We start from the raw sequence: 48,381 nt of genomic DNA on the forward strand, positions 1-48,381 counted from the left end.
GCTGTGGATACACGCCGTGTTCGCGGCACCAGGCGCTGCGGGTGGCCTCGTCCATGGCTGCCGTGGTAATGACTGCCTCCAGCCGAGCCGCTGCCGTCCAGCTGCGTTCTCGCGCCGGCTTGGCCAGTTCCTCACCGCGCCAGCGTTCCAACGTATCTGTGCTCACCCCAATCTCCCGAGCCACCACCTCCAGCGGGGCGCTCTCCGGCGGCAGCAACCGCGCCACCGCTCTGTCCTTAAAACCTTGTCCGTATCGAGCCAACTTGTTCTCTCATCATCGCCCCCTTGTTGCGGAAATCGGTGGCAAGGGGGCCGTCGCCTTCGGCGACGGCAACCCACCACCATCTACGAAACTTGAATTCAGGAAAGATTCAAGTTTCTATCGGGGCGACAACTATTTTGCCGCGGGGGGATCCGGTGCAAGGCTTTGCCGCACCCACGCCACTCTGGTATCCGAACGCGTACGCGAAGTACGCCACGGCGCCCCACCCGAAGATGGTTGCAAATGCGCCCAGGCCGCTCAGTCCATCCCAGCTATCGAAATCGTCGAAGATCATGCCGTTGAGTACTTCAGCGTTGTTCGACGCGCAATTGGATCGCGCCGAGTTGGAAAGTTTTTCCGCTTGCGCTTGGTTCGGAGTCGGCTACCTCGATCGAGGTGAGGTAGCCACCTCCTTGAGCCGAGAAAACAATCAGCGCGCCGGAATCACCAGCTTCTGCCCGACCAGGATCAAATTCGGATTCGGAATGTTGTTCCGGGTCTGAATTTCACGGTACCGCTGACCGTCGCCCAGCTGGTTGGACGCGATCAGGTTGAGCGTGTCTCGCTGGCGCACCGTGTAGGCGTGCTCGCCGGCGCCCGCGGCCCTGGTCTGCGTCTGGTTGCTGATGAAGTACTTGCGCAGCAGATCGAGATAGGCGGGCGACTGCTTGACCTTCGCGATCGCAGCATTCAAGTAGATCAGCAGCTCCTGGTCTTGTGCGCGCACGCCGATCTTGTAAGCGATGTTCGAGCCGTCGAGCTTCGTGATCGCAAACCGCAGGTCCGAGCCCTTGATCGAATCGACCGCAAACGGGTAGTCGTAAATGAATGCGTCCACTGCACCGCTGTCCACACTCTTCTGGATGAAGGCGGGATCGGAATCGTCTTCCTCGACAACCGTCGTGTTCGGATACTGGCTCGTCACGAAGGCGCGTACGTCCGGATCGCCTTTGAGGATACCAACGCGCTTGCCTGCGAGATCTGCCGCCGTGCGAATCGGTGAACCCGAGCGCACGATCAGCGAGTAGCCGAAGTCATCGATGTAGGGAACCGTGTACACGACCCCTTGAACCGGACGATTGTCCTGGAACGTCAGACCGTCCATCGCGATATCGACGCCATGATTGCCGTCCGTATCGTTCGAAAGCAGTTGCTTGGGCACACCCGCGTACGTATCGACCTCGTGATGCATGTCGACCTGCACCTGCTTCCCATCAGGACTGAAGGATGGGTCGGCGAAAAGCAACTTGGCGAAATCGACATTGAAGCCGTGAGCCGGGCCGCCGTTCTCGTCGTCGTAGAACGGTGCGCTCGGGTTCTGGACAGAGACCCTCACGAGGCCGTTCTTGGTGATCGCCTTGAGCGTGTCCGAGTCCGGTTTATAACCGCCAGGCAAGGCCACCGTATTGGCCGCCGGCGCCCGTGCCACAGCCGCTGCTGCGGAGCTCGCGTCGAATCCGCTCGGCGTACCTTGAGTCTGAATGCTGGCCGATTGCTGACCGCCCGTCAGCTTCGACAGGCCGCCCTGCTGGAAAAGCCAAACCACGCCAATGACCACGATGAACGCGGCGGCGCCGAGAATTTTCCCGATATTCTTCATGTTTCCTCGCTAGGTCGTTGTGGTACGTTTTACTGCTGCGGGCGTTGCGAAGGCAACGACACGCGCGGATCGGTCGCGATCGCCGTTTGCGTGTCTTGTGCAAGCGCGGCCTGCTGCGCCTGCTTGACTTCCGGGTTGTCGAGCAGAGCCGTTTCCATCTGGCTGAATGCCATGTTGACGGACTTCATGACGGAATCGATCGACGCGTCGGTCTTGATTTGCTCGAACGTGTTGCCCGACTGCTGACCGGCGACCTTGTTCATGCGCTGCGCGGCTTGCGACATGTCCCACATCGCCTTGGCTCGGTCGATCGCATGCGCGAAATTGTCGAGCTCCGCGTTCACCTGTTTGTAGCGATCCTCACGGAAATGCAAAAGCTGCTGCATCGTGGCGAGTTGCGCACGGAAGCGCGGCGCATCGTCCGGATACTGCTTTTCGAACACGCCGACCTTGTCCTGGAAGTTCTTGACCTCCGTACGGAACAGGGTGATGCGGTCGGCGAAATCCGAGGCCGCACGCCGCTTATCGGCGAGTTGGTTGATCAGCGTTTCGATCGGGTTGGCCATCGCTTCGGCGACGACCATTTTGACCTGCGTGTTGCGCAGTTTCATCTCGACCACCGGCCCGAAATAGATCGCCGCCAAACCTACAGCACCTGCGGCAATCAGGGCCAACAGCCCCTTCAGCAGTAGCAGTGCCGCCGGCGCCGCAATCGCCACCCCGGCAGCGATCACGATCCACTTGACGATCTTGGCTTTGCGAGCCGTTTCGGGGCTTACATTCGGAATGAAAGAGTTCATTGAGGCTCCTCGGTTTATCTGATTCGGATTGATTCTAAAAACTGACTTCGCCTTTTCAAGGGGCGACGTGTGCCTGCTTTAGTCGGGAAGCCTGAATCCCGGGAGTCCTCCCTTTGGCTCTGCCATATCCCTTCCGGACAAGAAGCTAACAGTGTGCCGCGCCGAAGCGACGTTGCCCATGAGATCAACGCAGGTGTTAACGGCAGATTTGCGGAGAAATTGAAGCCCATGCATCCTGCAAGTTCTCACCCTTCCCGGACGCTCCATGATCAGGCCCATCGGAAACGCCGTACTGCATGGATCGCCACCCCCTCTTCTCGTTCGACTTGGTCCGCCGGAAGCCAGTGCTCTCCACGTTCCAGTTGGGAAATGATGTCCCATTGTTGGATCTCAAATGCGATGCTCGGATCGGTTCGGGCACCGTTGACGACCGGGTAGAGGTACCAGAACTCCGGGAACTGGTTCTCGCGCTCGAGTCGGAACCGTAGCTCGCCGTCGATCAGAATGTCGTAGTTCCCCGTCGCGTCGTGCTCGTAGCACACGCGATCAGCGTACTTGCCGGAACTCGCACGACTGCGGATGACGGGTTTTCGGGTAGATACAGGCATTCGAGCCTTGCGATTGGATAGTGTCGACTCATTGTGTCGGGCGACGCTTCCAGTTCAAGCCCCGACAAAAAATCGGCCCCAGGCTGAGTACGGGGATACCAGCGTGGGGCCCAAGGGCAATCGACGTATTGACGTCGAATCGAGGGACGGCAATGAAGATCCGTCGAGATGATCCTACCACAAATTTCGCTCTATACTTCCTGATGGGAAGTAGACGGAAGGATTTTTCCAGCTCGGGCAGGGCGAAAAAAATGCCCGGCTGGGGTTTCCAGACCGGGCATCCGTCCGTGCTTCCTTTAACTTCCTACCACTTACGGGAGAAGCGGTTCCAATATACACATGAACTTCAGACCCCTCCAAATAGTTTTTCGAGATCGCACAAAATTTTCCATTAGATTCCCGTCAGGAAGCGCGTGAGAATTCCAACGCTCCGACGCGTGGTGCCTTGCTGCGCAGCAGGCCGATGCTATCCTCGTTGCCATGCCAAGTACGTCCCCTTCCCCGCTTGCTATTGTCGGCCGTCTCAGCATTCCGCCCGCGGCGCTTGAACACCGCTTCACCGTCGAGGCGCTGGCGGTCGCGCATTCCCGCGAATCCCAGGATCTTGAGCGCGTGATCGGAACCGACAACACCGGACGCTGCGAACTGTACGGGTGGGCGCCGCATGTAGCCCCACATGCCGACGGGTTCGGCTTTGTCTACCTCGTCTGCCTGAATGACGGGAAAACGTCGATCTGTGTCCGGGATACTTCCGACGCGGTGTACGAGGTGTTTGCGCCTGCCGGCGCCATAATACGGCTCGACGATCGGATGGAGCATTGGACGTCGGATACGGCCGCGCGTGTTGCGCCTTCGTCGGCCATTTTCCCGAACCTGACGACGAAGCTGCGATCGCTCAGCTCGAAGCCGGCATCGCCGCCCTAGCCACGGGGCTCTATGCGGGATCGCCGCGCGTGCGGGACGGTTTCCGCGTTCTGCTGGATGACGAGTGCTGGTCGGCCGCAACGCTTGACGACGATCTCGAAACGACGCAACTGCAGGAAGCAGAGACCGCGGGGCGCTGGATCGAGATGTGCTCGCATTGCGGCAAACCCGCCGTCAGGCCGGATCCGAAATGGCCGTACAGCATGGCACTGTCTCGATGCTTGAAGCATCTGACTGGCCGCTGACAACCGATGGGCTTACAGTTGTTCTGCCGGCTGGCCGGCCATGAGAATGGCAGCATGCCTGTTCTGGTGGACCTCGCTACGCCCCTTGTCCGCCAGCGCGGACAGGAACGTTCGATCGTCCATCCTGAACCGGCATAGCAGTTGGTTGATATTCGCGACCTTGACGACCTGGGCGATTGTCAGAGTGCCCAGGATATCAGCCACCTCCGCAGAGATCCCCAGCCGGAACATTCCGGCGTCGCGGTCCTCGCGCAGCATACGTTGCGCGAGCAAGAGATAAGACATGTTCAGTTCCCGAATCTCGGTCGGGATGTCGTAATTCGATTGCATGGCCGGTGCTGTACCTGATTGAGCGCGTAACCCGTCTCTACAGGTCCGCTGTTTCGGGGTAGCCGCGCTTTCGAGTGGCGCAGGTCAGGTGAGATTTTTCAGGAACCGATGCTATACGAATTTCTTGTTGGGAAGTTATATCAGGAGGAAACTTTTGTCAGAATTACAACGTGAACGCCGCATCTCTCTGTTGAAGTTCCTTCCAAGAACTCAGTTTTTAGCCGCGAGCACTGTGTTTGCGCGACGGTACTTCACAACACGATCGAGATCCCGCTGCGTCTGATTTTGAATTCGCGACAGATCGCTGTTGTCGCCGATATCGCGGAGCTTGACCTTCCTGCCCGATTGGATCCGTCGCGGCCCGCCGGATGAAGTCGCCGTAGCTCTCCCCCGGAAGCCGCGTCACGCATACGATCGCGTCGACGACACGCGCGGAAAAACCTTCTTCCCGCAGCCTCGCTGCCGTCCACACTCCCCGGTTGTCTTCGATCACGTCATGGAGCGCACCAACCATGCGCTCGTCGTCGATGTCCCCCGCGAGCATGACACGCATCGGATCCAGGACGTAGGATTGCCGCCCTTGTCCACCTGTCCTGAATGGACCTCGACCATGATCTGGATTGCGCGCTCGAGCGTCGCCATGGAGTTCTACTAGACGCCCGTCAGACACTTGCCGATGGCCGCACCGGCGCACCACGCTTGACGAAGAATTTGTCGACCCGTGCGTCGATGCCGGCCCGGTAGCGTTGGAGCTTCGCGGCATTTGCCGCTTGCCATTCCAGATCGAATGGCTGCAGAACGGTCGAATCTATCCGGTGGGCGATCAAGTAGTACACCACTGCCCTGACCTTCTTCCCCTTCTCATTGGCGTAATAACGCGCCAGCTTCACTGCGTTACGCGCCGCCGGCCTGTACGACTTGTCCTTGTGCGCCCGAAAACCGCCGCACTTGCGCTTGGCCGCGAGGATCTGGTCCTTGTCCGATACCCAGAAGCGGCCGGACCAGCCAACATACCCGGCCGTGTCGATCGACCACGTTCCATTGCGGAACTCCGCTTCCACGGCGTTTCCGTTCCTGTCCTTCAGTCGATATTTCCCGGTCAGGCTCGGCTTGACCTCGAAGCTGAAATGGCCTGCTTGTTCTTTCCACTGCACGGTATCTTTCCTCTCACTATTTCCGCTCGTCACTTTCGGCATTGGTCCGCCGATAGCTCCTGAAGGTGCGCCACATCAGGCCAGCCTTGCACGCTCGGCCAAGACAACAAACACGAACGCCAGCAGACCATATCAGCCTATCACGCAAGGTTCCAGGTTTTACGGTCGATCAAGCGCTTGGGATACTACTCGATCGACTTTACCAGGTGACCTAGAGAAGGCTACTCAACCAGTCCTCGGCATGACTGCACCCCAGCCAGAAATCATAGGCACCACTGTCGTACGCGTTCGTGAGTTCGTCCCTTCGCGAAAACCGAGGCGTGTTGAAATACACGCCGTAATCTGCCCTACCAAGCCGATACGCGCGTGCCATCGCCCAATCTTGGCACCGGCTTCTTGCCTCTTTACTGAACGGACCGATAACATGGCTAACTAGCCAGACAACCCTGATTTTCCACCCGTACCAGATCGGGCTGTCGCGCCGAGACCGTAGCTTCTGAATGTTCATGAGGTTGCTCCTTCAAGTTCGTGGGACTCGGGGTTCATTGCGCAGCGTCGATTCGAATCAACCGCGAAAACTAGATGTGCGGATAATCCCGTGACGGTCGTGGGACTCGCCTTCTTTGTGCGGATCAGCACTTCATACCGTTCCTGAATGGCCCCCGCTGTCGTGTATTCGATGTCGATTCCGACCGCGGCCGCAACGTCGCGCCTGACGTCGGCCAGCAACTCTGCGTCGGACTGGTTCGGAATGGCATGCGGCCATCCAGGGCTGTACAGCAGATGCCGAGGGATGCGCGCCTCGGCTTCCTGCCGAGCGCTCGCTGCAACCTTCGCTGCGGTGGCCCGATCTCGCTGATCCGCCGACAGAAGTTGCGGCGCGACATCAGACAGCCAGCGGCTACCTTGAAAAGCGAATGTCGATACACACTCGAGTTCGACCATCTCGCGATAGAGATCGGCATTGTCCGCGCACGTCGACGCCGCCAACAGATCAGCCTCTGAACTCATGATGCAGTACGCGCACGAGACACGAGATGTCCCATAGATGGTGTAGGCCTCGTGCAGAGAGAGGTTATGGCGCTGGATAATAGCCATCACATCGCCGGCCTTCCACTCGATGATCGGATTCCAGGACAATCCCGGCGCATTCTTGCGTTCCAGCTTTGCCATGGGAGCCGACACCGGCATCCGCTGACGCGCGGGACTCTCCTCGCGCCGGACGCCAGTCGCGCTGACGATCGGCAAACCCGGGAAGCGCTTGCGCAACTCGCTCGCGATGGGCGCGGACTTCAGCTCGGACGTGCAGAAGCGCATGGACGGCGTGCTCCACGGCAGCACGAGCTTGACGCATTCGAGTTGCTGGTAGCGGCCGAGGTTTGCCGCCCAGCGGCCCTGCCAGCGAGCCAGCATATCGCCCGCTGCCCTTCGCGCGATCAGCAGTTCATAGTCGAGATACTCGGCGAGACGCTCGCAGACCGGCAGGCTGTCACGCCATTCGACGCGACCGAGATCAGCGTGGACCAGGACGCGCGGGCCTATATGCCCGATCGCGTTCAGATATTCGTGCGTCGCGAGCGCGCAGGCCTGGCTGTCTCGCCCGCCCGACACGCCGATCGCGCATACGGCGCCGGCGGCAAGAAGCGCATCGACTTCGGGAGTTTCAGCGACAGGGAGCTGGTTCGGGGCTGGGATCATGAGCTTGTTTCAGAAAATGGCCAAAACTGAAACAAGGATGCCTGTACCTCACGCTTATTCTAGTGGGCAGGAACAGGTGAAGCCGCGCGTCAAGAAGCGCTGCCTTCCAGATCGGATTTCTCCACGGTGACGTCCATACGGATGGATCCGAACAGTCCGCGTGCCAGTGTGCGCGTCGATTCCCGATCGAGACCGCTCACGGAAATCTTGCGCCCGTCGACGCCAATCGTCATGTCGTAACCGCCATCCTCGCTCTGGCCGAGCTCGTCCAGTGTCCCCTGAATGGCCAGCGTTGCGACCGGCATCATTCGCACCCGCTGCTCAAGGGTTTCGAGCCGCTTCAACAGAGCAATAATCGCCTCCGGGTTGAATGCCTCCATAAATGCCATGTCTTCCGCGGAGATCCGGATGTCGGCCGTGTTCTCGCCTGGAATCATGTAGGCTTGCGCCACGCCGCCGTCCGGACCATCGGCCGCAGTCAGCCGGCGCACGCTGTTGGACGTCCACCACTTCCATCGACCCTGGGTCGCGGCTTCCGCGAGCCGGAGAAGCCGGGCGACGTCGACCTGGTCATGTTGATTCGGCTTTGCAGTCTTCGGCTCGGTCATCGGTTGATCCTTATCTTTCGCTCTTCATCGGGGCGATCCGGCCGGTGAAAGTGACACGAGCCAGATATGGAGCGACCTGCTCGGCTTTCATCGTCGCGGCTCGCGCAAGCTGCTGCGCGAATTCATCCAGCAATTCGTGGTTCGCCGTGAAGAACGCGGCGAGCTCGGCGTCCTGTTCATCCCGGAGAGCCTTCAGGACCTGCCGGTTGTGGGCGACTTGGGCATCTTCCTCGGGGCTCTTGAAGTAGGTCTCGTTACCCAGGCCGCCGCCGAGGTATCGGGTTGCGATGTGCATCCACTCCTCATTGTCGCTCTGACCACCGAGCGAACGTTCCCCGAAAATTTCCTTCTCGGCGCAAATGCCGGCCCGGTAGACGATCATACGCAGATAGGCCACGGACTCGGTCGTCTTGAGGTCGACGGCCGCATGCCGCACATACCCGGCAAACACGTCGGTCGGCGCCAGCATCGTCATGACTGACACTTCGAAGTCGTCCGGTAATTCCGGAAGCACTGCGTAAATCAGTGCATGCCCTGCCTCGTGAACGCTCGTACTGCGGATATCCTCGACCGGAACCGGCACGCGCGGAGGAGCAAACTGCGCCGCAGCCGACGCCCAACCGATTCTGTAGAGAGACGTCGTCGACGTTGGACGGCTGGTAGCAAAGAACACTGCAGCCAATCCGAGGACGGCGAACACGATTTCGAGTGCCGTACGAGGCGATGCCAGCGTGACATCAATGAGGGAATCGATCTGCGGCCCGAACATGCGGATGCTTCCGAGCAGGAAGAACAGCGCGCAGATCCGTTCCACGGAACGCGCCGCAAAACTCCAGATGTTCGCGTCCCGACCGTCACGCACGAGACTGAAGATTGCCCACTGCGCAATCCACAGCGACCCGATCGTCTTTGCCCATTGGTAGACGGTCAGGACGGACGGGGAAAGACCGCTGGCCGCCGGCCCGATCATGCTCAAGAGCGTCGCCATGACGATCATGAGGACGGTCAGGACGTCGCCAAGCCTCCCATCTTCGCGCCAGCCCTGCACCTGTTTACGCAACCCTTGCAGCTTCTCGACCACGATTCCCATGTTCACTTTCCCCCGTTGTTCTGCTGATCTTCGTCCTCGCCCAGCGGTCGGGCCGCGAACGCCTGCATGCGCGCGGCCTCTTCCGGGTCGACCTTGCCAAGCGCCTTGATGACCGACCAGCGACCATCCTGATACATGATCTTCTTGGCCTTCCGCAGCGCCTGAACACGACGGTCGAGCACGAGATCGTACTGGCTGGCACCCGTAGCCTCGGCGATGCGCTTGCACTCCACTTCGATACCTTCCACCAGCATCTTGCGGTAGGTGTTTTGCCCGGTCTCGATCGCGTGGAGAATCATCGAATCGAGCTTCGCGTAGGTCGTGGTCATTGCGAGTCCTAGAGCAGCTCGTATTTTTCCATCAGTTCGAGCTTCCGGCGTTCCTTGCGGCGCCGATCCTCGCGCGATTCTTCGGTAGGGACGATATCGCGTTTCGCCGCGAGCGTCGCGTCGTATCGCTCCGTCTCGGCGACCAGCTTGAAGAGCTCCCTCAGTTCATTCTTTGCTTGCGTGAACATTTCGGTTCCTGCGTGTCAGGGTTGAGAAGTCTTACGCGACCAGACAGACGTGGTCCGCGATCTCCGAATACGACATTCCGCCATCGTAGTAGTCCTGCAGCGATCGCTCGTTCTCGCGCACGTACGCTTCGGCCTTCGCCGGGACGTTCATGCCGACTTCGCGCATCGCCTTGAGCTCGCAGAGGACGTTCGGCAAGACGTCCTGCTCGGGGATGTTGCCGGTGGTCGCGACCTGGGTAGCATTCTGGCCCATTTTCTAAATATCCGGAGATTGCCTAAACGGCGTGATCGAATTTTAGTGCAGGTTTTCGCCCCAGCCGTGCGCGGCCGGATCAATGACCGGACAGGCCTGCCGGACGAGCCTGTCAAACTCGCAGTCAATCTCGATCCAGTCGTCGGCGTCGGCGAAAATAAGCCGGCCGCGATCAGCAGCGCCGATGTAGCGCACCAGATTGCCGTGGATCTCGAACTCGTCGCCTTGCGAATCGAGATCCAGGAAGGTGCAACAGTACATCGCGCCGACTTCGAGAGCATTGCCCGCGTGGTCCGTGATCACTGCAACCGGCGCATGCACGGGAGCGGTTGTTTCCGTGGGCACCATACGGACGTGGTTCAATTCGTTCATGGATGTCCTGTTGGTTGGTGGCTGACTTGCCATGCGCCCACTATAGCGGCGCGGATACCCCATACAAGAGCCCGCGAAACTCGCATTCCCCGGCTTTCCCTCGACCACTTGAGGTGTCAATTCCTGTTCGGAATTAGGTGAGCTTTTTCGGGAATCAGATCACGCAGTATTCGGTCCGGGCCCGCGTGCCGGACCTTGAATGGCGCGCGCCTCCTGGGATAATCCGTCCATACCCGATCACGAGGAACGGAATTCACCATGCATCTCGCTCACACCGATCAGCGCCGGATCACGGCACGCGCCGCCGGAGCCCTGCCACCCGGCTCCATTCTCGGCTCGGTCCAGGTTCCTGGTCACGTCATTCGCCTCTCTGACCAGTTGGCTGGCGAGTTCTACACCGCCGCCGAGGAAATCGAGTTCTGCGGCGATCAGGTCGAGACCTTCGCGATCCCGCCGTGGGCCAGCCGCGACGGTGCCGCGTGGCTTCCGGATCTCGCCGCGCTCGGCTACCGCCGCGCTGACAGCGGCTTCCGGGGCCGTGAGGAACTGCTCGTGGCGACCGCGGACGTAGACATGCACACCGACGACGAGGGCCTGGTGCTGATGGTAGTGCTGCACAACGACGGTCTAACCTTCCGACAAGGAAAGGTTCGCCACAAGCCGAAGGCGGGTGAGTGCTTCATCTTCGACGATCGTCTGCCTCACGGCGTTGATGAGGCGCCCGGCCGGGCAGCGTTTCTCGGCTGGAACATCCCGATCGTGCCGCTCTGATCGACGGCTATCGCTCCCCATTTTCGAGAGGAACACGATGAAACAACAGGACATCAAGGTCGGCAGCATCTATACCGACGGTAAGGCGGGCCTGCGCCGGGTAACGGCTGCTGGTCCGCAATACAAGCTGTACGACGGCCAGGAGGAAACGGACTGCCTCCAATACGAGGTCATCGCGAGCGCGGCGGCAGGGTCCGTTGTCGAGCGTGGCAAGTCGCCCGACGGTAATCCGCTCGCCCACTCCACACGCCAGTCGTTCGCGGCATGGGCGAAGGCCGAAGTGCCGGCCGACCAGGTCGTGCAGAAAATCGCTGAGTTCGGCGCCAAGCGCGTCAAGCTCACGCCCCCTCAGGCCAAGCTTATGCGCACCTTCGACCCGGCTGACGAGATCAAGACGGGCACGAACTGGTGCTGTGAGCCGGACGAGCTACGCCCGGCTCGCGCGTGCCAGGACAAGGGCCTGCTCACAATCGACGGCGAGCCGGGCCGCGGCGAGCATTTCGAGGTCAAGCTGACGCTCCTCGGCATCGAGGTCGTGCGGCTCATGACGACTGGCGTAACGGAGCCGGCGTAACCGTACTTCAACCGGCCTAAGGTCTGTCGGGACACAGTCCGCGTCCCGACCACACTGTTACCTGCCGGCGTTGGGGCGAGCATCAGTGCGCGCGACCACTCTCAGCAGCTCGGCCCGAATGAATTTCGGGAGCGTTTCTCCATTCCCCATCCTGATGAAGGCTGCCCGATGCTCTCGTGATCTCGAGCACAGCGCTTCCAGCTTTGCAAATGCCTCACACGACGTCCGATAGCTTTCGGTCTGGCGCACGAACTGACTCCACCAAAATTCAAACGTGGAAACTCTGCGCCGCAGTAGAGCGGCCGCGATCAGATGGTCTCTGACCTCGCGCTCTTCTGGCGGAATGCTGCCCACTGCAAAGTGATCGAAGGGTTCGGTCACATACCTCTCATCAAGAGGAGTGTCCATGTGCCGAGTCCGCTGACCGTCTTGCATAAAGGTCAGACTCGGATCGAACGGTTCCTGAGCGTATTCCCACGATGGTCGCGGAATAGATCCGACCGGAGGAGCGTCTGCGCCCTGTCTGTTGCCGAGGTTATGCATGGTGATGTCTTGGTTTGCCGCAACGCTTGAAGGCTCCGTGCGCCGCTTCTCTTCAGCCTTGTTCGCCCGCCGGTCGCTGGCCAGGGCGAGTCTCGTCTTCGAGTGCGCCCTTGTTTTCCGGAGACACATCTAAAGGTGCTTCGCCGTTGCGCCGCATGTCGATCTCACGCCAAACTTTCGCGCTCAGCCCGAATTCCTCCCGATAGGAAGTGATGCCCCGGTTGAATACCTGCTCGAAGCGCCTGAAATCCTCCTCCGTCTCGGCAAGCACGAGCGCCATGACGGGCTTTGCTTCCGTGTCACCGAAACCCACGCGGGGTAGAGCGTGCATTGCATAAAACGTCTGGCCCGCTGGGAGGGCGTTGCAAAATGCCTCTACCGCTTTCTTCAGTTGCGCTTCGGTCAACATGCCCTTTCCTTCTTGTTGTCTGTGGAGTGGCTAGGTTTCGACCTGGGCCACTTCGAGGTCTTTAAGCTCTTCAACGCTGACCCCGGCCGCCGAGGCCGCTCGTGCGACTGCAGCTCGAAGATCCGCTTGTTTCTCCGCTGCGGCTGCATCCACTGCGCGTAGCGGATGCAGTACCTCGCGCGGGCTGGACTAAACGTACGGACACACGACCACGCCCCTCCTACCGGATCGATTTGCTTTTAACGCCATCGTCCCACGCCTGCAGCGCAGCCGACTTTGTTCGCATCGGGGTTGCCCGGACTCCCCCCGGAAAGTGCGACTTGGTGCAGTACGCGGTCCAATACGTTGGCCCCTTCGTCACAACCGGCTGCGCTCCACATCGCGGACAGGGTTCGTTCATCGAATCCATCGTCGTTCTTCCGTCAGTGTGCCGGAACGACGTAGTCCCCGTTGGGGCGCTTGACGACCGTCGCTGGCATTCCGTCGTGCTCGCGGTGTTCGACGGTCCACGTTTCCACCACTCGCTCACCACCAGTCAGAAACTGGACCCGCACGGTGTTCGTGCCTGGTTTGACGACGACGCATCCGGTGAACGGGCGAAGGCTATCATCCGGACGGCCTCCGATCCAATAGTCCTTCCACGGACGAGGATCATCAGGGCAAGGATCGAAACCGAAAATCGCAGTCTCATGACCGTCAATCTGCACCTTGTATCCCGGCTGAATGATGATGTCAGGGTTACCCATACCGGATTGGACCATGACTTCACGAGCCAGATCCCGCGCGTACGGAAACGCGATGGCCAATACAACGATAAGGCCGGTGATGCCTACTGCCGCGTAACGTGCTCGACGCTCGAGCTTACCTAGCGCAGAAGTGAATACATTTACCATGTCGATCCTACCTTCCCCATTCCTTACCGAATTGACTGCGATCACCCGATTGACCTGATGATTTCTCGGCATCTCTCAACTCCTGTCAGGGACTATCGGCACACGACCAAATTTTGCCAGCCCGTTCCCACGAATCTAGACAACGCAGCGTGCCGAACCGATCGTTTTTCCGGTCTGGATTCGCGCCGCCAGCTATCGAGTAAAGATCACAGCGACCGCTGGCACCATGATCAACAGCCCCAATCCGATCAGGAACAACACCTTCGCCCGCCAGCCCTTGGCCAGGTCAATTCCGATTCGGTTGCTCAAAGCACCCCATACCGTTCCGACAAAGAACAGCAGCCCGCCCTTGGTCGTCTCGTGAACGCCCAGGGCCATTACCGCCAGCTCGTACACAGCAAAGACCGCCGTGCCCATCGCCGCGGCGAATGTCACATCGTTGAATGTCGGCCGGCGAAGCGTTACTCCCAGTATCTGCATGACTGACTCTTTCGGGTTGGCCGAAATTCGGCAACTACAGGTTAACGGATTCGAACGGAGCAGCCTTAAATACGAATGGCGGCCCGCACCGCGTCGCCGGCGGCCTCCTCGTAATGTCGAGCGTTCTCAGGCCTGTCGTCGCATGCGCGGCTGATCACGCTGGCAATATGCGGCACCGCGCTCCGGCCCGGCTCCCCTCCCTCAGCAGCCGTCAGTTCGGTCAGCACAGCGTCCGCGACGTTGAGGTAGTCCTGCCATCTGTATTCATTTCCCGCCGCGTCGCCCTGATGCATGGGCTGCTCGCCACAGGCCGAGCAGATTGCACCGGCCACACGATCCCGAGTTGCCTGACCGGGCTGCGTAGCGCGAAGCTTCTCCATGACCTGCTGGTAGTTCTCGTGGAGCGCTGGCCAGTCCGGACCCGGCTCGAGTGCGCCCGGATCCAGACGACCTTTGAACACGTCAAGACGAACCTGCGGATGCTTGTGGCCGACCGTTGCCAGCCAACCGGCGCACGCGAGCTCTGCGCCGACCCTCGACTGGTGGCAAGCAAAGATCCCGGCACCGATCTCCGGTCCCATCCCGCGATGGTCCGGACAGGTGGCCGCCAGATTCTCCGCCAATTCCATGTCGAATTGCGGGATGTCGGTCGCCGAGCTGTCGAGCCGCCAGGGGCACGAGGCGCACGGCTTGGCCATGTGGTGAAGCGGATTGTCAGCCATTACTTGTCGCCTTTACTGAACCTCGGCGCGGCCCGATGCTGCCACCAGCACGGCCTCTCCGTTGATCCCCGGCGCATAGCCCACGCTCCTGAGCGCGTCCAGCGTCGGATAATAGGTGAACTCCCCGAGCACTTCGGCACCGTCGCCTTCCTCATAGGATCCGCACAACATGACCGTGCGTTCCGTCACCTGGCAGGAGAGGCCCGGTCCCGGGTTCGCCACATCACGGACGAAGCCGTCTTCGTCCACGAAACACCCTTTCGGGTAGTTGGAGTTCGACATGGACGTGCCCCCCATCATGCCTTGATGTCCTGCAGGAATGCGTTGACCCGCGCCGCCATCAGCGGATCCAGTCGGCGCTCGATTGCGTCTTTCAGTTCCTGGCTGACGGCGATCTGGTAACCATGCTTACGGCCAAGCGCGAGGAAGGGTTCGTTGTCGGCGCACCACTTGACGAAACTGTCCAGCGCATCGACGCCGAGCACCTCCCCTTCGACGAGCTGCGTTTCGCGCTCGAACAGCATGTCCCCATCGCCCATTTTCGCGAGAATCACGGTCTTGCCGACCTTCGTCGGGAGCGCGGCAAACCACAGGTCGATCACGGATCCGTCGATCCTGGCTCTCAGCTTCGCGGTCTGCCGGCGGTCATCGAGCTGGTAGGTCGGATGGGACGCCACCCTGGAGTGGGTGTTATACAGGTACAGGAATGCAGTATGTGCATCCATGACGCTGAGCGAGAGGCTCAGACTGTCTCCCGGCTGCTGCTCGCCATAGGTGATGACCGCCGTGTCATTGGCGTCACTGATCTCGCATTTGGCGATGTTCCTGCCCCCTGCAAATTGGCGAAGGATCGCGGCAGGAAGCGTGGGAATTCTCTGGTCTACGTGCATTTTTCTCGTCCGGATTGAGCGTGCAGTGGCGAGACATCGCCAACCGCGTCATTATCGCTTGAGAAGTCAAACTTCCAGAATCGTGAAGTCCGGGTCGACTTCGACGAGATTGCCGAAATCGTCCTGGACCGCGAGATACGGTCCGGTGCCGTGCTCGAACACATAGGTCCACCGGATATCGAGCTTCCACTTTTCGATCTTCGCTTTTCTGTACATTGCCGAATCCTCCATTTGTCTTGACGGGCAGATCATGGGAACACATTACCGGTCCGGCGCCGGGTTTCAAGCCTCTGCGCGAAAACTCAGTTCGTTCGACATGCCTTGAATGCGCGAGCTCGCCGCGTATCTTCATGTCATGGTTCAGCGGCATACGCTGCGCCGCTGGATACGACACTGGAGAGCCTGAACATGAGCACCGAACACATCGCCCGGATTTTCGACCAGAAAGGCATCCACGCCGCCTACGACGCTGCATGCGCCAAGATCCGCCAGCAGACCGAGGAGATGAACGGCCTGTGGTCTTCGCGCTTCTTCGAGCGCCGGATTCTCGATGACGGATCGAAGAAACTCTGGCCGACTACCGAGGCACACATCAGCCGCAGCCACGATCTTTCCGATTGCGATGATGGTCCGATCCCCGAGTTCCTGTACTGCGACGTCGACGGGGAGCTATACCCTGTGACGTTGGGCAAGCAGGCGCGAATGAACAGCGACCAGGAACATCCGGTTCACTACGCATCGGCCGACATGATCGCGAACGGGAAGGTCGTCGGTCACGTCATCTACACCGACCACTGACCTCGCCGCTGTCGCGCTGACCGACTTATTCGCCGAACAGGTCCGCCTGCCCGCTGCGGGACGTCTCACCCGTGCGAACAGCCTCCTCGGCTTGAGCGACGGGCTCGACTCGGACGAGCCATTCCCTCCACGGTTCCGGCAGGGAACAGTTGATCGGTGCCCAGGCGAACAGCGGTGCGATCTCACTGTCGCGGTACCCCGCCAGTCCACAACCGATTCTTGTCACGAAGAACCGCTCGGCCGGCTTGCTCTTCGCGTATGCGATGAATTCTGCGACCGCGCCCGCGATCTGCTCGAGCGGCAGGGTCTGTTCGGGATCGTCCAGTGGCGGACGGGGATTTCCTGGCGTCGGCCGGCCATCCTTCGTCGGGACCGCATAGCTCTGGCGGCTTCTGCCTGCCGGTTTTCCTGAGGCTGCGCCAAACTTCTCGCGAGCGACAAGCGCCGCGCCTTTGCCATGCCGCGATGCAAGATTCGATCCGAACACGAAGATTTCGCCATCCTTCGGCAGGGTTCCGTCGAGATGGAAAATCCGATGTTGCCCCAGCATCCACAGCACGAAACGATCGTATGCGCCGTCGTTGGCGAGATTGAACACCGGCACGCGATGGCGACTGGCCAAGACGATTGCGGTTGCAGTTCCGCCCGTTTCGGGAGATCGAGTCGCCTCTGATTCGCACCCATCCGGCGTCCAGCAGAGGACGAACCGCGCCGGCCTGTCGAGGTTCGGCCCCAGAAACTGGCCGACGTTGCGCGAATGCAGCCGACGATCGCCTTCCTTCACCCGAGACCAGGCCGGATGCACCGTTGCCGCTACTTCGGAGTGCCTGGGTGTTGGGAATTGCGCATGATCCGCGGAATGGCTGTTGAAACCCGGCCACGGAAGCCAGATCTCCTTCGCGCCGCCGACGGCGTCGCATCCCGCCTCGAAAGCTGCATCGGCCCGATCAGCTGCGCCGGAGCGCAAGACGTAGCCAAGCGCAGAGAGGCGCCTGGCGATCGCCGTCATGCGTCTGCAGATCTCGACTGGGGTATCGGTGGAGCCGATGCCGGCATAGTAGAGCGTGTCCGCGTTTTCCATACGGCCAGCATACCTGCCCGGTAGATCCCGACAAGAGCTCGTAAGCCCTCGTTGCTGCGGGAATATCTTGACCGCTAGGTCGCGATTGCCACGCCGGCGAGAGCGACATGGTCGCCCACGCGATGCCAACCGGCATACCGCTCACCTGATGCCCGCGTGGCGGCGGGCATCAGGCAGAATTTACGCAGTCTCGATGTCGACGCGCAAGTTGTTGAACCATGCAGCGAACTCAGCGGCGTCGGTGAACACCTTGGTCAGCGCACCTTCATTGCTGATGCCGACGGTATAGCCCTCGTTGAGGAGTCCAACGATGTGCGTTTCAAAGAGAGCAGGATTCCCTTGTTTGGTAAGGGAGTCGCTGATCGTTTCTACGGAAATGGTGACTACGGGAGTGCTCATAGTTCTCTTCGTTTGATTTCACGGCGGCCGGCCGTGCGCGGGGCGCCGCTGGCACCGATTGTTTTTCCGGCCTCAGTCGAGGGCTAGTCGATCAGTCAAATGCAGGTCCCGGCATTTTTCGACATAGCGAGCAATAACGTCAACGATCCGGCGAAGATTCGTCAGGTTTGCACGTGCTGTTTCCAAGTCGGCGAGGTTCCGCTCGACCTCAAGTGGGTCCTGCATATCTTTGTTGATCCCCGCGACGATCAAGGGGTACAAATCGTGAACCTTCTCAAAATCTTTGAATGTATCCAGCTGACCGTCTGTCACGTGGCGGAGCAGATAACCGAACTCGCGAACCAACAAGCCGTCTATCGAGAGATCACGGACTGTATCGAGTTCCATTCGATTCTTGACCATCCACTCCAAGAGCTGACGTTCTCGACGCCGGGTCGATTGCTTTATCCGTCGCTCTAGCCGCCATTGGCGAGGTACATCGCCGCGTACCACCCAATGAACTATGGCGACTGTCACGATTACTGTGCCCATCACGACAAATTGGTTCATCCAGCATCCATTTGCTTTCGGCTTCGGGCCGTGCCGGGCGCTCGTGCGCCAGTTTGTTTTTCCTATCAATTCGAATTGCAGCGTCACGGCAAGGCAGGCACTCGCACCAAATCTACGGCATAGCCGTCTGCGCGCAGACGGGCGACGAGTCCATGCGGGCCAGGCAGGTGAAGGGCGCCGACGACGATTGCAGCATCACCATCATCCAGATAACCGCGCAGGCGGTCCATCCATGCGGCATTGCGTTCGTCGACCATGATGTGCCGATGCGTGGCGGCGTCGGTCGAATTGGCAAAGGAACCGTCTACGAGACGCTGTAGGGCATCAAAGTCTCCGGCATTGAAGGCTCCAGCGACCGGAGCAAGCACCGCGGCCGGATCATGGGACAGCGCCCATCTGAACCCGCGCCGCTCGATGCCCTCGGGTACCGCGAGTCGTTGACGCTGGACGAATGCGTCGTCCTCCAGATACTCAGGCTTCAGGTGGTAGTCCAGCATCGCGGATAGCGTGAGCGAAAAATCCGCTGCCTGAAACTGATTCAGGCCGCACACCGTATAAGCCACCTGATTGGCATCGCGCACTTCGGGATGTGTGAGCAGTTCGTCTGCCTGCTCGGGCGTCTTGCCAGAACAGGCAGCTCGTCGATGATACGTATCGAGCTCGGCCGCACTCAGCCCGGCAGCCCATGCAGCAGGTTCGGCACGTTTTGACGATACCGCCTCCGGTACACCGAGTTCTTCCGATGACGTCTCTCCCACATGCTCGAGGACGAAGTGCCGTTTTCCGGCAAGCACTGCCGGGGACGGCCGCAACAGCCCTTTGGCAGGGACGTGCATTACACCAATCAAGAGACTCTGTCGTCCGTTGGGGGCGGTGACCGCGAATGCAGGCACGCCCTCATCCGAATGATTAGCCAGCTGGCCGGCGCAAACTACGCGAGTGCAGCACCAAAGGAACAATACGAGCAATGTTCGCTTCATTTTTTTCCGACGGTTACTTGTTCAATGCCAGATGGAGGTAGATGAACACCATTGCGACGCTTCCTGTCAAGAATCCTGAAAGAGTCAAGGGCACCTCTGCTACGAGTCGCCCCGACACAATCCATGCACCCAGCCATAGGACGCAGGACAAGACTGCCCATCGCACGGCAAATGACTTGGCACGTGGTTTCAGCCACTCGAGGTTGGCCTCACGGCTTTGGCGATCAGCGTGACGCGTCCAGACGTTCACCGCACTCCTGTAGGCATCGCCGAACTCACCCCACGCTCCAGCCGCATTGACGTCCGCCCGTAGGGCCTCAACCGATTCACGTGATATTTCGTTCGGAGGCGTCGGTACAAAATACTGGAATATGGCCTTGATCATGTGGGCTTCCCATCTTCCTAGTCAGGCAAGAAATCATCGCTATGGGTGAACACCATCAGCTCATAGGGTGCTCCGGGCCGACATAAGAGCGAGAAGAATCCTCCGGCCGCCCGCGGATGCGGCACGAATGGGAAACCCGGCTCGCTCTCCGAGAAGGTCGGGTCCAACAGCATGCCGTCAACACTGCGTACGATTGAATGCGCAACGAATCGCACCGACGCGCCGTCAAGTTCGATCGCGAGCCACCCGCGCACGGCATGAGTGCCCGTATGAGTGGCAACCCACGCGTCGACTGCATCGTGACAGTTTGGCCGAGGCTGGGCTGCTGGTCGCACATGTTGGATCGGGCGTGCTCGCCGTGCGGCGGCAAGGCCATCAACAAGTGCGGTGGCCAGAGACTCGTTTCCGATCGGGTGTGTATGAGAGACGCACGTGCGCATGCCGTCTTTTCCTGTTTCCCGTGTGCTCAATTGCGATGCGCCTGATAGGACAAAACTTCGAAGCCGAACGGATTGGCCTCGAACTTCTTTTCACACTGGCGGTTATCGCTGACAGGACAGTCCATGGGCGACTTGAAGCCAAACCTCACGGTTGCAATACCACCCGCAAAAACGGCTCTTGCCATGCCAGGCGAGACAATATCGACGCGTTCAACTTTGGCGTGCTCGCGTTTCACTACTTCTTCCTTCACCAGCCTCTTTACAATCGGCACAGCGACGTGCTGATTTTGAGCAAGTGCCGCGTCATATGCAGTGCGATCGACAACGCCCCCGACATCCGCGGCGAAAGCCGGGCTCGTTAGCAGAGCCGCAATGAATGAGGCGATCGCGAATTTGTTCATCTTGGTCTTGCAAGTTCCGGCTACCGGCCGTTCATGCGGGGCGCTGGAGCGCCGATTTGCTTTGGCCTTGCTAGCGGGCAGGCCCTTACATTTAGCCGCACGCAAGGGCTTTTCAACCCCAACTGACTTTGTATCCGCCCGCCTGCGCCTGCTGAAAGAGGGCCACAAAACACAGTGCAACGCGCCGAATATAGTCGTCTGTCCGCCCGAAGGACACGATGCGCGGCCCCCGACCGATCGAGACGACGCCCCCGGATCGGTCAACGACTCGCACCGCCCCTTGAGTGTCGAGCGTCTCGGACGTCGCGGGTTCGCGCAGCGATTGAACGTTCGCTACCTTCAGTGCGCGACGCAGCAGCTCCCCGAGCTCGCTTGCAGACCACGAGCCGCATTGATCGGGCGCGACACCGAGAGCCTCGAGCATTGCGAACGCGTTGCTATCCACCAGTTTGATCTCCGGCAGCACGGACACCTCCTCGGTGTACTCTTCGTATCCCTCCGGCTGGTGTATAACAGTTCGAGTCGGCGCATCAGGCGCCCAAAATGTGATGCTCACGTCAACTTTTCCTGATTTCGGTCGGGCTCGCCTTGTCGGACGAGGAGGTTCGACGAACGAACGCATCCAGCCAACCCGGCCACTTGCGCAGATCAACAGAGCCGTTGGGTTCTGCCGGCTGCTGCGTCGCCCACGCATCCAGCGATCGTCTTTCTTCGTCGTTGAGGCGACTCAACATCGAAGTCGGTTCTCCGCCATTGATGATGCCCATCAGTTTGTTCGTCATGGTCATCCGCTGGTTACAGGGCACCTCGTTTGGAGAGGGCATTCCGGCTCACGCACCCTGCCAGTTGCATACTGCCGACCAGCTCTGCTGCGCTTGCCCTCTCCAAACGAGGCGGATTACTCCCGGAAGGCGATACCGCCTTCTATCGTCTTCCCAGAGCCCTTATTCGCTTTGACTCGGCGAAACACCGGTCTCCCGAGTCCGGTCCAGGGAAATCCTGGAGAATTCCTCTTGCGTCAGCGCCAGTTGCCGATACGCGTCCTTTTGGTCGGTATCGGTGGATTTCGGGATGAAGGTCTTCGATTCAATCATTGTCTCGACTCCTGTTGAATGTTCGATTTTGGGCCACGGCATCTGAATTGCCGCTACTTTGGCCAGTGCCCTTGTGCGCAATCGAGCGCCTGAACTCGCCACCCCTCCGGATTTGCAATCATGTCCCGACGGAGCTCGACCTTGCACTTCTGACCCGCGACTTGCGCATAGACAGTTGCACCGTCCCCGTGAATATCGGGAGCGCCCATCGCGATGAACTTACTGGCGAGGAACTTCTCGGCGACGCGTCCCGCACTGCTTTCTCCATCTCCGTCTGCCGCCATCGCCCCGGACCACACACTCGCCAGCGCGAGCAACACAAGCAGCTTCTTCATTCGATCATCCTCGTAGTTCGTATCTGGTGTCCCGACACCTGTTTTTGTTCGCTTAGCTTTGCGTTTGGGCTGAGCCTCGCCAGTGTTGATGCTTACTGGCGCGAAACGTTGTTTGCCGAAGTCGTCAAAGGGAAGACACCCGTCACGTAAAGCAGTCCGGCCACGCCAGCGATGATTGAGACGAGTACCGGGAAACCCATCATGCCTGGCGCCATCCACGCCGCTAACATTGGCGCGTCTTTGAGACAGCCGGGCGGAAGCGGTTTCGCGAACCATCCCAGCATCCATGCCCAGATGCCTGCACAAAATGCCAGCAGTAACAGACCCTTCAGCCGGTTCCACATATTGTTCGCCATGTCGTTCTCAGATCAATCGCAAAATCGTGTCTTGTACCGGCGTCACCAACCCGATCACCACCGAGAATCTCGAGACCATCCGCGTGAGCCTGTTTGACGAACACGTCATCGCCGATCCTCGGAACGGGACACGGTTTGTCCCGTTGATGTGTTATCTCGCCCGCATTGTCACGTCAATCGTGCATCGATTCCATCGTGATAGTGATCTGACGGCCGGCCAAACTTTCGATCTTGGCGGTCATCCCGAGCGGAAGTAAGGCGTAATCTGGGGACAATCCACGTCCGTACACATCCTTGTCGTCAGCAAAATCGACGACATGGTAGGCAAGGCTGACGCGCCCCTCCGAGTCAACCCCTTTGGGGATAATTTCAACTCCCACACCGGCCGCTCGAACGGTTGCCATCAGGCCATCCTCGGCAGTAACCGCGTAACGCTGTCCATCGATTTCGATCCGCATTGTGTACGAGTGCGCCGTTGTGGCGGCGGCTGCCCGCATGCACGTATCGCCTCCATCACCGAGGAGCGAAATCTGTTCGCCGCAAATCTTCAAGATCTGCTGTGCATCCAGGGCATGAGCACCGACAGCGGTCGCCGCTCCTAAACTTGCCAGCGCAAACAAAATAAGCTGTCTCTTCATGGCTCTATCTGTTTCCTACCGATCTTGCTGCAAGATATCGGTTACGGTGATCAATCTGCACCCCAGGGTTAACGGCTGGGATTGCTCGACTCTTAAGCCACTATACCCAGATAATTTCCTCATTCAAGCTGGCGCAATTTGGCCCGCGCGTACTCAGCCCAGGCCTGCACCAGCACAACCAAAATAATGGCCTGATCCGGTGTGTCGCAGTTGTGGGGAGTGTATTCCACCTCAGGACCGATCCAGTCGAGCCGATCGGGTCTGTGCAGCCGGCCGAACGTCTCAGGATCGGCGCCCAGGCTCCCGCCAAACAGGGAATCCGAAATGAAGGCCCTCGGGCATGCCGTTCCCTCGACGAACAGGATCTGGGCCTGCTGTCCCGCTTCATACACGGAACCGCCCACCCTCGCGATTCGCTGGTGGACGTCCGACATCAGGCGCTCGATCTCGATGGCCGGGACCTGAATCTGGATCAGATCGGCCAACGCCTGGGTCAAGACTGAAAAGCAGAAGCCGGCAGTCTTGTTGCCCGGCACGAGATCGAGCCCGTCGATGCGATAGAAGAAGCGGTAATTGTCCATTGAACGGCCTCGCGATAACTCAGTTTGGGCAGTTGGCACCCGCGCCGCAGCGACGGTCTTGTCCGCTTGCTAGGGGCAACTCTCGCCCTATGCGGTCGCCGTGCTGCAGGCGCTGCAGCGGAACGGGTATCCAAAGGCCTGACGGTGGCCCAATCCCGCCTCTTAGTCACGGCCCTACCGTCAAAGCGCCTCCCCAATCAGCTCGCGGCCGGCGCCGTGCGGCTCCCTTGCCCCATCTGGTCCGCCAGCGCCTTCGCGATCGCGGCTGCGCTGAGCCCGCTGCTGCTGGTCGGCAACAGGGTCTCCTGCGCCACCGGGAAGATGATCACGCTGTTCTGCTCGGCGCCGATCTCCTTGAGCGTAGCCAGCGTGCGCAGGGTGATCGCGGCGGGGTTCTTGGCCAGGATATCAGCCGCTTCGCTCAGCTTTTGCGCCGCCTCGTATTCGCCCGAAGCAGTGATCACGCGGGCGCGGCGGCCGCGCTCGGCTTCCGCCTCCTGCGCCATCGCACGGATCATCGTCGCATCGAGATCCACGCTGCGGATTTCGACGTGATCGACGCGGATGCCCCACTCTTTCGAACGCTCCTCGATCGTCGCTTTGAGTGCGTCGTTCAGCTTCGCCTGCTGGGACAGCAGTTCGTCGAGCTTGTGCTGGCCGATCGTCGAACGCAGCGTGATCTGGGCCAGTTGGCTGATCGCGCCCGCATAGTCGCGCAGATCGAGCAGCGCCTTCCTGGCGTCCGTCACCTGGTAGTAGGTGCTCGCATCCACCTTGACCGAAACGTTGTCGCTCGTGATCACGTCCTGCGGATTGATGTTCGTCGCCGTGATCCGGACGTCCACCTTTGACATGGTCTGCAGCATCGGGAGCAGAAGGGTCAGCCCCGGTTCCGCGACGTGGCTGAACTTGCCGAGTGTCAGCACAACGCCGCGCTCGAATTGCCCCACGACGCGCAGGCAGTTCGTCACGAATACGGCGATTGCGATGATCGCGATGATCCACAGGAAATTTCCGGCGATAAATTCGAACATAGATACCTCGACACTCGTTACAGAAAAATGTTTTGCACGTCGGACGTGCAGGTTTAGAACGTTAGGAAGCCTGCGGCCCCCATGTTCCGACGTCGGTACCGGGCAATGCCATGCAACCGTGGCCTGCGCAGTACCCCCAGGAAACGCACCGATGGCACGGGGAGGATGGCGCCGATGAAGCGGCTGGATCGCCGCCGGCTGGCCGTACGGTGCTTTTGCCGCACGGGTCCGACTCGCACGTACCGGTTCCCGCCTGCTCGCCCTCCCCGCTCTGCGGCGCGGCCTTCGCGGTCAGTTTGCCGGAGAAGATGGCGTTGCCTCGCTCCTCAAGCTCTTTCATGAGCGCGTCGAGATCGGGCCAGTTGAAATTAAGACGACACGCGCCGAGCAGGCGGATCACCTCCAGTGCCCACAATGCAGGATCCTCCGGCTTCCAGTCCGCGTGAGCTCGAAGGCACGCGATCACGTCCTTGGTAGAAAGCTGGTCGTGCAGCGCCTTCCAGAGACGTTCGAGATGAACGCGGTTGGTGATACCGTCGTTCGGCGAGAACTCGTCCAGCAGCCTCGCAGCCTGGCGCGTGCGCACATCCTTCCGATCGAATTCCGTGGTGATGTTCAGCAGCCAACGCAGCGCATTGATGCCACCGAAAACACCCCTGGCGAGATCCTTGCGCGATTCGGCGCCGACTTTCGAGGCTTCGTTGACGTTGAACGCGATGAAGTGATCGTGCCCGCCGTTTTCGGGCTGGCATTGGCACGGGCGCCGCGGTGTGTGTTCGCAGTTCACACCCGCCTGGATCAGAGCCGGGGAACAATGCACCCACCGGCCTGCCGGTGCCGCCATCTGCGCGTTCGAGTCGACGAACGGGCGCGGCATCCAGTGCGTCGCTGCCCGGCAGATTTCCGGCTGATCGTCCGGCGATTCGTAGGAGTTCTCGTTGAGCGAGTCCGCTTTCACGTCGAAAAACTGCTCGCCGTTGAAGTCCACGCCCTCGGTGTAGATCAGTACGCGGGGATACCTGTCCGAGTCCGGGAGGCTGTCCGTCAGGCGGCACCATCCTACGCTCAGCGTGCGGTCAGCATCTTCGCTGGCCGTCTCCGGCGCGGTGCTCTCGTAGACTTCAAGCGCGCGGGCGCGCAGCTCGTGATCGTCGTAGGTCTTGGCGATCGCGTACAACGCGCTGCGTGCCTCGGCGAGCAGCGTCACGATGTTGCTATTCGACATGGGGCTCCTTCCGGGGTGGTGGGATTGCCCCGTTCTGCGACCACTCTACCGAACGAGCCTTCCGGTTCAAGTCTCGGCAATCAACCGACCTGGGTTTTACGACCGCGCCGCCACAGCTTGGCGGGAGTTTGGTCGGCGACGGACACGCCGTCTCGTTCCAGTACGCACCGGGTCTTTCCGGTGTCGAGGTCCGTGACCAACCACTTACCCTTGGACAGCGCCGTAACGCGCGTGCGCGGATACCGCGCCTCGATTGAGATGCGGCGCCGCTCGGCGCGAATCGCCATGAAGGTAACAACCGGCCTCGCCAAGATTCCAAGCAGGACGAAAAGCACCGGTGGGCCGACGAGTAAAGCACCAGTAATTTCCAGCGCGGATTTCGTGGAATGCCCCATGTGCGTGGCAAAACCGTACGTGGCAATAGCCTCGGCCAGCCCCCACAGCGCTATGCTTCTAAACATGCCTGACCTCCTGATGGAAAATTGCTTCAGACGGCGAACACGTCGTGCTCGGCCAGGTTTTCGAGGCCGAGCAGCGAGTAATAGGCCTCGTCGACCTCCGCCACATCTGCGCCGATGGAAGTGACCTCGCTGCCGTCGGCCGCGAAGATCGTCGTGTACCCAGTCCCATCGTCCTTGTTGAAGCTGCGCCCACGATAAAAGCAAGCAAGAACCGTCGGCATGCCCGGGTGATCGAACAGCGCGTAGCTGGGCCACGAGTCGATTTGGTCAGCCTGCGCGACAGGCTCTTCCGGATCGCAGGCGTTGAAGATCCGATCCGTTTCATTCCAGACATACAGACGAACAAAGCCGGCTTCACGACTTCCTTCCGGCGCCTGAAGATTCCACCAGTCGCAGAGATAGCGGACAGCCGGATGGGCCTCGTAGTCCTGCTTGTCGCGAGATCGCAGACGGCTTTGCTCGAGGAGGTCGATGGCCACCTCGAGCACTTGGTAGGGACCGGCGACGGTCTGGTTGGCACGCACCGTATCCAGACCCGGTCGCGCGGCGCGCTTGTCGGCCGAGACGCGCGTGCCGTGGAAGTCTGCGACGCTGCGCAGATCCACGCCTGCCAGATGCTTAAGAACCTCGGTGCGCTTCGGATGATCCGGATTGTTCCAGATTCCCCACAGCCATTCGTTGCCGCGGTACAGGAACACGAACTTCTGGCCGACTGAGCTTTCCGGGCTCGATGCGATCGCGTCGTCGAGCGAGGCTGCGTCGATGTCCGATTCCTTCTTCCACGTCCCGTAGGCGTCGTTCGGGTCGAGCCTGCGCAGGATCTCGATGCCTCGTTCGACCTCGTCCGGCTCGACGAACTTGCCGGCGAACGTGACATGGAACGAGGAGCGCATCTCGCGCATTGCGACGCCGGTCACGCGGCCGTCCGGCAGTTCGCGCAGCACGAGTTCCGGATACCCGGGAAATTCTTCGGGAGCGCTGCTCGCCGTATTGGATCCCTGCATGGAATTCTCCAGTGAGGTTTGGGGATTACGAAAGGCTGGACGGGGTATCGTGGGCTTTCCAGCGTGCCATCGGCGCCTTGTCCAGATCCGCCCGTACGTCGAAGATGTTGGCGAACAGCGCATCGGCGAGCGTCTTGCGGAACGTATCCGGGTAACCTTGCCAACCGTGCTCCATGACGGCTTTCTTGACCGCCAGTGCCGGCGTGTACCCTGTTGCGTCGTTCTCGATCCGACCGTCATGGAAGACAAGCGCGATGCTATGCATCCGCAGGTACCTGAGCATCCGGTCTACGAAGTCGGGCACGAGATCCACCAGAGCCTCTTGCCGCAGGCGATTCAACTGTTCAGCGGTCAGGTCTGTGCATGGATCGGTCAGCTTTGCACGGATTGCCATGTTGAGCCGGTTGCGCTCGGCAACGAGTTCGTCGAGACTCTGATCCGGAATGGATTGCTCCACGCTCCGATTCATGCGTCGCTCCCGTAGTAGCCAATCGACTCGTCCATCTTCGGTTCGATGACCGGTTGCCAGTAACCGCCGTAGGCATCGCAGTCGATCGCGGTAGTGATGCCGTATTGGCCGATGCTGACGAAGCACTTCTTGGTGCTTCCGGACCAGAGCACGGACAGCGGCACCGGCCGGGCGTCGAGGTCGCCGGTCCAATGCCAGTACAGGCCCTGCTCTTTCGGCGGTTCCTTCGTCCAGGCGAACGCAGGCACGTCGGCGCTGGCCGTCGCGCGACCGAACTGGACGCCACGCGAAAACCCCGCGCCGAAATCGAATTCGGCTGAATCGCCCGGGTTTGCGCCGTAGTCGCGCAGTGCCATCTTCTGGGCGTCAACGTCGGAACGGATCACTCCGGTCCGCGTGAGCGCCCATGACGGCAAGAACTGCGCACCAGCCGGCAAGCCGTTCGTTTCCATTCCATTACTTGCTTCTGCATTTGACATCGGAACCTCCATCAGATCGTGCCGCCAGTCATGTCTTGTCGTGAGTCGCCGTGGCCATGCCGTTCGTGGTTTATCGATTGCGAATGGTCGACCCGGTTTCGAGGTGCTCCTTCATTTGGTCGAGCAGGAGCCACGCATTTTTGTCGCCGCTCAACCTCGCGTCCTCGCTGTCTACGTCCGGAACATGAAGATCCTTTTCGTACACTTGGCAGAGCCAGCCGCCTGGATACATGGCATAGCCGGTCGCAACGAGCCTGTCGTTGCGGGTCGATATCTCGACGATCTGGCTGAAGTGCTGCGATGTCTCACGTGTCAGCTTCCAGCGGCGCGTGCTCAGGAAGCTTGCATGCGCTTCCTTGAGTTCGAACCCTTGCCCCAGGAAATTGATCGTGAACTGTAAGCCAAGGATGTGCTTGGTCGAGTAGTCCCACCGGCCGAGCGCGACCCGACGCGCAATACCGCGCGGGCTGCAGTTGTGCATGACGTGGTTCATGGTCGTTACTCCGCTAGCGAGGACGAGTTTCGGACGGTCACTCAGCGCAGGTAATGCGGGCGGTGCCTTCGATCTTCACACCGTCGAGCGAACACCTCGGCCGCTCGGTACCGGCCATGTCGCGATTCGCGCCAATGACCTTGGCCTCGGGCGCGCTGGCGGCACTTGCCGCGCCGGCCACACCGGCGGTGGCAGTCACGTCGGGAGCCTTCGGGCCGGTCACAATGACGGCTTGGCGCTGACCTTCCTTCAGGACGATGACGATCGGCGCATCCGCGGGCGTGCGGTACAGGACATACTCCATGCGGCCCTTCTGGGCCACTTCCTGGAATAGCGCCAGCCGATTCTTGCCTTCCTCGTCCTGGAGCAGCACCTGCGGGCGCGGAAGGATGGGGCCGTGACCGAAGACGAGATGGATGCTGCCGTCGGGGCTCGTGACCGCGTTCGGACGCAACTCGTCGGCGCCGGCGATCGCGAAAGTCTGCGGAATCGACTGGCCAGCAGTGCGCTTGACCGGTTCAGCGTTCGCAACGCCGACCACGGCTAGCAGCGCAAAGATGAGGATGCTCTTCATAGATTTCCTTTCCTGATTGGATGGGTTGAATGAATTGCTCTGGTGAACACCGATCAAGCTGACGGCTTGCGCTCGGACACGCGGGTCTCGCTCACGAGCCCCGTGAACAGGCTCCAGCCGATGCCCGCGCATCCGAGGTCGGTTACGCCGCCTTGCGTGCCGACTTGCGCCGGTCCTCGTCGCTTCGCTCCTTGACCCATGCTTCGATTTTCGGCAGCAGCGCGGCCAGATCATCGCCGTACAACCATTCCGTTCCGTAATGGCCCCAGCTGAAACCGTAGCTGCTGCTGTCGTCGCCTTCGAAGTACTCACGCACCGGCGTGGCGACGTTGACGAGTAGCCCCGTCAGGTTCTTGTCCAGCACGTATTCGACGAATTCATCCGTCTCCATCCGAAGCGCCTTCTTGCCGGGAACGCCCACGGCCTTCGCGATCTCGACCAGTTCTTCGTCAATCGCATCGCGGAATGCGGGCGGCAGCGAGTCGTGCTGGGCGATCGCGCCGAGGTGGAATATCCCTTCGAACCGCCAGACGTTTTCACGCGCCGAGCCGGTGATCTGCTCGTTGATGTTCTTGGTCATGGTCTTGTCTCCGCTTCGGATGGAGTTTCGGGGCCGCTTACAGGCCGCCGTTCTGGATCAGGTACTTCAACGCGTCCTGATTGCCGGCCGCTGCCGCGCGACGCATAAGTTCAAAGCCCTTCGCCTTCACCTGAGAAGCCGACATCGACGGATCGATCTTGATCACACGCTCGGGATGGTCGGATCCGCTCATCAGGCGGCCGACCAGGAACATCGCCGTCGGCTCGCCTGCGTCGACCTCCTGCTGGAGCAGGCCCGGATAGTCCTTGCGGAAGTGCAGCGCGAGCCACGTGCCGGCAGCGCGGTTGCCTGCCTGCATCGCAGTCTCCATCGCGGGACGGATTTGCCGGTTTTCGTACGACTTCGACCAGGAGTCGATCGGCCCCTTGAACGGAGAGAGAACGCCGAATACGAGCAAGGCGATCATCCATCCAACAGCCTTAAGCCGTTTCCGCTGAGCCGGATCCGGATTGAGCAGAAATGGGGTGCTCTCCGGCCATGTGAGTGCCGCGGCGAGGTTACGGCGCTCGAGATGCAGTTCCTTGTTACGTTCGTTACGGGTCATCGACTTCTCCGAAAGATCCAAACTTGCGCCCGCTAGCACCTACCGTTCGTACATCAGGCATGGAACTAGCCGACGCCTCCACACAGCATCACTGCTGTTCGGTTGTCAGTCGTTCGCGCGCATCGCTCAGCGTCGCGACCGGGTAGGAAGCGATCTTTCGGTCGGCGGATTCGAGCCAGACACGGATCAGGTGCGTGGCGACCTTTGCGTCGTGCATGCTGATCCCCTCGAAATGCCCCGGATCGATCGCATCCTCGAAAACCGCATCACGCGAGCCAAACGCCCACATCAGCTTCGACCTGCGCTCGCGGGCCAGCCAGAAGGTCCAGACCTCCCCTTCCGCCTCAGCCATGTCGAATTGCGCACAGACTCCCGCCGGAAGTTCCTCGAGCGCGGCGGTCAGTTCCTCGATCGCCGCTTCGAATGCTTCCATCGCCAACTGGCTGACCTGCTCATAGATGTAGGCTGGCTCAATCGGCTGGATGATCCTGCCCCACGCCCGCCTCAGTTCCTGACGGGAAATTTCCGGCATGATGCTCCCCACGGCTGAACACGTCGACGCACGAGCGCGCAAACGACGCGGCAGGCTGGTCATAGACCCTTCTCTGCCTCGTAGCCGAACATTCTAGGGAGATCGATTCTTGTCAGGAATCTTGAATCGTGACCTATCAGGGATGTCTTTTCGTGGGATTTGCGCCCAATAGCCCTTGGGCCGCGTCAAGCACAGCCAGGTCTCGGCCTTCCGCGCCATGCGCACGGTGCCATACGATATCGCCGGATAAGACCGGCAAGTTCTCGATCGAGGCTCGGAAGAATCGGCCTGCGTGTCAGGCGGCGAGCGCGATCACGAGTGGATTCCCGGACGCGGTCGCGGCGCCGGGATTTTTCCGTTCGAGCGAGCTCGCCGTACGCCGGCCGCGGCTCGACGCGATATCGCGGGCGATGCTCTTCGAGAGGTGAATGCCCCAACCCATGTCGCGGAACAGTTCCTCGCGATCGGCAAGTTCATCCTTGCGAATCTCGATGATGCGGGCCATCTCCTGGCCGATGTCCTTGCGCATCCACTGGAGCGCGTAGCGGCCGTTCTCGCGGATCATTCGGCGGGCGATGCGATACTGGTTCTTGTTCATGGTCGGGACTCGCTGGAAGGGATCGTACTTGTTCGCGGTCAGCTACGGCCGGCTGCGGCCACACGTGCAGCCGTCTTGAACGCGCCGAAGGATTCCTGCAGGTTGGCCTGCCAGGCGCTGGTCGCGCGGCTTTCGCAGAAAACGACACCTTGCTCGATCGCGTAATCGAAATGCGAGCCGAGAACACGGCGAGCGATCTCCTCGCTCATTTCCTCGTGCCAGTAGCAGACCTGTTTGGACATCGCTGTTTTCCCCGTGATTGGCAGCAGTACGCTTGCGTGACCAATACTAGCGATGTCATCTTTCGTTTCAAGCCAGCACGTAGATCTTCCCTAAGCGCTCCTCCTGGACGCCCACAGGTCTATTGCTTGCCTATCCGCCATTTTGGAACTCGTCGTGGGCGGCCACAACGAACGCTGCGATCGCAGCATCACCCTGAAAATGGCCAATGCGCAAGCCATTCTCGGATCCGTCATCGGAAAAAATCTCGCCGGCGCAATTCGAGCGCCATGGAAGCGTACGGACGTCCTCGGCGATCGCCAAGTGTAAAAATTTGATCGTCGCTTCAACGGTCATAGCAACCGCTCTTCGCGAGCAACGCTTCAACACAACGAGGGCACAGATCGAGGGGCTGGTCGAACAGTTCCTCGAACGCAATTCTCTGATCATCCTTGCTCCAATCCCATCGTTCCGCGCAGAGGGGATGGTCGTAATAGCCGCTGAATCCGCCGTCCACCTCTTCTGCGACATGGAGCACACCGCCGGCTTTTAGGAAGCAGCGCCGATTCTCTTCGAATCTTCTGCTGAGCGGGTACAGGAGTCGATCGTCCGTTGCCAACCCGAACTGCGGCTCGCCATAAATTTCTCCGTTCGCGGAAAAACTACGCCCGTGAGCCAATACCTTGCGAATCACCCGCACGATGGTGCTGCGCTTCGGAACGGCTGCATCCAACGCTTTCCCGCTTTCGTCCCGGTCATAGACGCGCCACGCCGCGGCTGGCTCGGCAAAAAGCGGCGGCATAGACCATCCTGACGTGTCGCAATGAATAAAGAACCGGTTTGGCTCTTTGGCGTTGACTCCATATTCAACGCGACCCAATATGCGTCCCATATAGTTCTCCGATTGGTTTCAACCTAGTGTGGTGTGATGTGCGCGGAGGGCGTTATCGTCGCACGTCATCGTTCAAGCCGAGATTTCCATCTGCAACTCCCCCCTTTCTTGGCTCGCCTATATTGCGTTCTCGCACGTTCCGGCAATAGGTACGGGCGACACCAGCGTGGCGATCAGAGCGTACCCCGGATACTGCGTTTGCGCGCTCTTGATGAAGGTCTGAAGCGCGGCGCCACCATCGTCAGCCGTCAAAATCGCCTGAATCGGTTTGATGACGTCGGTGCTGCCGTTCTTCCGCAGCACCCCAGACACCATAAAGCGGGTCGGCTGACGAACATGCCAGCCAATACGAATCGATCGGCCACCGTAACCTTCCGCGAGAGCTGCCGTAGAAATCACAAGCAAGGTCGCGACGACCACCCCCTTGAACACCGCACGCATGTCGTTTTTCCCTTCAATCAAGTTGCATTGATCACAATCAGCGTGGCAATGCCCGAGATCCCCGCGTACAAGAGGGCGTTGGCAAATGCTGCCGCAATTGCCTTCCCATAGCCTGCGCTTCCGTCCTTCCATTTGTTCAGCAACATGCTTTTTCTTGTTCCGCGCATCAGCCTTGGCTCGGAACCAGCTTCCACCCACTGGCCGGGTCCATCAGCAAATCGTTCGCGTGTACGCAGGCCTCCGGTGTCAGCAGTTGCATGCGAATAACGCCCGGCTGAGGATTTCTCACCTGGCATTCGACGATATCGCCCACCCGGGCAAACTGAGTCAGATCCATATCGCTTTTCCCTTGCCCCTTCCAGGTGCGCTCCCACGTTGTCGGGCAATGCTTGACCAGCTCGGCAACAATCGATCGGATGTTGCCATGATCGCGGCACCGATCAACACCGCTTCCCGGGATGCAGCGGATTTCCGGAATGCCATCCAGGCTACCGGCGAACAAGCCAACATAGTCAGCCTGGATCAGCACTCGACGTTGCAATTCTTCGCGGCTCATGCCTTTGACCTCGGCCACGAAATCCCCGCGAACATGCGTCAACTTCGTGGCAAGCTCCTCGATCCAGTCGTTCTCCGGTTCTCCCATTTCTCTTCCGTTCAATCACTAGATGTCGTCGTCGCGCTCCGCGAGCACGACGTGCTTCACGCCGGCAGCCTGCTCGATGTTCTCCAGGCTGACGGACGGGCGGTTTACGCAGTTGCCGGGAATCTGGTGCTCTTCGCGCCAAAACGTGCCAGTCGTCGTTCTTCGAAAGACCCGATCGGAGATTTGCGCACGAGTACCCGGGGCATAGTCCTGTAGGCGCATCAAGCCTCCCGAGCCAGAAAAAGGTCGACATCGACGCCTGCATCGCGCAGCAGACCCGTACCCTCTTCGGTATCGATTCCGACCGCAGCTTCAACATATTCGGCATTGGTCGCGATCATCTGCACCCGACCATCCGGCATAACCTCGACGATCATCTCGGTCGATTCGAAAATCGTCTCGTGATCGATCGCATGCGTGCGCATGTACGGCATATCGGTTACGCGGAGCTTCTTCGTGTAGAAGGTGCCCTGCTGATCGGGGTATTCCACGGGAGCAAACCCGGATGCCTTGAGAACCTTGATGTTCATGATTCGTAGTCCCTTGATCGTTATTTCTGACGCTCGAGCGAATAGAGCTTCACCGGGTTCTTGACGGCCAGGTCGTTCATCTCCTTCCGCGCCGCCCTTTCCGGCTTCCAGGCGCAGCCGATATCGACGGCCACCCGGCCCTCTCCCTTCCACACGGTCTCGACGACTCGATAGAGCTTCTGGGCCATCGTCAGGCGGCCCCGCCAACGAGCACCCAGCCCTTGGACGTCGACCGGATTTTCTCAGCCTTGCGAAGTGCCTGCAGGCGTCGATCGATGATGCGCCAACCCGGCGCGCTGCTTTTCCCGTGTCTGGCTTCTGCCTTCTCGATCTGCGCAAGGCGTTCGCCTTCGGCGCTGATCGCGGGATTCGCACTGATCAGAAAAAACGGCACCGGGGTGGCCGGCGTCAAAAGCCCTGGTGCCGGCGTTGCACCAATCCGTTCCAGAATGAGTTGGTCCAGCGTTTCGTACTTGCTCATGTGATCATCAGTCGTCGCCGCGCGAAGTCGTCCCCACCAGGACGGCGACCGCCTCGTCTTTCGTTTTGAACCCCGGGCCCAGCAGCATGGCTGCACGGGTGCCGCGACCCAGCGTAATCGTGCAGCCTGCCTGCTTCGCAAACCAGCGCCACCGATCGGCCTTCACTTGCGGCGCCGTGATCTTGCTCACGACGACCTTGACCTTCTCGCGCCAGATTTCCCCGATGGCGTTTTCGCCCACGTGGACCTGCTGATGCGCAGACTTCTCGCTCCCAGAGACTTTCGTCAACCTCGTAGTCATGGTTAGCTTCTCCCTCTATCGATGCCAATTCTAGCGACGCAGCCCAACGGTTCTAGCCCTCGCGGATGCCCTGCCGCTCATGTCACCCGCCGCGCGATTCCACTTCGGAATCTCTGGCCCTCCTTCTCTGATATCGGCGCCTGCGCGTACAAATCCAGTCCGAAGTCACTTTTCCGCCTTTCGCAAGCGGCAGGTATAGTAACCAAACTGGGTGGCTTGGTTATTTTGCCAACCATGCTACTATGATAACCATCTAGCCAATTTGGTTACTATGATGACCACATCAGCCACTCTTGGCGCCGACATTCGTCGGGCTCGCGAAGCCCGCGGGATGAGCGCAAGCGAGCTTGCGGACCGGGCGTCCGTGAACCGCCTCACGCTGCGTGAACTGGAAACCGGGACCGGAAATCCCCGGCTCAGCACGCTGCTGGCGGTTTGCCACGTTCTCGAGCTGGATCTGAACGTCCTGCCGCGCGGCTTGGCGCCGATGGTCGGCAGCGATACGAACCTTCGCAGCGGAGCGCTCAAGCGGCTCCTGGCCACCAGGCGGGATCGCACCAAGCCAAAGGAGTGAGTTCTGGGCTGAGAGCCCGAAGCAGGAAAGCCCTAATATCCGCACTGGAAAATGACAATGAGCGAACGATTCAGCAAGCCGAACATGATCGCGGCCCTCGAGCGTCGAGCCGAGGCACTGCAGAAAAAGCACGGGTTCAACCCGAGCAACGGCACGGCTCAACTGACGGGGCCGCTGGCCACGCAGGAAGCAGCCGTCGCATACGGGGATTTCCGTCTGACTCTGGACCTCATCCAGTGGATCGAAGACGGCTCCTTCTTCCGCCACTGAGCCGCAGGAACGTTCCATGAGCCTTGTCCGTTCCCTGCGCATCGTCATCGACACGGTCAACGTCGGTTCGCTCTTCGAGCTCGACGACGGCCGCAGCTACTTCCGCTTCGACGAAGGCTACGCGATGATGCCCGAAGCCGAGCGCCCGGTTCTGTCCCAGGCTTTCGAAGCGGAAACCGAAGCAGAGACGCGATCGCAATTGCTCGACCCGGCGCTCGAGGAAACGCGCGGCGACGGCAAGCGCGGCCTGCCGCCCTTTTTCGAGAACCTGCTGCCAGAAGGGCGGCTGCGTCGCCAGTTGATCGAGGACGCCGGTATCGAAGAGCGCGATAGCCTCGGCCTCCTCGCCTACTGCGGATCGGATCTGCCAGGCAACGTCCAGGCCGTTCAGGAAACGCTCACCGAACAGCAGCTCGGCCGCCTGCTCACGCAGGGCAACGACAGCTTCGAGATGAGTTCAGCCCAGATGCCGGCGCCTGAATCGACGTCGCTCTCCGGCGTGCAACCCAAGGTCGCGCTCGTGCGCGAGCCCGGCGGGCGGTACGTCATGCGCTCGAAGAACAATGGCGGCCACTACATCGGCAAGCTGCCTGCGTCCGATTTCCCACAGATGCCCGAAGTCGAGCACGCTTCGCTGAACCTTGCCCGGGCGGCCGGGGTAACGACGTGCGAGCACGAATTGCTTCCGCTGACGGAGATTGCCGGTCAGTTGCACGAGGCTATGCGGGAGGATTCCACCCGGTTCCTGCTGGTGCATCGCTTCGACCGGGACGCCAGCACACCGAACGCCCGGCTGCACGCAGAGGACATGGCGCAGGTCACGTCGACGCTTCCGCAGAACAAGTACTCGCTCTCCTATGCGGATCTCGGCCTGGTCCTGCTCGCGCGCTCAACGCGCGGCGAGGACGATGTGCATGAGATGCTGCGCAGGCTGACCGTCAACGAACTGCTCGGGAACCCGGACGCACACCTCAAGAATTTCGGTCTGCTGTATAGGACACCTCGCACCGCGTCACTCTCGCCGGCCTACGATATCGTCGCGTACAGCGCATGGAACGGCTCGACCGGGCACGGCTTGAAGCTGGTCGACGGCACTAAGACCCGCGAGATTTCTCCGGCCATCGTGCGTCAGTGGGCGAACCATTGGGGACTTCCGGAAGCGGCGTTGTCCAAGACCATCTCCGAAACAGTGGACGCGGCAATGCGAACTTGGGAAGACGTTCTCGCCGCAGCAACGTTGACCAATCAGCATCGGGCCCGGATCTGGGAGCACGTTCGTTCCACGAAGCTGGCGGCACGCTGGCTCAAGCGACACAACTAGGCGCCGCACTGCCCTCCTAACCGAATTCCAACCACCGACACGATGCCAAAAACCAACGACGAACTGCTCGCGATTATCCGGCCGCTGGCTCAGGCCCGCTACGAAGTTGACACCCACTGGGGGATGCTCGACAAGACACTTGCTGACATGACCCAGGATTACGGTCTGGAATTAAACCCGGACTACCAGCGCGGGCATGTTTGGACGTCGGCGCAACAACAAGCCTACGTCGAGGGCGTTCTCCGCGGCGCGATATCCACCGCCGGCCTGACGATCCAGTTCAACTGCCCGACCTTCGAATCGCGTCTGTTGGCTAAGGATCGCGATCTGCCGGACGGTTTTCAGGTGATGGACGGCCTGCAGCGGCTGACGGCCGTCCGCGAGTTCATGGCGGGCAACGTTCATCCGTTCGGGCTCACTCTCGACGACCTGGCCGGCACCTCTTTCACGCCGAAGGGCATGGCCTACCGTCTACGCTTCGCCGTGTTCTGCTTCCAGTACAAGATCGACGTGCTGGAGCATTACCTAGCGCTCAACCGCGGCGGCACGCCGCACAGCGACGATGAGATCGCTCGCATCCTTGCCATGCGCGACGAGCTCGTGCGCGCCGGTGCCCCGCGATCGCGCTGAGCAGCCCCGAATCCACACCGGAGATTCCCATGCCCAAGACTCAAACCGAAATGAAGCTCGAATCCGCCTGGGCGATGTTCATGTCGCTAAACGCGAAACAGCCGTACATTCGCCGCTCGCAGGTGATCGAGTTCCTCGCGAATAGCGTGAGGCGCGATCAACGCGAGGTTGCCATCAAGGCGGCCGATCAGTTCATGAAGCAAGCCCGCAAAGACAAGATGCTGGTCAAGTCAGGGCATGTCCACTGGCGTTTCGTCGGCGTTACACGCAAACTGATCGACGGTCGGCCTGTTGCGGAAACAGCAATGACGACGCTCGAAATCACCTCCCGCGTCCCGTCGAAGTGGCTGTCGGTGGATCTCGAAACCGGCGACGTATGGCAGGGCAACGAGGCCGGTAAATGGGTGCGGGCCTCACCCGAGAACGTGAGCACGCTCAAGCTTCTGGCTGGGAAAATCGTCGAATAACCTTCTCCCAGCAGCGCCACACTGCTTCAGGCGCCTGCTGCTGGCACTCCGGACAAGGAAGCAGAGATATCCGCATTTCGCGGTTGACGTCAACCACCGAATGCGGATTCCTGATACTGGCTACCAACCATCGGCCGGACGCTATCGGTCGACGGACGTTTCAGGTAGCCGTTTCAACGCGCCGCGTACGGCTGCGAATGGATCCTGGGCGCTTTCACCTTCGGCCCGCACCACAGAAAACGCGCAAACACCCTTCACGACATATTCCGGTGGGTCTTCTACAGCGACCAGCATTGTCCCCGCCTTGATGACAGCATCATCTTGCCCATGCTGCGTCGGCTCTTCCATCCCCTTTCCCCTTCTTTCGGTGGTTGACGTCAGCCGCGACATGCGAATGCCCGAAAACAGCCGGGCATCGCCCGGCCGTCCTGCGGCCGCGTGGCCTACTTGCCCGCCGCGGCCACTCGACGCAGCCGCTCCACGGCCGACTCCGTCGCCGAGTCTGCGCCGCCGGCGGCGATGCGCCGAGCTTCTTCAACGGCATTCTGGCGATCGATCGGCTTCTGGCCGATGTCGGCAATCGTCGTCGCGGCATCAGCACGTACACGAGCTGCGTCGGCCGCCCGGTTCAACGCGGCGAGCCCGGTCGACGCGCCGCCCGTACCCGAGCGCAGTGCGTTCAGTTCGTCCTGTTCCTGGCGCCGCAGGTTCGCGCGATCTTCATCCGCACGTGCCTGGTTGAGGCTGCTGATCGCGGCTTTCGCCTTGGCGTCGAATTCGTTGAGGTTTTTCTCGACGGTGTTCAGGATGTCCTGAAGCGTGTCGACGAGCTGCTGCGTGGCGGCCGCATCCTGCTGCAGGCCCGGCAGCTTCCCCTTGTTCGATTCGAGGTTGCTCGTGAACTCGTTGAGCGTTGCTTCGTCGATCTCCTTCTTGTCGAACTTCGCGATCAGGATCTCGGCCGCTTTCTCGTCGGTCGCGATGCTCGTCGCCAGATCCGTTGCCGCCTGCTGCGCGGCCGCGTTTTTGTGCTTCGCGTCGGCGAGTTTCATCGCGACTTCGCGCAGCTTCGCGGCCAGATTGTCCCGGTCCACCTGCGTCGCGGTTTCCGGGTCGAACGAGGCGATGGCCGTGGCGATGCTGTCGCCGAGAACACCGACATGCTTCTTGATGAGGTTTGCCGTGAGGCTCCAACCAGACATGTGCAAAACTCCTTGAAAGGGATGGCGAAAGTGAAATGGCCGGCGCTACAGCACCTTGACCTTATTGCGGTCGAGCGCGAGCCCGGCCAGGAAATCGACGTACACCGCCGCAGACGGCTGGCCGTCGAGACTGCGCACGTTTTCGAACGAGATCAGGAGGCGTTCAGACTGACCGCCAGCAAGCGTCCGCGTGTACTGCATGAACGAGAGATCCTTCTTCATTCCGCGATCGCCTACCGCGTCGTCCAGCCGGTTCTCCGTTGCACGGAAGGGAGACACGTACTGGCCCGCGCCGCCCTCGCGCGTGAAATGAAGCTCTGCGACGTCGCCGGGCAGCAGCGCGTCCAGACGGGCATCGCTCATGCCGTTGATCTGCGAAAGCTGGTCTTCCGCCATGTAGTAGTCCATCTCGCCCAGCCCGAAGCCTTCGCCGAGGAACGGCGCCTGTTCCTCGGCGGTCACCGGGAACTGGCGCGTGAGGAACTGGTAATACGCGATGTCGCGGATATCCTCAAGGGTGTCCGGGCCGCAGAGCACCTGCAGGAACGTGCCGCCGATGCCGAGCCGGCTCTCGCCTAACGACGTGTAGAGCCGAAAGAGCTTGAGGTCTTCGTCGCCGTTCATATGGAGACGACTTGCCGCTTCGATGGGCAGTTGAGCGTCCTTCGGCATATCCAGAAGACTTGCGTCCAGCAGCGCGAACTCAGCGCGCGGGATCACCAGCAGCGCGCCGATCTGCGCGTTGAACGGCAACCCCGTATCCACGCGGTCGAGCTTCGGGGCATGGGCACGAGCAGCGTCGTCCAGCTTCTGGTCGACAATGCGGCTGGCGAGATTGAAGAGGCTCATTGATGTCCCTGAATCGTGATGTGCATGAGTTGCCATGAGGAGGAACCGGCAAGCCGGCGTTACCGGCTTGGTTTCCCGTTCAGTCTCACAGCTTGTAGTGGTTCGTCGCGGTATAGCTGTCCTTGCGGGCCAACCAGTTGGTCCAGAGCCTGTAGGACGCGAATCCGATCACACCAATACCTGCGATCCACAGCAGGACGTGCAGGATCTGGCTACCGGTATGGTCTGCGGTCGGCGCTACCGCGTCCGTCGACGATCCAGCGTTGCCAGCCGGCTGAGAACCAGTGTTCGCGATGCCACCGGACTGCACGTAGGCCGGCTGGGACGGCTGCTGCTCGATCACGACCGGAGCGGAGCGCGAGCTTTCATGCCCAAGCATCCATCCGAACAGGAAGCTGCTACTGCCACTTCCCGAGTTGTCGTAGTGGTGCACGACGATCGGCGCAGGCGAGTTGTAGCGGTTCGCCGTTGGTGCACCGCCCGAATAGTCGCCGGAGCCGCCAGCGTTTGTGTAGACCGGTGCCGGTGCAGCCGGACGGTTGTACGTGGCCGCGGCCTGCCGCGACGCCTGGCTGTTGTAAAGCGCGGTGCCAAGCGACGGGCCGGAACGGGAGACACCACCTGCGCTCGAGTTCGAGTCGTTCGAACGGGAGACACTCGCGCTCGCGCTCGAGCCGTTTGAACGCGAACTGCCGAAGCCGCTGCCCTGGCTGCTACCGCTCGACGAACTGTGTGAGCTGGACGAGGAATGGCTTGAGCTGAAGCCGGAGTGGCCGCCACCGCCCCCACCCCCGCCTCCGCCTCCGCGTGCCCAAGTGACGGGCGAAACAGCCAATGAGAGGGCAACAGCCAGCGTGGCCAGAAAGCTGCGTTTCATGTAGAGGGCTCCGTTCCAGATATCGACCGGCCAGGCGTCATCAGTCGCGGCCGGATAGCTGGATGTTATTGACCGCCGGACCGGTCAGATACGCTGAATCAGGGTCTATACGGGGCACCTTTCGCCACGCCAACCGTGGGAAGATGATGTGCCGCCGAAAGCCAAACGTGGGCTTCCACGTACCGTCTTGCAATGGCGCGCTGGCATGGCACTCTGGCCTCTCCTCACCGGAGCGCCAGCCCATGACCGACGTCGCATACGAAACCGTCCTGCCCGATCAGCCGCACGTGAGCACGCCGCCGGCCGCCCCGAATACTCCCTTCGATAGCGCCGCATTCGACGCCGCACGGGCGAAGACCATCAAGGCGTCCCGAGAGGCCGGCAACATCCATCTCGATCAGCTTCCCTGGTACGTCGAAACGATGCGCGGCCGCGAGATCTTCAATGTTCACGATCCGAAGGTTCACGGTGTCATCCGAACCGTGAGCATCAACGGGAGCATCTACGTCGACTGGGCCAACGCCTACTCGGCAGAGAAGGAACTTGCCTCGCCCATCCAGGACGGCAACAAGACCGTTTTCCGGTCTTCTCTCGGCCCGTACGACTTCAAGGACTACGCGCTGGTGCAGCCCGCTACTCGGCCGCAATAAGCGCCCATAGAGGGCATGACGGCTTCTGGGTACAATGCCGCCACCAGACCGTCAAACGAGAGCGCGGTGACCTGCTTTTCGGGGATATTCAAATGAGAGTTTTAGGCGTAGCCATCCACAAGCCGGATACACGCGACGTACTCGCCTTACTACTATCCAACACCGTGGTCTTCGCGATCCTGATCGGAATCGATCGCATGATCAACAAGCATGTGGACCTGACCTTCATCGGTCTCATATTCACGATCATGATCTGGTACAGGCTGTCCGAGCTCATGGGGCTCAACCTGAAGCGAGCCGGCTGGAAGGGCTTGGTCATTCAGGTGATCTGCGCCGTGTTGATCGTCATCGGCTACGGCGTAGCCACGATACACTGATCGATCGTTGATCAAGCCGCACGGCCCGCTGGCACTCCTCAGGGGAGCACGCAGCGGGCCGTTTGCTTTTATCGACTCAGTCTATCCGCGATCGCCTCGAGCGATTCACTCGACGAGAAACTGAAACTATCAGAGTCTCAGTTCCCGTCGACTACCCTGTACACCGGCGCCCCGCTGGTTCCCGCAACCACGTCGAACGAATACTTCCCGGATTCGGTAGTGATCGTCAGGCGGCGTGGCCCGCTTATCTTCGGACCGCCGATCATCGGCGCGTACTTCAGGGCGACGTAGTGATGATCGATCACGGCCTGAACCTGAAGAGCGAGCGGGCGCGTCCACTCGACCTGCTTGACCATGTCCGGAAATTCGAGGACCGATACCCGCACCGGCGCGAGCTCGAGCGCGCCACCGTTCCGCATGATCCGTCGGTCAGTGTTCAGATCCACCCGGCCGTCTTTTGCGATGTCGTAGGTCACGAGCCCGGTCGGCGTCACGAAAATCATGTCCGTCGCAGTCGCATACTGCGTATTTCGCTCGATCGTGACCGCTCGATGATCGTCACGGACGCGGACGAGCCATCCGATCGAGTTTCCGATCAAGACCTTGCTGATCGGGGTCTCCGACTGGATGCTGACCGGTTGGAAAGGTGCGCCAGCATACGCAGTTGCCATGGAAATGACTGCGATCGCCGCGGTGATCCAATGAATGATCTTAGGGGTTGCCTGCCTCTCGTTCTCAACAGCGAGGTTCATGGGGTTCCTTTGAGATTCCCGATCGGATTCGTTTACGAGCGCTCGGGATGGGAGCCACGCGCTGCCAGAATTCCACCGATCGCGCCGCCCAGATGGCTCTGCCACGAGATTCCGGGATAGATCGGCAGCACACCGAGCAGCATGCTCAAGCCATACGTGCCGACGACGAACAGCGCCACCACGATCGCAAGGACGTTGCGCGTGTAGATCCCTCGCCCTACGAGGTATCCGGCAAATCCGAACACGACGCCACTCGCACCGATATGGTCGGACCAGGCCGCGCCGAAAAGCCAGGAGCAGAGCCCGGCGCCCAGCATCGAGCCGATCAGGGCTTTGTAGAAGTTCGAGATGCGCGGCCACATGGCCAGCCATCCGAGGATCAGCAGGCCGCCCGTGTTCGCTGCGATGTGCCCGATGTTCGCGTGCAGCCAGGGAGCAAATAGGATGCCCTGCAGACCGCTCAGCGTGCGCGGAACGACGCCATGCCGGTCGAGATGCAGCCCCGGTATGGCAACGGACAGGAAGAACGTCAGCCACATCGAGCCGACGAACATGACGAGCAGTAACGCTCGTGCTCGGATCTGCTCGCCGGCGGAGCGAACCGCGCGGGTCATGGAATATGTGCTCAACATCATTCGGTCGCGAAGTCCCGCCAGCGGCGATGATCGCCGCGACGGGTGTGCCTGTTCAGGGGGAGATCGAGAGGTGGGCTGAGCCGACCTCGTCGCTGTCGGGGCGGTTGAGTCGTGCCGCAACACGGTCCATGTGGGCGTCGATGCCCGCGAACAACTGCGGCAGATCCGCATCGCGAGCGCCGCGGGCGTTATCGCAGCCGGTCTGCTCTCGCATGTACGTGTCGAGCGCCTTCAGAACCGCATCGCGGGCACCGTCGCGGAATTCGTCGATCGGGATCGTCTTCGTGTGCGTCGCAGCCGGCACGTCAACGAGCTCGACGATATCGAAATCGGAACTGGTGAAGGATTCACCGTTGGGATCCCAGTAGGCCGAGTGATCCGTCTTGTGGAAAGCCTCGCCCGTGCAATCCTCGGCGTTGGCCGGCCGGTAAGCGACCTTGCAGTAGTCGCTATTGCGCATGCGCACGAGCACTTCACCTTCGGCCTCGCAACGCTTCTTGAGCGCGAGCGTGAACGGATTGAAATCTTTCCTCGTGGCCAGTACCGTGGTGTTCTGCATCAAAACTCTCCCTCCGATTTCGATGCTCTCATTCTATTGACTTGCGTTTCCACTTCTAGATGTCTCGCCGTGGCTCCGCCCGCGTTGCAGGCGTGTTCAGCTCACCCTATCTGGAAGCAACCAATGGATCGGCTCTCAATAGACTTCGCCGTTGATCGCAAGGACGGCGCGACATGCTTCAATCGCAAATAACATGATCGGGGTCTGCTTGACCAGATTGCACCGCCAACATTCTTTGCATCGTCACGTTCAATAGGTCGAACGGCACGGCCAGCGTTACCGTTCGCCCTGCAGCCAACATCTTCCCCACTACTCGGCCACGATCCGCTTCACTGGTGGCCTTGCCAAGTGTGGCATCGGTAGCACCCTTGACGTGATCGCCGAAAGCTACAAAATAGCCATCCATGCCGTCTCGAATGAGATCATTCATGCTTCTCGCGGTGCCTGCCGGTAGTGCCTGAGCCTTATGATTGAGAATGGTCGAGACCGCCTTCTCCATCCAGTGTTCCAGTTCCGTCAGGTTGATGATCCGCAACGCCGATTTGCCAACCGCCTTCAATGCGCTCATCACCGCTTCGTGGGTCGCGCCGACCGAGACCGACGCGCAGCCGGTCGCTGGCTCGGCAATCACCAAAAAGACCCCGTCACCAGGGATGAAGCTCTGAGTGTCCATCCCGCTCGCTACCATCATGTTTGCTCCTCGGCGTTTTGACCGCAATGCGGGTTCGACATATTCGGTTAGGAAGCGGTCAATCCGTACCGGGCGGACAGCACTGCGACAAGATCCGGAGATTGCCACGACGTACCAAGGCCGCGTGTAAGCCGCGGATTGCAGCCTGCAACCCCACGCCTAGATCAATCTCTTGCGGCCAGTTGCAAGCAATTGTAGGGAGAGCACTTCCTGTGTGGAATCTCGAAAGCGTGCCCATACGGGCGTCCTTCCGGTCAGATTCCAAGCTGGCCGACCTGCTCGTAGCCAACCGAACGGGGCGTCAGGCGTCGTGACCGCTCCCGAGACGCGCCAGCGTTTCGAGGCCGTTTTCAGTCCACCTCACGAACTCCTCGATGTCGGCGCGTAGAGCCACGAGCTCACTCGCGTCTGATGTGGGTTTCATGGCTCTCAACATCGCGAGCCATGCTTTTCCCGTCTTCTCGAAACCTTCGAGGAGCGATTTACGCCGCTCCATGAAATGAATCTTGAACGCATCGTGCAGGGGGATCTTCATGTCCGTTGCGTCGCGCCACATGTCCATGCTCACTCGAATGAACGATGGATCCAACTCGACCGGAAAAGCTGCGTCGGGCTGCCCTGTCCGAGGCGACAACAACGCACTCAACTCGTCCGCGGCAGCTGCGTGAACCGCAGCTGCATCGTCGCCAAGCGGCTCTCCGGATGGCATCTTTCGGGATTCCGCAGAATCCCGAAGCAAATTGATGGCAAGGCACATCGCGTCGGCAATGGTCAATTCACGCATCGTGGCTTTTCCTTCATAACAGTTCCATCTGACCGCTGTTGGCTTCTTGGGCGTCGCACTTGACTTCGGCGACTGCGCTTGTCGCTCGCCGCGCGGATTGCGTGACAGACGAAGGCTGCGCAGCGGGTGGATACTGTCGATGTTCGCGACCCCATTCGGGGCTCAGCACCTCGGCAGCGAACAGGACGCCGGGAGCGATCTGAATGTAGCGATTCATTGTTCCTTTTCCGGTTTAAATTCCTCCAGTTTGCGGATTTTGGTGGCAAAGTCAGCAGCTTCCCGATAGTTGCAGAACGCCTTGAAGTCTTTGACAAGCAGATCAAGCAATGCCACCGAGCCAGTCTTTCTAGCGATCATCCTCTCAGCGTCCGACCAACCCGCCTTCCCCCCCTTCGACGAAGGCCGCCGACTTTAGTGATTCGGCGCTCAACAGTTCGATGAAGAATTCACGCCTTTCGGGAAAAATCGACTCGATCGCAAACATCGTGGCACCAATAGCTATACCAGGATCTTGAACGGCCCACGAAGTACAGATGACCGAAGAATAGCCATGGAGATACCCTACCAACTTGGTGCTAATGAATGCCGGTAGCCTCCGATAGTCCAGTTCGACATGGTTGAGCGTTAGCGCCGCGCCCCGCGCGACTATTTCTGCCGCATTTCGTGCCCGCTTTACGTCTTCCGGTTCCCTTGCCGTTTTGATGGTCTTCAGCAGTCTTCGAAGCATTGTGCCTCCGTTTGGATGGGGCATAAATAAGGCGTCCGCGAGAGTTGCTAGAACTTTTGCCTTCGCTTCTCAAAGCGGGAACGGCGAACTGAGTAGGACGTAGTGCTAACCTTGACTGAGTTCACGTGGTGGACCTTCACCGAATCCCGTTCGAGCTCGAGCGCCACTTCGCGGAAATCGTCGTCCCACCGCGCCGGCTCGGCGGGATATTCAGACAGCGTGTCCAATATCCCTCCATCAGAATCTGATCGTTTGGCTCCTGGCTGTGGTGGCATCTCTTCCAGGACCGAATAATCGATTTCCCAGCCATCATCACTCCACTGTCCCAAGTTGACCGTGATCTCCGCATCTTTCGAAAGTGTTGAGTCCGCCACCTTGGCCGCGTGATGGAATAGGACGACATTGCGCCCGGCCTTCGTTTGAGCAGAAGGGAAGACGATCCCGTCTAGGCGCGGCTCGTTCATCGTTGCCAAGAAGTCGGCAACCGCCTGAGTCGGCAAATAGTCGATCGCTTCATCGTCTGGCATGACGGGCCGTGCCATCCACATTCCTAGGGTCCGCAGGAACGCGGCCCGCTCGAGGCGATGTTTCAGCGAGGCGTCGAAAATGCTGCCCACGACGTGTACGCCTTTCAACGCGGTCAGGTCGAGGAGACGTAAGCGCCGGGTAATGCGAAACTTCGCGACGGCGACTCTACTTCCAACCGGCGCACGCACTTCTGCGAGCGCCACCGACGCATTGGTCGCGCCGTAGAAGACCGAGATCCCCTGAGCGTTCATGCGCCCGGCTCGCGCCATTTTGTGCGGCGGAGATCCGAGCTGTCGGTCAGGCAGGCGCAGGGCTTCTTCAAGGGATCCATCCGTCTGAAACACCCGGGCGCGATAGAGGTGATCGAGAGAGGTCTTCGGCCCAGCGTTGACGACCACGGGGCGAGCATTTCGCGTTTTGAGCTTGTCGATATCGCCAAAGACTTCTGTGAGGTGAGTGGCGGCAGAGAGACTGAAGAACCGCGCTTGAGTCTTTAACGAATTCACAAAGCCCAGCCACTCGTCTTGCCACCCGCGATAATCGGGGCCTCGTTCCTCGTAATAGGAGTCGGATGAGAACTCGGATTCCTCACCCATAGCGTCCATGTCAAAGTCCCCGTGGCGTTCTTCAAGGATTGCGAGAACGTCCTCCGCAGCCCTCTGAGGAATCAGCGCGGCCTCGACGATGGCGTCAAGCACCGGAATTCCTTCGCGGTCCCATTCGTAGTCCGACTCTTTGTCTGCAAGCAGGCGCTCCTGCCACGAGTTTGGTTGGTCCGGCGTGCGGATATAGTGGTCTTCGAATGCTGTTTCGATACGCTCCGCGAGATCGTCGATAGACAGGGATGGCGACGTCTGGCCGCAGTAGTCGCATGCGCCCACTTCATCAGATTTGAACCTGTCCGCATTTTTGTGGGCGAGGCGGTTGAACAACAGGTTATCCACGCGCCTGCGTGAATCGCTCGCCGAACAGGATAGCAAACTGGTTCATCGCTGATTTCCAGTCGAAGGCGGCCCGCACGGTCTTGGCCAGCACGTTGCGCAGCGCCAGCCAGAGCAGCTTGATCGCCGCCTCGTCATTGGGGAAGTGACCACGGGTCTTGATGATCTTGCGCAGTTGCATGTTCAGACTTTCAATGGCATTCGTTGTGTACACGACCCGTCGAATCTCCGGCGGAAACACGAAGA

Annotated in this window: 84 protein-coding genes (2 of these 84 only partly in view); 12 read left to right on the forward strand and 72 right to left on the reverse strand. The window is 60.3% G+C overall.

Going from position 1 to position 48,381, the window contains the following annotated elements; translation table 11 throughout:
• The 5 genes from ACN8ZM_RS38950 to ACN8ZM_RS38970 form a co-directional block, all read right to left on the reverse strand.
• Positions 1-262 (reverse strand): IS3 family transposase gene (locus ACN8ZM_RS38950; protein WP_089454866.1) (it extends 1,306 nt beyond the left edge of the window). Within the gene, positions 1-262 belong to an annotated coding region that runs on past the window's edge; the region does not span the whole gene.
• Between the two features lie 430 nt (positions 263-692).
• Positions 693-1,862 carry a transporter substrate-binding domain-containing protein gene (locus tag ACN8ZM_RS38955; RefSeq protein ID WP_235996066.1) on the reverse strand — a complete coding sequence of 390 codons (1,170 nt, stop codon included), beginning with the start codon at positions 1,860-1,862 and terminating at the stop codon, positions 693-695.
• A gap of 29 nt (positions 1,863-1,891) precedes the next feature.
• Positions 1,892-2,662: a hypothetical protein gene (locus ACN8ZM_RS38960; protein WP_025496198.1), complete on the reverse strand. Its 771-nt coding sequence runs from the start codon at positions 2,660-2,662 to the stop codon at positions 1,892-1,894.
• A 269-nt stretch (positions 2,663-2,931) separates the two neighbouring features.
• A complete protein-coding gene (locus tag ACN8ZM_RS38965) occupies positions 2,932-3,270 on the reverse strand; it encodes a hypothetical protein (protein WP_025496196.1) in 339 nt (112 codons plus the stop codon).
• A gap of 402 nt (positions 3,271-3,672) precedes the next feature.
• Positions 3,673-4,089: a hypothetical protein gene (locus tag ACN8ZM_RS38970; protein WP_025496195.1), complete on the reverse strand. Its 417-nt coding sequence runs from the start codon at positions 4,087-4,089 to the stop codon at positions 3,673-3,675.
• Here ACN8ZM_RS38970 and ACN8ZM_RS38975 point away from each other — a divergent pair.
• Positions 4,089-4,439 carry a hypothetical protein gene (locus ACN8ZM_RS38975; protein ID WP_025496194.1) on the forward strand — a complete coding sequence of 117 codons (351 nt, stop codon included), beginning with the start codon at positions 4,089-4,091 and terminating at the stop codon, positions 4,437-4,439. The two genes, ACN8ZM_RS38970 and ACN8ZM_RS38975, sit on opposite strands and share 1 nt — an antisense overlap.
• Positions 4,440-4,451: 12 nt before the next feature.
• Here the strand turns inward: ACN8ZM_RS38975 and flhD are convergent, their stop codons facing one another.
• Positions 4,452-4,769 (reverse strand): flagellar transcriptional regulator FlhD, encoded by a 318-nt coding sequence (gene flhD / locus ACN8ZM_RS38980; RefSeq protein ID WP_025496193.1) that lies wholly within the window; start codon positions 4,767-4,769, stop codon positions 4,452-4,454.
• A 328-nt stretch (positions 4,770-5,097) separates the two neighbouring features.
• Between flhD and ACN8ZM_RS38985 the strand changes: the two genes are divergently transcribed.
• Positions 5,098-5,424, forward strand: coding sequence for a hypothetical protein (locus ACN8ZM_RS38985; RefSeq protein WP_025584281.1), 327 nt, complete (start codon positions 5,098-5,100; stop codon positions 5,422-5,424).
• A gap of 7 nt (positions 5,425-5,431) precedes the next feature.
• Here ACN8ZM_RS38985 and ACN8ZM_RS38990 read toward each other — a convergent pair whose 3' ends face one another.
• The 8 genes from ACN8ZM_RS38990 to ACN8ZM_RS39025 all read right to left on the reverse strand — a co-directional run bounded on the left by ACN8ZM_RS38990 (position 5,432) and on the right by ACN8ZM_RS39025 (position 10,461).
• Positions 5,432-5,923: a hypothetical protein gene (locus ACN8ZM_RS38990; RefSeq protein WP_025584279.1), complete on the reverse strand. Its 492-nt coding sequence runs from the start codon at positions 5,921-5,923 to the stop codon at positions 5,432-5,434.
• Between the two features lie 504 nt (positions 5,924-6,427).
• Positions 6,428-7,621: a phosphoadenosine phosphosulfate reductase family protein gene (locus ACN8ZM_RS38995; protein ID WP_025496190.1), complete on the reverse strand. Its 1,194-nt coding sequence runs from the start codon at positions 7,619-7,621 to the stop codon at positions 6,428-6,430.
• Positions 7,622-7,710: 89 nt separating this feature from the next.
• Positions 7,711-8,229 carry a hypothetical protein gene (locus ACN8ZM_RS39000; protein WP_025496189.1) on the reverse strand — a complete coding sequence of 173 codons (519 nt, stop codon included), beginning with the start codon at positions 8,227-8,229 and terminating at the stop codon, positions 7,711-7,713.
• A gap of 10 nt (positions 8,230-8,239) precedes the next feature.
• Complete coding sequence (locus ACN8ZM_RS39005) at positions 8,240-9,319, reverse strand: hypothetical protein (protein ID WP_025496188.1); 1,080 nt, start codon at positions 9,317-9,319, stop codon at positions 8,240-8,242.
• Between the two features lie 2 nt (positions 9,320-9,321).
• Positions 9,322-9,648, reverse strand: coding sequence for a hypothetical protein (locus ACN8ZM_RS39010; RefSeq protein ID WP_025496187.1), 327 nt, complete (start codon positions 9,646-9,648; stop codon positions 9,322-9,324).
• Positions 9,649-9,656: 8 nt separating this feature from the next.
• Positions 9,657-9,836 carry a hypothetical protein gene (locus ACN8ZM_RS39015; RefSeq protein WP_025496186.1) on the reverse strand — a complete coding sequence of 60 codons (180 nt, stop codon included), beginning with the start codon at positions 9,834-9,836 and terminating at the stop codon, positions 9,657-9,659.
• Between the two features lie 31 nt (positions 9,837-9,867).
• Positions 9,868-10,089 carry a hypothetical protein gene (locus tag ACN8ZM_RS39020; RefSeq protein WP_025496185.1) on the reverse strand — a complete coding sequence of 74 codons (222 nt, stop codon included), beginning with the start codon at positions 10,087-10,089 and terminating at the stop codon, positions 9,868-9,870.
• A 42-nt stretch (positions 10,090-10,131) separates the two neighbouring features.
• Positions 10,132-10,461, reverse strand: coding sequence for a hypothetical protein (locus tag ACN8ZM_RS39025; RefSeq protein WP_025496184.1), 330 nt, complete (start codon positions 10,459-10,461; stop codon positions 10,132-10,134).
• Between the two features lie 258 nt (positions 10,462-10,719).
• Between ACN8ZM_RS39025 and ACN8ZM_RS39030 the strand changes: the two genes are divergently transcribed.
• Entirely contained in the window at positions 10,720-11,232 is a 513-nt protein-coding gene (locus ACN8ZM_RS39030) for a hypothetical protein (protein ID WP_025496183.1), read from the forward strand.
• 37 nt (positions 11,233-11,269) lie between these two features.
• Complete coding sequence (locus ACN8ZM_RS39035; RefSeq protein WP_025496182.1) at positions 11,270-11,806, forward strand: hypothetical protein; 537 nt, start codon at positions 11,270-11,272, stop codon at positions 11,804-11,806.
• Between the two features lie 57 nt (positions 11,807-11,863).
• Here ACN8ZM_RS39035 and ACN8ZM_RS39040 read toward each other — a convergent pair whose 3' ends face one another.
• From ACN8ZM_RS39040 to ACN8ZM_RS39075, 8 genes are all read right to left on the reverse strand, one after another.
• On the reverse strand, positions 11,864-12,214 hold the full coding sequence (locus ACN8ZM_RS39040; protein ID WP_235996068.1) for a hypothetical protein: 351 nt from the start codon (positions 12,212-12,214) through the stop codon (positions 11,864-11,866).
• A gap of 187 nt (positions 12,215-12,401) precedes the next feature.
• A complete protein-coding gene (locus ACN8ZM_RS39045; RefSeq protein ID WP_025496180.1) occupies positions 12,402-12,758 on the reverse strand; it encodes a hypothetical protein in 357 nt (118 codons plus the stop codon).
• A gap of 422 nt (positions 12,759-13,180) precedes the next feature.
• On the reverse strand, positions 13,181-13,723 hold the full coding sequence (locus tag ACN8ZM_RS39050) for a hypothetical protein (RefSeq protein ID WP_025496179.1): 543 nt from the start codon (positions 13,721-13,723) through the stop codon (positions 13,181-13,183).
• 120 nt (positions 13,724-13,843) lie between these two features.
• Positions 13,844-14,131 carry a hypothetical protein gene (locus tag ACN8ZM_RS39055; protein ID WP_025496178.1) on the reverse strand — a complete coding sequence of 96 codons (288 nt, stop codon included), beginning with the start codon at positions 14,129-14,131 and terminating at the stop codon, positions 13,844-13,846.
• Between the two features lie 65 nt (positions 14,132-14,196).
• Positions 14,197-14,853 carry a DUF6283 family protein gene (locus tag ACN8ZM_RS39060; protein WP_025496177.1) on the reverse strand — a complete coding sequence of 219 codons (657 nt, stop codon included), beginning with the start codon at positions 14,851-14,853 and terminating at the stop codon, positions 14,197-14,199.
• 12 nt (positions 14,854-14,865) lie between these two features.
• Positions 14,866-15,135: a hypothetical protein gene (locus ACN8ZM_RS39065; protein WP_025496176.1), complete on the reverse strand. Its 270-nt coding sequence runs from the start codon at positions 15,133-15,135 to the stop codon at positions 14,866-14,868.
• Between the two features lie 14 nt (positions 15,136-15,149).
• On the reverse strand, positions 15,150-15,743 hold the full coding sequence (locus ACN8ZM_RS39070) for a hypothetical protein (RefSeq protein ID WP_025496175.1): 594 nt from the start codon (positions 15,741-15,743) through the stop codon (positions 15,150-15,152).
• 66 nt (positions 15,744-15,809) lie between these two features.
• Entirely contained in the window at positions 15,810-15,959 is a 150-nt protein-coding gene (locus tag ACN8ZM_RS39075) for a hypothetical protein (protein ID WP_171030067.1), read from the reverse strand.
• Positions 15,960-16,151: 192 nt separating this feature from the next.
• Between ACN8ZM_RS39075 and ACN8ZM_RS39080 the strand changes: the two genes are divergently transcribed.
• A complete protein-coding gene (locus ACN8ZM_RS39080) occupies positions 16,152-16,541 on the forward strand; it encodes a hypothetical protein (RefSeq protein WP_025496174.1) in 390 nt (129 codons plus the stop codon).
• Positions 16,542-16,566: 25 nt separating this feature from the next.
• Here the strand turns inward: ACN8ZM_RS39080 and ACN8ZM_RS39085 are convergent, their stop codons facing one another.
• The 36 genes from ACN8ZM_RS39085 to ACN8ZM_RS39260 all read right to left on the reverse strand — a co-directional run bounded on the left by ACN8ZM_RS39085 (position 16,567) and on the right by ACN8ZM_RS39260 (position 35,301).
• On the reverse strand, positions 16,567-17,622 hold the full coding sequence (locus tag ACN8ZM_RS39085) for a hypothetical protein (protein WP_175023354.1): 1,056 nt from the start codon (positions 17,620-17,622) through the stop codon (positions 16,567-16,569).
• Positions 17,623-17,802: 180 nt separating this feature from the next.
• Entirely contained in the window at positions 17,803-18,021 is a 219-nt protein-coding gene (locus ACN8ZM_RS39090) for a hypothetical protein (RefSeq protein ID WP_025496173.1), read from the reverse strand.
• A 72-nt stretch (positions 18,022-18,093) separates the two neighbouring features.
• Complete coding sequence (locus ACN8ZM_RS39095) at positions 18,094-18,570, reverse strand: hypothetical protein (protein ID WP_137962559.1); 477 nt, start codon at positions 18,568-18,570, stop codon at positions 18,094-18,096.
• Positions 18,571-18,653: 83 nt separating this feature from the next.
• Positions 18,654-19,550 (reverse strand): TraB/GumN family protein, encoded by an 897-nt coding sequence (locus ACN8ZM_RS39100; RefSeq protein ID WP_025496775.1) that lies wholly within the window; start codon positions 19,548-19,550, stop codon positions 18,654-18,656.
• A 13-nt stretch (positions 19,551-19,563) separates the two neighbouring features.
• Complete coding sequence (locus tag ACN8ZM_RS39105) at positions 19,564-19,935, reverse strand: hypothetical protein (protein ID WP_025496774.1); 372 nt, start codon at positions 19,933-19,935, stop codon at positions 19,564-19,566.
• Positions 19,936-20,401: 466 nt separating this feature from the next.
• Complete coding sequence (locus ACN8ZM_RS39110) at positions 20,402-20,776, reverse strand: hypothetical protein (RefSeq protein ID WP_025496772.1); 375 nt, start codon at positions 20,774-20,776, stop codon at positions 20,402-20,404.
• A 112-nt stretch (positions 20,777-20,888) separates the two neighbouring features.
• Entirely contained in the window at positions 20,889-21,332 is a 444-nt protein-coding gene (locus ACN8ZM_RS39115) for a hypothetical protein (protein ID WP_089454781.1), read from the reverse strand.
• A gap of 1 nt (position 21,333) precedes the next feature.
• A complete protein-coding gene (locus ACN8ZM_RS39120) occupies positions 21,334-21,558 on the reverse strand; it encodes a hypothetical protein (RefSeq protein ID WP_137962560.1) in 225 nt (74 codons plus the stop codon).
• Between the two features lie 162 nt (positions 21,559-21,720).
• The gene (locus ACN8ZM_RS39125) at positions 21,721-21,870 is read right to left on the reverse strand and encodes a hypothetical protein (RefSeq protein WP_171030068.1); all 150 of its coding nucleotides are present in this window, start codon (positions 21,868-21,870) and stop codon (positions 21,721-21,723) included.
• A 53-nt stretch (positions 21,871-21,923) separates the two neighbouring features.
• Positions 21,924-22,205, reverse strand: a complete 282-nt coding sequence (locus tag ACN8ZM_RS39130; protein ID WP_089454779.1) for a hypothetical protein — start codon at positions 22,203-22,205, stop codon at positions 21,924-21,926.
• Between the two features lie 92 nt (positions 22,206-22,297).
• A complete protein-coding gene (locus ACN8ZM_RS39135) occupies positions 22,298-22,561 on the reverse strand; it encodes a hypothetical protein (RefSeq protein ID WP_089454778.1) in 264 nt (87 codons plus the stop codon).
• Between the two features lie 173 nt (positions 22,562-22,734).
• On the reverse strand, positions 22,735-23,199 hold the full coding sequence (locus tag ACN8ZM_RS39140) for a hypothetical protein (protein ID WP_089454777.1): 465 nt from the start codon (positions 23,197-23,199) through the stop codon (positions 22,735-22,737).
• A 119-nt stretch (positions 23,200-23,318) separates the two neighbouring features.
• Complete coding sequence (locus ACN8ZM_RS39145; RefSeq protein ID WP_089454776.1) at positions 23,319-23,780, reverse strand: hypothetical protein; 462 nt, start codon at positions 23,778-23,780, stop codon at positions 23,319-23,321.
• A 197-nt stretch (positions 23,781-23,977) separates the two neighbouring features.
• Complete coding sequence (locus ACN8ZM_RS39150) at positions 23,978-24,751, reverse strand: slipin family protein (protein WP_175023355.1); 774 nt, start codon at positions 24,749-24,751, stop codon at positions 23,978-23,980.
• Positions 24,752-24,875: 124 nt separating this feature from the next.
• A complete protein-coding gene (locus ACN8ZM_RS39155) occupies positions 24,876-26,039 on the reverse strand; it encodes a hypothetical protein (RefSeq protein WP_089454774.1) in 1,164 nt (387 codons plus the stop codon).
• 80 nt (positions 26,040-26,119) lie between these two features.
• Complete coding sequence (locus ACN8ZM_RS39160) at positions 26,120-26,500, reverse strand: hypothetical protein (protein ID WP_089454773.1); 381 nt, start codon at positions 26,498-26,500, stop codon at positions 26,120-26,122.
• Positions 26,501-26,526: 26 nt separating this feature from the next.
• The gene (locus ACN8ZM_RS39165; protein WP_089454772.1) at positions 26,527-27,504 is read right to left on the reverse strand and encodes a hypothetical protein; all 978 of its coding nucleotides are present in this window, start codon (positions 27,502-27,504) and stop codon (positions 26,527-26,529) included.
• A 25-nt stretch (positions 27,505-27,529) separates the two neighbouring features.
• Positions 27,530-27,973: a hypothetical protein gene (locus tag ACN8ZM_RS39170; RefSeq protein WP_089454771.1), complete on the reverse strand. Its 444-nt coding sequence runs from the start codon at positions 27,971-27,973 to the stop codon at positions 27,530-27,532.
• Entirely contained in the window at positions 27,970-28,452 is a 483-nt protein-coding gene (locus ACN8ZM_RS39175; RefSeq protein ID WP_212159554.1) for a hypothetical protein, read from the reverse strand. Before ACN8ZM_RS39175 ends, ACN8ZM_RS39170 begins: the two co-directional genes overlap by 4 nt.
• 70 nt (positions 28,453-28,522) lie before the next feature.
• Positions 28,523-28,945 carry a hypothetical protein gene (locus ACN8ZM_RS39180; protein ID WP_137962562.1) on the reverse strand — a complete coding sequence of 141 codons (423 nt, stop codon included), beginning with the start codon at positions 28,943-28,945 and terminating at the stop codon, positions 28,523-28,525.
• Positions 28,946-28,982: 37 nt separating this feature from the next.
• Positions 28,983-29,519 carry a hypothetical protein gene (locus tag ACN8ZM_RS39185; protein ID WP_089454768.1) on the reverse strand — a complete coding sequence of 179 codons (537 nt, stop codon included), beginning with the start codon at positions 29,517-29,519 and terminating at the stop codon, positions 28,983-28,985.
• Positions 29,520-29,661: 142 nt separating this feature from the next.
• On the reverse strand, positions 29,662-30,099 hold the full coding sequence (locus ACN8ZM_RS39190; protein WP_089454767.1) for a hypothetical protein: 438 nt from the start codon (positions 30,097-30,099) through the stop codon (positions 29,662-29,664).
• Positions 30,100-30,136: 37 nt separating this feature from the next.
• Positions 30,137-30,664, reverse strand: coding sequence for a hypothetical protein (locus ACN8ZM_RS39195; protein WP_089454788.1), 528 nt, complete (start codon positions 30,662-30,664; stop codon positions 30,137-30,139).
• 88 nt (positions 30,665-30,752) lie between these two features.
• Positions 30,753-31,259, reverse strand: coding sequence for a hypothetical protein (locus tag ACN8ZM_RS39200; RefSeq protein ID WP_137962563.1), 507 nt, complete (start codon positions 31,257-31,259; stop codon positions 30,753-30,755).
• A gap of 232 nt (positions 31,260-31,491) precedes the next feature.
• The gene (locus ACN8ZM_RS39205; RefSeq protein ID WP_089454765.1) at positions 31,492-31,794 is read right to left on the reverse strand and encodes a hypothetical protein; all 303 of its coding nucleotides are present in this window, start codon (positions 31,792-31,794) and stop codon (positions 31,492-31,494) included.
• 38 nt (positions 31,795-31,832) lie between these two features.
• Entirely contained in the window at positions 31,833-32,036 is a 204-nt protein-coding gene (locus tag ACN8ZM_RS39210; protein ID WP_137962564.1) for a hypothetical protein, read from the reverse strand.
• A 130-nt stretch (positions 32,037-32,166) separates the two neighbouring features.
• Positions 32,167-32,370, reverse strand: a complete 204-nt coding sequence (locus ACN8ZM_RS39215) for a hypothetical protein (protein ID WP_089454764.1) — start codon at positions 32,368-32,370, stop codon at positions 32,167-32,169.
• Positions 32,360-32,905, reverse strand: a complete 546-nt coding sequence (locus tag ACN8ZM_RS39220) for a hypothetical protein (protein ID WP_137962565.1) — start codon at positions 32,903-32,905, stop codon at positions 32,360-32,362. Before ACN8ZM_RS39220 ends, ACN8ZM_RS39215 begins: the two co-directional genes overlap by 11 nt.
• Positions 32,906-33,022: 117 nt before the next feature.
• The gene (locus ACN8ZM_RS39225; protein WP_235996072.1) at positions 33,023-33,367 is read right to left on the reverse strand and encodes a hypothetical protein; all 345 of its coding nucleotides are present in this window, start codon (positions 33,365-33,367) and stop codon (positions 33,023-33,025) included.
• The gene (locus tag ACN8ZM_RS39230) at positions 33,364-33,492 is read right to left on the reverse strand and encodes a hypothetical protein (RefSeq protein WP_265328604.1); all 129 of its coding nucleotides are present in this window, start codon (positions 33,490-33,492) and stop codon (positions 33,364-33,366) included. Before ACN8ZM_RS39230 ends, ACN8ZM_RS39225 begins: the two co-directional genes overlap by 4 nt.
• Positions 33,493-33,512: 20 nt before the next feature.
• Positions 33,513-33,989 (reverse strand): hypothetical protein, encoded by a 477-nt coding sequence (locus ACN8ZM_RS39235; RefSeq protein ID WP_089454762.1) that lies wholly within the window; start codon positions 33,987-33,989, stop codon positions 33,513-33,515.
• An 18-nt stretch (positions 33,990-34,007) separates the two neighbouring features.
• Positions 34,008-34,211 (reverse strand): hypothetical protein, encoded by a 204-nt coding sequence (locus tag ACN8ZM_RS39240; protein ID WP_089454761.1) that lies wholly within the window; start codon positions 34,209-34,211, stop codon positions 34,008-34,010.
• Entirely contained in the window at positions 34,211-34,519 is a 309-nt protein-coding gene (locus tag ACN8ZM_RS39245) for a hypothetical protein (protein WP_089454760.1), read from the reverse strand. The genes ACN8ZM_RS39240 and ACN8ZM_RS39245 overlap by 1 nt, the downstream gene beginning before the upstream one ends.
• Positions 34,520-34,539: 20 nt before the next feature.
• On the reverse strand, positions 34,540-34,707 hold the full coding sequence (locus tag ACN8ZM_RS39250; protein WP_171030069.1) for a hypothetical protein: 168 nt from the start codon (positions 34,705-34,707) through the stop codon (positions 34,540-34,542).
• A gap of 2 nt (positions 34,708-34,709) precedes the next feature.
• Positions 34,710-35,000 (reverse strand): hypothetical protein, encoded by a 291-nt coding sequence (locus ACN8ZM_RS39255; RefSeq protein WP_089454759.1) that lies wholly within the window; start codon positions 34,998-35,000, stop codon positions 34,710-34,712.
• Between the two features lie 7 nt (positions 35,001-35,007).
• The gene (locus tag ACN8ZM_RS39260; protein ID WP_137962566.1) at positions 35,008-35,301 is read right to left on the reverse strand and encodes a hypothetical protein; all 294 of its coding nucleotides are present in this window, start codon (positions 35,299-35,301) and stop codon (positions 35,008-35,010) included.
• Positions 35,302-35,575: 274 nt separating this feature from the next.
• On the opposite strand from ACN8ZM_RS39260, the gene ACN8ZM_RS39265 reads away from it, so the two are divergent.
• Genes ACN8ZM_RS39265 through ACN8ZM_RS39285 form a run of 5 tightly spaced genes read left to right on the forward strand, consistent with a single transcriptional unit; the run spans position 35,576 to position 38,563 of the window.
• The gene (locus tag ACN8ZM_RS39265; RefSeq protein ID WP_089454786.1) at positions 35,576-35,875 is read left to right on the forward strand and encodes a helix-turn-helix transcriptional regulator; all 300 of its coding nucleotides are present in this window, start codon (positions 35,576-35,578) and stop codon (positions 35,873-35,875) included.
• A gap of 57 nt (positions 35,876-35,932) precedes the next feature.
• The gene (locus tag ACN8ZM_RS39270) at positions 35,933-36,145 is read left to right on the forward strand and encodes a hypothetical protein (RefSeq protein ID WP_089454757.1); all 213 of its coding nucleotides are present in this window, start codon (positions 35,933-35,935) and stop codon (positions 36,143-36,145) included.
• Between the two features lie 16 nt (positions 36,146-36,161).
• On the forward strand, positions 36,162-37,466 hold the full coding sequence (locus ACN8ZM_RS39275) for a type II toxin-antitoxin system HipA family toxin (protein ID WP_089454756.1): 1,305 nt from the start codon (positions 36,162-36,164) through the stop codon (positions 37,464-37,466).
• Positions 37,467-37,508: 42 nt separating this feature from the next.
• Complete coding sequence (locus tag ACN8ZM_RS39280; protein WP_089454683.1) at positions 37,509-38,096, forward strand: DUF262 domain-containing protein; 588 nt, start codon at positions 37,509-37,511, stop codon at positions 38,094-38,096.
• Between the two features lie 29 nt (positions 38,097-38,125).
• Positions 38,126-38,563, forward strand: coding sequence for a hypothetical protein (locus ACN8ZM_RS39285; protein ID WP_137962567.1), 438 nt, complete (start codon positions 38,126-38,128; stop codon positions 38,561-38,563).
• A gap of 141 nt (positions 38,564-38,704) precedes the next feature.
• On the opposite strand, the gene ACN8ZM_RS39290 is transcribed toward ACN8ZM_RS39285, so the two are convergent.
• The 4 genes from ACN8ZM_RS39290 to ACN8ZM_RS39305 all read right to left on the reverse strand — a co-directional run bounded on the left by ACN8ZM_RS39290 (position 38,705) and on the right by ACN8ZM_RS39305 (position 41,491).
• On the reverse strand, positions 38,705-38,911 hold the full coding sequence (locus ACN8ZM_RS39290; RefSeq protein ID WP_137962568.1) for a hypothetical protein: 207 nt from the start codon (positions 38,909-38,911) through the stop codon (positions 38,705-38,707).
• Positions 38,912-39,006: 95 nt separating this feature from the next.
• Positions 39,007-39,765 (reverse strand): hypothetical protein, encoded by a 759-nt coding sequence (locus tag ACN8ZM_RS39295; RefSeq protein WP_089454685.1) that lies wholly within the window; start codon positions 39,763-39,765, stop codon positions 39,007-39,009.
• A gap of 45 nt (positions 39,766-39,810) precedes the next feature.
• Positions 39,811-40,614, reverse strand: coding sequence for a DUF2491 family protein (locus ACN8ZM_RS39300; RefSeq protein ID WP_089454686.1), 804 nt, complete (start codon positions 40,612-40,614; stop codon positions 39,811-39,813).
• Positions 40,615-40,699: 85 nt separating this feature from the next.
• Positions 40,700-41,491: a hypothetical protein gene (locus tag ACN8ZM_RS39305; RefSeq protein WP_025496252.1), complete on the reverse strand. Its 792-nt coding sequence runs from the start codon at positions 41,489-41,491 to the stop codon at positions 40,700-40,702.
• Between the two features lie 242 nt (positions 41,492-41,733).
• On the opposite strand from ACN8ZM_RS39305, the gene ACN8ZM_RS39310 reads away from it, so the two are divergent.
• Positions 41,734-42,141 carry a hypothetical protein gene (locus ACN8ZM_RS39310; protein WP_025496251.1) on the forward strand — a complete coding sequence of 136 codons (408 nt, stop codon included), beginning with the start codon at positions 41,734-41,736 and terminating at the stop codon, positions 42,139-42,141.
• 92 nt (positions 42,142-42,233) lie between these two features.
• On the forward strand, positions 42,234-42,518 hold the full coding sequence (locus ACN8ZM_RS39315; protein ID WP_025496250.1) for a hypothetical protein: 285 nt from the start codon (positions 42,234-42,236) through the stop codon (positions 42,516-42,518).
• A 137-nt stretch (positions 42,519-42,655) separates the two neighbouring features.
• Here ACN8ZM_RS39315 and ACN8ZM_RS39320 read toward each other — a convergent pair whose 3' ends face one another.
• From ACN8ZM_RS39320 to ACN8ZM_RS39365, 10 genes are all read right to left on the reverse strand, one after another.
• Positions 42,656-43,270, reverse strand: a complete 615-nt coding sequence (locus ACN8ZM_RS39320) for a hypothetical protein (protein ID WP_025496249.1) — start codon at positions 43,268-43,270, stop codon at positions 42,656-42,658.
• A gap of 32 nt (positions 43,271-43,302) precedes the next feature.
• Positions 43,303-43,884 (reverse strand): rhomboid family intramembrane serine protease, encoded by a 582-nt coding sequence (locus ACN8ZM_RS39325; protein ID WP_025496248.1) that lies wholly within the window; start codon positions 43,882-43,884, stop codon positions 43,303-43,305.
• A gap of 73 nt (positions 43,885-43,957) precedes the next feature.
• On the reverse strand, positions 43,958-44,464 hold the full coding sequence (locus ACN8ZM_RS39330; protein ID WP_025496247.1) for a hypothetical protein: 507 nt from the start codon (positions 44,462-44,464) through the stop codon (positions 43,958-43,960).
• 178 nt (positions 44,465-44,642) lie between these two features.
• Positions 44,643-45,155, reverse strand: coding sequence for a hypothetical protein (locus ACN8ZM_RS39335; protein ID WP_025496246.1), 513 nt, complete (start codon positions 45,153-45,155; stop codon positions 44,643-44,645).
• A 301-nt stretch (positions 45,156-45,456) separates the two neighbouring features.
• Positions 45,457-45,939, reverse strand: a complete 483-nt coding sequence (locus tag ACN8ZM_RS39340) for a hypothetical protein (protein ID WP_025496245.1) — start codon at positions 45,937-45,939, stop codon at positions 45,457-45,459.
• A gap of 13 nt (positions 45,940-45,952) precedes the next feature.
• Entirely contained in the window at positions 45,953-46,156 is a 204-nt protein-coding gene (locus ACN8ZM_RS39345; RefSeq protein WP_025496244.1) for a hypothetical protein, read from the reverse strand.
• A complete protein-coding gene (locus tag ACN8ZM_RS39350; protein WP_171030106.1) occupies positions 46,153-46,296 on the reverse strand; it encodes a hypothetical protein in 144 nt (47 codons plus the stop codon). Before ACN8ZM_RS39350 ends, ACN8ZM_RS39345 begins: the two co-directional genes overlap by 4 nt.
• A 4-nt stretch (positions 46,297-46,300) precedes the next feature.
• Entirely contained in the window at positions 46,301-46,666 is a 366-nt protein-coding gene (locus tag ACN8ZM_RS39355) for a hypothetical protein (protein ID WP_025496243.1), read from the reverse strand.
• A 47-nt stretch (positions 46,667-46,713) separates the two neighbouring features.
• Complete coding sequence (locus tag ACN8ZM_RS39360) at positions 46,714-48,126, reverse strand: RES domain-containing protein (RefSeq protein WP_249362480.1); 1,413 nt, start codon at positions 48,124-48,126, stop codon at positions 46,714-46,716.
• Positions 48,127-48,130: 4 nt separating this feature from the next.
• On the reverse strand, positions 48,131-48,381 hold the final stretch of the coding sequence (locus tag ACN8ZM_RS39365) for an IS256 family transposase (RefSeq protein WP_371295762.1). 1,024 nt of this gene lie beyond the right edge of the window; the window shows 251 of its 1,275 coding nt (coding positions 1,025-1,275); the start codon falls outside the window, past its right edge; its stop codon occupies positions 48,131-48,133.

The organism is Burkholderia aenigmatica (assembly GCF_048627025.1).
GTDB classification, from domain to species: domain Bacteria; phylum Pseudomonadota; class Gammaproteobacteria; order Burkholderiales; family Burkholderiaceae; genus Burkholderia; species Burkholderia aenigmatica.

Coding starts and splice junctions, on each gene's coding strand:
- ACN8ZM_RS39065 (WP_025496176.1), bottom strand. CDS start 15,135: ATGTCGAACTCCAACTACCCGAAAGGGTGTTTCGTGGACGAAGACGGC.
- ACN8ZM_RS39010 (WP_025496187.1), bottom strand. CDS start 9,648: ATGACCACGACCTACGCGAAGCTCGATTCGATGATTCTCCACGCGATC.
- ACN8ZM_RS39260 (WP_137962566.1), bottom strand. CDS start 35,301: ATGACTACGAGGTTGACGAAAGTCTCTGGGAGCGAGAAGTCTGCGCAT.
- ACN8ZM_RS39120 (WP_137962560.1), bottom strand. CDS start 21,558: ATGACGAACAAACTGATGGGCATCATCAATGGCGGAGAACCGACTTCG.
- ACN8ZM_RS39045 (WP_025496180.1), bottom strand. CDS start 12,758: ATGTTGACCGAAGCGCAACTGAAGAAAGCGGTAGAGGCATTTTGCAAC.
- ACN8ZM_RS38970 (WP_025496195.1), bottom strand. CDS start 4,089: ATGCTCCATCCGATCGTCGAGCCGTATTATGGCGCCGGCAGGCGCAAA.
- ACN8ZM_RS39040 (WP_235996068.1), bottom strand. CDS start 12,214: ATGGACACTCCTCTTGATGAGAGGTATGTGACCGAACCCTTCGATCAC.
- ACN8ZM_RS39320 (WP_025496249.1), bottom strand. CDS start 43,270: ATGAACCTCGCTGTTGAGAACGAGAGGCAGGCAACCCCTAAGATCATT.
- ACN8ZM_RS39090 (WP_025496173.1), bottom strand. CDS start 18,021: ATGAGCACTCCCGTAGTCACCATTTCCGTAGAAACGATCAGCGACTCC.
- ACN8ZM_RS39330 (WP_025496247.1), bottom strand. CDS start 44,464: ATGCAGAACACCACGGTACTGGCCACGAGGAAAGATTTCAATCCGTTC.
- ACN8ZM_RS39185 (WP_089454768.1), bottom strand. CDS start 29,519: ATGAAGAGCATCCTCATCTTTGCGCTGCTAGCCGTGGTCGGCGTTGCG.
- flhD (WP_025496193.1), bottom strand. CDS start 4,769: ATGCAATCGAATTACGACATCCCGACCGAGATTCGGGAACTGAACATG.
- ACN8ZM_RS39000 (WP_025496189.1), bottom strand. CDS start 8,229: ATGACCGAGCCGAAGACTGCAAAGCCGAATCAACATGACCAGGTCGAC.
- ACN8ZM_RS39015 (WP_025496186.1), bottom strand. CDS start 9,836: ATGTTCACGCAAGCAAAGAATGAACTGAGGGAGCTCTTCAAGCTGGTC.
- ACN8ZM_RS39050 (WP_025496179.1), bottom strand. CDS start 13,723: ATGCCGAGAAATCATCAGGTCAATCGGGTGATCGCAGTCAATTCGGTA.
- ACN8ZM_RS39250 (WP_171030069.1), bottom strand. CDS start 34,707: ATGGCCCAGAAGCTCTATCGAGTCGTCGAGACCGTGTGGAAGGGAGAG.
- ACN8ZM_RS39145 (WP_089454776.1), bottom strand. CDS start 23,780: ATGGACAATTACCGCTTCTTCTATCGCATCGACGGGCTCGATCTCGTG.
- ACN8ZM_RS39080 (WP_025496174.1), top strand. CDS start 16,152: ATGAGCACCGAACACATCGCCCGGATTTTCGACCAGAAAGGCATCCAC.
- ACN8ZM_RS39235 (WP_089454762.1), bottom strand. CDS start 33,989: ATGGGAGAACCGGAGAACGACTGGATCGAGGAGCTTGCCACGAAGTTG.
- ACN8ZM_RS39240 (WP_089454761.1), bottom strand. CDS start 34,211: ATGCGCCTACAGGACTATGCCCCGGGTACTCGTGCGCAAATCTCCGAT.
- ACN8ZM_RS39340 (WP_025496245.1), bottom strand. CDS start 45,939: ATGCGTGAATTGACCATTGCCGACGCGATGTGCCTTGCCATCAATTTG.
- ACN8ZM_RS39095 (WP_137962559.1), bottom strand. CDS start 18,570: ATGAACCAATTTGTCGTGATGGGCACAGTAATCGTGACAGTCGCCATA.
- ACN8ZM_RS39335 (WP_025496246.1), bottom strand. CDS start 45,155: ATGATGGTAGCGAGCGGGATGGACACTCAGAGCTTCATCCCTGGTGAC.
- ACN8ZM_RS39290 (WP_137962568.1), bottom strand. CDS start 38,911: ATGGAAGAGCCGACGCAGCATGGGCAAGATGATGCTGTCATCAAGGCG.
- ACN8ZM_RS39025 (WP_025496184.1), bottom strand. CDS start 10,461: ATGAACGAATTGAACCACGTCCGTATGGTGCCCACGGAAACAACCGCT.
- ACN8ZM_RS39325 (WP_025496248.1), bottom strand. CDS start 43,884: ATGACCCGCGCGGTTCGCTCCGCCGGCGAGCAGATCCGAGCACGAGCG.
- ACN8ZM_RS39100 (WP_025496775.1), bottom strand. CDS start 19,550: ATGAAGCGAACATTGCTCGTATTGTTCCTTTGGTGCTGCACTCGCGTA.
- ACN8ZM_RS39355 (WP_025496243.1), bottom strand. CDS start 46,666: ATGCTTCGAAGACTGCTGAAGACCATCAAAACGGCAAGGGAACCGGAA.
- ACN8ZM_RS39105 (WP_025496774.1), bottom strand. CDS start 19,935: ATGATCAAGGCCATATTCCAGTATTTTGTACCGACGCCTCCGAACGAA.
- ACN8ZM_RS38995 (WP_025496190.1), bottom strand. CDS start 7,621: ATGATCCCAGCCCCGAACCAGCTCCCTGTCGCTGAAACTCCCGAAGTC.
- ACN8ZM_RS39280 (WP_089454683.1), top strand. CDS start 37,509: ATGCCAAAAACCAACGACGAACTGCTCGCGATTATCCGGCCGCTGGCT.
- ACN8ZM_RS39160 (WP_089454773.1), bottom strand. CDS start 26,500: ATGTTTAGAAGCATAGCGCTGTGGGGGCTGGCCGAGGCTATTGCCACG.
- ACN8ZM_RS39215 (WP_089454764.1), bottom strand. CDS start 32,370: ATGACCGTTGAAGCGACGATCAAATTTTTACACTTGGCGATCGCCGAG.
- ACN8ZM_RS39265 (WP_089454786.1), top strand. CDS start 35,576: ATGACCACATCAGCCACTCTTGGCGCCGACATTCGTCGGGCTCGCGAA.
- ACN8ZM_RS39205 (WP_089454765.1), bottom strand. CDS start 31,794: ATGAACAAGAACCAGTATCGCATCGCCCGCCGAATGATCCGCGAGAAC.
- ACN8ZM_RS39125 (WP_171030068.1), bottom strand. CDS start 21,870: ATGATTGAATCGAAGACCTTCATCCCGAAATCCACCGATACCGACCAA.
- ACN8ZM_RS39110 (WP_025496772.1), bottom strand. CDS start 20,776: ATGAACAAATTCGCGATCGCCTCATTCATTGCGGCTCTGCTAACGAGC.
- ACN8ZM_RS39310 (WP_025496251.1), top strand. CDS start 41,734: ATGACCGACGTCGCATACGAAACCGTCCTGCCCGATCAGCCGCACGTG.
- ACN8ZM_RS39295 (WP_089454685.1), bottom strand. CDS start 39,765: ATGTCTGGTTGGAGCCTCACGGCAAACCTCATCAAGAAGCATGTCGGT.
- ACN8ZM_RS39220 (WP_137962565.1), bottom strand. CDS start 32,905: ATGGGACGCATATTGGGTCGCGTTGAATATGGAGTCAACGCCAAAGAG.
- ACN8ZM_RS39070 (WP_025496175.1), bottom strand. CDS start 15,743: ATGCACGTAGACCAGAGAATTCCCACGCTTCCTGCCGCGATCCTTCGC.
- ACN8ZM_RS39195 (WP_089454788.1), bottom strand. CDS start 30,664: ATGACCCGTAACGAACGTAACAAGGAACTGCATCTCGAGCGCCGTAAC.
- ACN8ZM_RS39035 (WP_025496182.1), top strand. CDS start 11,270: ATGAAACAACAGGACATCAAGGTCGGCAGCATCTATACCGACGGTAAG.
- ACN8ZM_RS39190 (WP_089454767.1), bottom strand. CDS start 30,099: ATGACCAAGAACATCAACGAGCAGATCACCGGCTCGGCGCGTGAAAAC.
- ACN8ZM_RS38960 (WP_025496198.1), bottom strand. CDS start 2,662: ATGAACTCTTTCATTCCGAATGTAAGCCCCGAAACGGCTCGCAAAGCC.
- ACN8ZM_RS39155 (WP_089454774.1), bottom strand. CDS start 26,039: ATGTCGAATAGCAACATCGTGACGCTGCTCGCCGAGGCACGCAGCGCG.
- ACN8ZM_RS39305 (WP_025496252.1), bottom strand. CDS start 41,491: ATGAAACGCAGCTTTCTGGCCACGCTGGCTGTTGCCCTCTCATTGGCT.
- ACN8ZM_RS39060 (WP_025496177.1), bottom strand. CDS start 14,853: ATGGCTGACAATCCGCTTCACCACATGGCCAAGCCGTGCGCCTCGTGC.
- ACN8ZM_RS39170 (WP_089454771.1), bottom strand. CDS start 27,973: ATGAATCGGAGCGTGGAGCAATCCATTCCGGATCAGAGTCTCGACGAA.
- ACN8ZM_RS39275 (WP_089454756.1), top strand. CDS start 36,162: ATGAGCCTTGTCCGTTCCCTGCGCATCGTCATCGACACGGTCAACGTC.
- ACN8ZM_RS39135 (WP_089454778.1), bottom strand. CDS start 22,561: ATGGCGAACAATATGTGGAACCGGCTGAAGGGTCTGTTACTGCTGGCA.
- ACN8ZM_RS39285 (WP_137962567.1), top strand. CDS start 38,126: ATGCCCAAGACTCAAACCGAAATGAAGCTCGAATCCGCCTGGGCGATG.
- ACN8ZM_RS39165 (WP_089454772.1), bottom strand. CDS start 27,504: ATGCAGGGATCCAATACGGCGAGCAGCGCTCCCGAAGAATTTCCCGGG.
- ACN8ZM_RS39345 (WP_025496244.1), bottom strand. CDS start 46,156: ATGAATCGCTACATTCAGATCGCTCCCGGCGTCCTGTTCGCTGCCGAG.
- ACN8ZM_RS39140 (WP_089454777.1), bottom strand. CDS start 23,199: ATGAAGAGACAGCTTATTTTGTTTGCGCTGGCAAGTTTAGGAGCGGCG.
- ACN8ZM_RS39255 (WP_089454759.1), bottom strand. CDS start 35,000: ATGAGCAAGTACGAAACGCTGGACCAACTCATTCTGGAACGGATTGGT.
- ACN8ZM_RS39300 (WP_089454686.1), bottom strand. CDS start 40,614: ATGAGCCTCTTCAATCTCGCCAGCCGCATTGTCGACCAGAAGCTGGAC.
- ACN8ZM_RS39210 (WP_137962564.1), bottom strand. CDS start 32,036: ATGTCCAAACAGGTCTGCTACTGGCACGAGGAAATGAGCGAGGAGATC.
- ACN8ZM_RS39020 (WP_025496185.1), bottom strand. CDS start 10,089: ATGGGCCAGAATGCTACCCAGGTCGCGACCACCGGCAACATCCCCGAG.
- ACN8ZM_RS39085 (WP_175023354.1), bottom strand. CDS start 17,622: ATGGAAAACGCGGACACGCTCTACTATGCCGGCATCGGCTCCACCGAT.
- ACN8ZM_RS39200 (WP_137962563.1), bottom strand. CDS start 31,259: ATGACCAGCCTGCCGCGTCGTTTGCGCGCTCGTGCGTCGACGTGTTCA.
- ACN8ZM_RS39130 (WP_089454779.1), bottom strand. CDS start 22,205: ATGAAGAAGCTGCTTGTGTTGCTCGCGCTGGCGAGTGTGTGGTCCGGG.
- ACN8ZM_RS39175 (WP_212159554.1), bottom strand. CDS start 28,452: ATGTCAAATGCAGAAGCAAGTAATGGAATGGAAACGAACGGCTTGCCG.
- ACN8ZM_RS39030 (WP_025496183.1), top strand. CDS start 10,720: ATGCATCTCGCTCACACCGATCAGCGCCGGATCACGGCACGCGCCGCC.
- ACN8ZM_RS39350 (WP_171030106.1), bottom strand. CDS start 46,296: ATGATCGCTAGAAAGACTGGCTCGGTGGCATTGCTTGATCTGCTTGTC.
- ACN8ZM_RS39005 (WP_025496188.1), bottom strand. CDS start 9,319: ATGGGAATCGTGGTCGAGAAGCTGCAAGGGTTGCGTAAACAGGTGCAG.
- ACN8ZM_RS38965 (WP_025496196.1), bottom strand. CDS start 3,270: ATGCCTGTATCTACCCGAAAACCCGTCATCCGCAGTCGTGCGAGTTCC.
- ACN8ZM_RS39315 (WP_025496250.1), top strand. CDS start 42,234: ATGAGAGTTTTAGGCGTAGCCATCCACAAGCCGGATACACGCGACGTA.
- ACN8ZM_RS39270 (WP_089454757.1), top strand. CDS start 35,933: ATGAGCGAACGATTCAGCAAGCCGAACATGATCGCGGCCCTCGAGCGT.
- ACN8ZM_RS39245 (WP_089454760.1), bottom strand. CDS start 34,519: ATGAACATCAAGGTTCTCAAGGCATCCGGGTTTGCTCCCGTGGAATAC.
- ACN8ZM_RS39075 (WP_171030067.1), bottom strand. CDS start 15,959: ATGTACAGAAAAGCGAAGATCGAAAAGTGGAAGCTCGATATCCGGTGG.
- ACN8ZM_RS39180 (WP_137962562.1), bottom strand. CDS start 28,945: ATGAACCACGTCATGCACAACTGCAGCCCGCGCGGTATTGCGCGTCGG.
- ACN8ZM_RS39055 (WP_025496178.1), bottom strand. CDS start 14,131: ATGCAGATACTGGGAGTAACGCTTCGCCGGCCGACATTCAACGATGTG.
- ACN8ZM_RS39230 (WP_265328604.1), bottom strand. CDS start 33,492: ATGTTGCTGAACAAATGGAAGGACGGAAGCGCAGGCTATGGGAAGGCA.
- ACN8ZM_RS38955 (WP_235996066.1), bottom strand. CDS start 1,862: ATGAAGAATATCGGGAAAATTCTCGGCGCCGCCGCGTTCATCGTGGTC.